At 61.9% G+C, this 57,671-nt stretch carries 52 protein-coding genes (1 of these 52 running past the window's edge); 35 read left to right on the top strand and 17 right to left on the bottom strand.

From position 1 onward, the window contains the following. From BX591_RS32200 to BX591_RS32140, 13 genes are all read left to right on the top strand, one after another. On the top strand, positions 1-263 hold the final stretch of the coding sequence (locus BX591_RS32200; protein ID WP_111935358.1) for a bifunctional salicylyl-CoA 5-hydroxylase/oxidoreductase. The gene continues 2,110 nt to the left of window position 1, outside the view; the window shows 263 of its 2,373 coding nt (coding positions 2,111-2,373); its start codon lies beyond the left edge, outside the window; its stop codon occupies positions 261-263. Next, on the top strand, positions 260-1,042 hold the full coding sequence (locus BX591_RS32195) for an SDR family NAD(P)-dependent oxidoreductase (RefSeq protein WP_111935357.1): 783 nt from the start codon (positions 260-262) through the stop codon (positions 1,040-1,042). Before BX591_RS32200 ends, BX591_RS32195 begins: the two co-directional genes overlap by 4 nt. Continuing rightward, positions 1,039-1,596 carry a MarR family winged helix-turn-helix transcriptional regulator gene (locus BX591_RS32190; RefSeq protein WP_111935356.1) on the top strand — a complete coding sequence of 186 codons (558 nt, stop codon included), beginning with the start codon at positions 1,039-1,041 and terminating at the stop codon, positions 1,594-1,596. The genes BX591_RS32195 and BX591_RS32190 overlap by 4 nt, the downstream gene beginning before the upstream one ends. 27 nt (positions 1,597-1,623) lie before the next feature. Beyond that, positions 1,624-2,475 (top strand): enoyl-CoA hydratase family protein, encoded by an 852-nt coding sequence (locus BX591_RS32185; RefSeq protein WP_111935355.1) that lies wholly within the window; start codon positions 1,624-1,626, stop codon positions 2,473-2,475. A gap of 1 nt (position 2,476) precedes the next feature. Continuing rightward, the gene (locus BX591_RS32180; protein ID WP_111935354.1) at positions 2,477-3,685 is read left to right on the top strand and encodes an acyl-CoA dehydrogenase family protein; all 1,209 of its coding nucleotides are present in this window, start codon (positions 2,477-2,479) and stop codon (positions 3,683-3,685) included. After that, positions 3,682-4,125 carry an acyl-CoA thioesterase gene (locus BX591_RS32175; RefSeq protein ID WP_111935353.1) on the top strand — a complete coding sequence of 148 codons (444 nt, stop codon included), beginning with the start codon at positions 3,682-3,684 and terminating at the stop codon, positions 4,123-4,125. The genes BX591_RS32180 and BX591_RS32175 overlap by 4 nt, the downstream gene beginning before the upstream one ends. Further along, complete coding sequence (locus tag BX591_RS32170; protein ID WP_111935352.1) at positions 4,122-4,517, top strand: RidA family protein; 396 nt, start codon at positions 4,122-4,124, stop codon at positions 4,515-4,517. Before BX591_RS32175 ends, BX591_RS32170 begins: the two co-directional genes overlap by 4 nt. 105 nt (positions 4,518-4,622) lie before the next feature. Then, positions 4,623-6,263 (top strand): AMP-binding protein, encoded by a 1,641-nt coding sequence (locus BX591_RS32165; RefSeq protein WP_111935351.1) that lies wholly within the window; start codon positions 4,623-4,625, stop codon positions 6,261-6,263. Positions 6,264-6,363: 100 nt separating this feature from the next. Next, positions 6,364-7,041 (top strand): glutathione S-transferase, encoded by a 678-nt coding sequence (locus BX591_RS32160; protein ID WP_111935350.1) that lies wholly within the window; start codon positions 6,364-6,366, stop codon positions 7,039-7,041. A 184-nt stretch (positions 7,042-7,225) separates the two neighbouring features. Next, positions 7,226-8,719: a DHA2 family efflux MFS transporter permease subunit gene (locus tag BX591_RS32155; protein WP_111935349.1), complete on the top strand. Its 1,494-nt coding sequence runs from the start codon at positions 7,226-7,228 to the stop codon at positions 8,717-8,719. A gap of 95 nt (positions 8,720-8,814) precedes the next feature. After that, positions 8,815-9,648: an AraC family transcriptional regulator gene (locus BX591_RS32150; protein ID WP_111935348.1), complete on the top strand. Its 834-nt coding sequence runs from the start codon at positions 8,815-8,817 to the stop codon at positions 9,646-9,648. Positions 9,649-9,759: 111 nt separating this feature from the next. After that, entirely contained in the window at positions 9,760-11,796 is a 2,037-nt protein-coding gene (locus BX591_RS32145; protein WP_111935347.1) for a M3 family metallopeptidase, read from the top strand. A 141-nt stretch (positions 11,797-11,937) separates the two neighbouring features. Further along, positions 11,938-13,062 (top strand): serine hydrolase domain-containing protein, encoded by a 1,125-nt coding sequence (locus BX591_RS32140; protein ID WP_167444656.1) that lies wholly within the window; start codon positions 11,938-11,940, stop codon positions 13,060-13,062. 20 nt (positions 13,063-13,082) lie between these two features. Here BX591_RS32140 and BX591_RS32135 read toward each other — a convergent pair whose 3' ends face one another. The 6 genes from BX591_RS32135 to BX591_RS32110 form a co-directional block, all read right to left on the bottom strand. Continuing rightward, positions 13,083-13,847, bottom strand: coding sequence for a ParA family protein (locus BX591_RS32135; protein ID WP_111935345.1), 765 nt, complete (start codon positions 13,845-13,847; stop codon positions 13,083-13,085). A 20-nt stretch (positions 13,848-13,867) separates the two neighbouring features. Continuing rightward, positions 13,868-14,659 carry a GGDEF domain-containing protein gene (locus tag BX591_RS32130; protein WP_111935344.1) on the bottom strand — a complete coding sequence of 264 codons (792 nt, stop codon included), beginning with the start codon at positions 14,657-14,659 and terminating at the stop codon, positions 13,868-13,870. Positions 14,660-14,670: 11 nt separating this feature from the next. Next, positions 14,671-15,057 (bottom strand): DUF1987 domain-containing protein, encoded by a 387-nt coding sequence (locus BX591_RS32125; protein WP_111935343.1) that lies wholly within the window; start codon positions 15,055-15,057, stop codon positions 14,671-14,673. Between the two features lie 20 nt (positions 15,058-15,077). Beyond that, positions 15,078-15,641: a SiaB family protein kinase gene (locus BX591_RS32120; protein ID WP_111935367.1), complete on the bottom strand. Its 564-nt coding sequence runs from the start codon at positions 15,639-15,641 to the stop codon at positions 15,078-15,080. 14 nt (positions 15,642-15,655) lie between these two features. Beyond that, positions 15,656-16,771 (bottom strand): SpoIIE family protein phosphatase, encoded by a 1,116-nt coding sequence (locus BX591_RS32115; protein ID WP_111935342.1) that lies wholly within the window; start codon positions 16,769-16,771, stop codon positions 15,656-15,658. Positions 16,772-17,153: 382 nt separating this feature from the next. Further along, positions 17,154-18,071 (bottom strand): AraC family transcriptional regulator, encoded by a 918-nt coding sequence (locus BX591_RS32110; RefSeq protein ID WP_176343144.1) that lies wholly within the window; start codon positions 18,069-18,071, stop codon positions 17,154-17,156. A gap of 101 nt (positions 18,072-18,172) precedes the next feature. Here BX591_RS32110 and BX591_RS32105 point away from each other — a divergent pair, with 101 nt between their 5' ends. The 6 genes from BX591_RS32105 to solA all read left to right on the top strand — a co-directional run bounded on the left by BX591_RS32105 (position 18,173) and on the right by solA (position 24,692). Further along, a complete protein-coding gene (locus BX591_RS32105; protein ID WP_111935340.1) occupies positions 18,173-18,922 on the top strand; it encodes an SDR family oxidoreductase in 750 nt (249 codons plus the stop codon). A 56-nt stretch (positions 18,923-18,978) separates the two neighbouring features. Beyond that, the gene (locus BX591_RS32100; protein ID WP_111935339.1) at positions 18,979-19,737 is read left to right on the top strand and encodes an SDR family oxidoreductase; all 759 of its coding nucleotides are present in this window, start codon (positions 18,979-18,981) and stop codon (positions 19,735-19,737) included. Between the two features lie 144 nt (positions 19,738-19,881). After that, the gene (locus BX591_RS32095) at positions 19,882-20,481 is read left to right on the top strand and encodes a septal ring lytic transglycosylase RlpA family protein (RefSeq protein ID WP_244147180.1); all 600 of its coding nucleotides are present in this window, start codon (positions 19,882-19,884) and stop codon (positions 20,479-20,481) included. A gap of 183 nt (positions 20,482-20,664) precedes the next feature. After that, the gene (locus tag BX591_RS32090; RefSeq protein WP_111935338.1) at positions 20,665-21,138 is read left to right on the top strand and encodes a GNAT family N-acetyltransferase; all 474 of its coding nucleotides are present in this window, start codon (positions 20,665-20,667) and stop codon (positions 21,136-21,138) included. Positions 21,139-21,358: 220 nt separating this feature from the next. Beyond that, entirely contained in the window at positions 21,359-23,299 is a 1,941-nt protein-coding gene (locus BX591_RS32080; RefSeq protein WP_111935336.1) for an SMP-30/gluconolactonase/LRE family protein, read from the top strand. A 211-nt stretch (positions 23,300-23,510) separates the two neighbouring features. Continuing rightward, positions 23,511-24,692 carry an N-methyl-L-tryptophan oxidase gene (solA, locus tag BX591_RS32075; protein ID WP_111935335.1) on the top strand — a complete coding sequence of 394 codons (1,182 nt, stop codon included), beginning with the start codon at positions 23,511-23,513 and terminating at the stop codon, positions 24,690-24,692. 344 nt (positions 24,693-25,036) lie between these two features. On the opposite strand, the gene BX591_RS32070 is transcribed toward solA, so the two are convergent. Together BX591_RS32070 and BX591_RS32065 are read right to left on the bottom strand one after the other, a co-directional pair. Then, the gene (locus BX591_RS32070) at positions 25,037-28,144 is read right to left on the bottom strand and encodes an efflux RND transporter permease subunit (RefSeq protein ID WP_111935334.1); all 3,108 of its coding nucleotides are present in this window, start codon (positions 28,142-28,144) and stop codon (positions 25,037-25,039) included. Beyond that, positions 28,141-29,262: an efflux RND transporter periplasmic adaptor subunit gene (locus tag BX591_RS32065; protein ID WP_111935333.1), complete on the bottom strand. Its 1,122-nt coding sequence runs from the start codon at positions 29,260-29,262 to the stop codon at positions 28,141-28,143. Before BX591_RS32065 ends, BX591_RS32070 begins: the two co-directional genes overlap by 4 nt. Positions 29,263-29,523: 261 nt before the next feature. Here BX591_RS32065 and BX591_RS32060 point away from each other — a divergent pair, with 261 nt between their 5' ends. Next, positions 29,524-30,969 carry an efflux transporter outer membrane subunit gene (locus tag BX591_RS32060; protein ID WP_111935332.1) on the top strand — a complete coding sequence of 482 codons (1,446 nt, stop codon included), beginning with the start codon at positions 29,524-29,526 and terminating at the stop codon, positions 30,967-30,969. Between the two features lie 410 nt (positions 30,970-31,379). Continuing rightward, positions 31,380-32,012: a TetR/AcrR family transcriptional regulator gene (locus tag BX591_RS32055; RefSeq protein ID WP_111935365.1), complete on the top strand. Its 633-nt coding sequence runs from the start codon at positions 31,380-31,382 to the stop codon at positions 32,010-32,012. A gap of 89 nt (positions 32,013-32,101) precedes the next feature. Here BX591_RS32055 and BX591_RS32050 read toward each other — a convergent pair whose 3' ends face one another. Then, positions 32,102-33,004, bottom strand: coding sequence for a LysR family transcriptional regulator (locus tag BX591_RS32050; protein ID WP_111935331.1), 903 nt, complete (start codon positions 33,002-33,004; stop codon positions 32,102-32,104). 239 nt (positions 33,005-33,243) lie between these two features. Between BX591_RS32050 and BX591_RS32045 the strand changes: the two genes are divergently transcribed. From BX591_RS32045 to BX591_RS32035, 3 genes are all read left to right on the top strand, one after another. After that, positions 33,244-35,013, top strand: a complete 1,770-nt coding sequence (locus BX591_RS32045; protein WP_111935330.1) for an amidohydrolase family protein — start codon at positions 33,244-33,246, stop codon at positions 35,011-35,013. Positions 35,014-35,194: 181 nt separating this feature from the next. Then, positions 35,195-35,905, top strand: a complete 711-nt coding sequence (locus tag BX591_RS32040) for a YczE/YyaS/YitT family protein (protein ID WP_111935329.1) — start codon at positions 35,195-35,197, stop codon at positions 35,903-35,905. Positions 35,906-36,112: 207 nt separating this feature from the next. Then, entirely contained in the window at positions 36,113-37,195 is a 1,083-nt protein-coding gene (locus BX591_RS32035; RefSeq protein ID WP_111935328.1) for a porin, read from the top strand. 76 nt (positions 37,196-37,271) lie between these two features. Here the strand turns inward: BX591_RS32035 and BX591_RS32030 are convergent, their stop codons facing one another. From BX591_RS32030 to BX591_RS32010, 5 genes are all read right to left on the bottom strand, one after another. After that, positions 37,272-38,294, bottom strand: a complete 1,023-nt coding sequence (locus tag BX591_RS32030; protein WP_111935327.1) for an alpha/beta hydrolase — start codon at positions 38,292-38,294, stop codon at positions 37,272-37,274. Positions 38,295-38,354: 60 nt separating this feature from the next. Further along, a complete protein-coding gene (locus BX591_RS32025; RefSeq protein ID WP_111935326.1) occupies positions 38,355-38,780 on the bottom strand; it encodes an organic hydroperoxide resistance protein in 426 nt (141 codons plus the stop codon). Positions 38,781-38,939: 159 nt separating this feature from the next. Then, on the bottom strand, positions 38,940-39,506 hold the full coding sequence (locus tag BX591_RS32020) for a TetR/AcrR family transcriptional regulator (RefSeq protein WP_111935364.1): 567 nt from the start codon (positions 39,504-39,506) through the stop codon (positions 38,940-38,942). Between the two features lie 96 nt (positions 39,507-39,602). Beyond that, complete coding sequence (locus BX591_RS32015; RefSeq protein ID WP_111935325.1) at positions 39,603-41,876, bottom strand: xanthine dehydrogenase family protein molybdopterin-binding subunit; 2,274 nt, start codon at positions 41,874-41,876, stop codon at positions 39,603-39,605. Beyond that, entirely contained in the window at positions 41,877-42,404 is a 528-nt protein-coding gene (locus BX591_RS32010) for a (2Fe-2S)-binding protein (RefSeq protein ID WP_111935324.1), read from the bottom strand. It abuts the gene before it with no gap. Between the two features lie 139 nt (positions 42,405-42,543). On the opposite strand from BX591_RS32010, the gene BX591_RS32005 reads away from it, so the two are divergent. Then, positions 42,544-43,440 carry a LysR substrate-binding domain-containing protein gene (locus BX591_RS32005; RefSeq protein WP_111935323.1) on the top strand — a complete coding sequence of 299 codons (897 nt, stop codon included), beginning with the start codon at positions 42,544-42,546 and terminating at the stop codon, positions 43,438-43,440. Here BX591_RS32005 and BX591_RS32000 read toward each other — a convergent pair. Further along, on the bottom strand, positions 43,427-44,314 hold the full coding sequence (locus tag BX591_RS32000) for a LysR substrate-binding domain-containing protein (RefSeq protein ID WP_111935322.1): 888 nt from the start codon (positions 44,312-44,314) through the stop codon (positions 43,427-43,429). The two genes, BX591_RS32005 and BX591_RS32000, sit on opposite strands and share 14 nt — an antisense overlap. A gap of 239 nt (positions 44,315-44,553) precedes the next feature. Between BX591_RS32000 and BX591_RS31995 the strand changes: the two genes are divergently transcribed. From BX591_RS31995 to BX591_RS31955, 9 genes are all read left to right on the top strand, one after another. After that, a complete protein-coding gene (locus BX591_RS31995; protein WP_111935321.1) occupies positions 44,554-45,513 on the top strand; it encodes an amidohydrolase family protein in 960 nt (319 codons plus the stop codon). Continuing rightward, positions 45,513-46,439 (top strand): amidohydrolase family protein, encoded by a 927-nt coding sequence (locus BX591_RS31990; protein WP_012428924.1) that lies wholly within the window; start codon positions 45,513-45,515, stop codon positions 46,437-46,439. The genes BX591_RS31995 and BX591_RS31990 overlap by 1 nt, the downstream gene beginning before the upstream one ends. 122 nt (positions 46,440-46,561) lie before the next feature. After that, positions 46,562-47,956: a UbiD family decarboxylase gene (locus BX591_RS31985; RefSeq protein WP_111935320.1), complete on the top strand. Its 1,395-nt coding sequence runs from the start codon at positions 46,562-46,564 to the stop codon at positions 47,954-47,956. Further along, on the top strand, positions 47,953-48,561 hold the full coding sequence (locus BX591_RS31980) for a UbiX family flavin prenyltransferase (RefSeq protein WP_111935319.1): 609 nt from the start codon (positions 47,953-47,955) through the stop codon (positions 48,559-48,561). Before BX591_RS31985 ends, BX591_RS31980 begins: the two co-directional genes overlap by 4 nt. 40 nt (positions 48,562-48,601) lie before the next feature. Then, positions 48,602-49,714: a CobW family GTP-binding protein gene (locus BX591_RS31975; protein ID WP_111935318.1), complete on the top strand. Its 1,113-nt coding sequence runs from the start codon at positions 48,602-48,604 to the stop codon at positions 49,712-49,714. A gap of 115 nt (positions 49,715-49,829) precedes the next feature. Continuing rightward, positions 49,830-51,170 carry a nucleobase:cation symporter-2 family protein gene (locus BX591_RS31970; protein WP_111935317.1) on the top strand — a complete coding sequence of 447 codons (1,341 nt, stop codon included), beginning with the start codon at positions 49,830-49,832 and terminating at the stop codon, positions 51,168-51,170. 96 nt (positions 51,171-51,266) lie between these two features. Beyond that, on the top strand, positions 51,267-52,646 hold the full coding sequence (locus tag BX591_RS31965; RefSeq protein ID WP_420849448.1) for an isoxanthopterin deaminase: 1,380 nt from the start codon (positions 51,267-51,269) through the stop codon (positions 52,644-52,646). A gap of 13 nt (positions 52,647-52,659) precedes the next feature. Beyond that, the gene (locus BX591_RS31960) at positions 52,660-53,391 is read left to right on the top strand and encodes a maleate cis-trans isomerase family protein (protein ID WP_111935315.1); all 732 of its coding nucleotides are present in this window, start codon (positions 52,660-52,662) and stop codon (positions 53,389-53,391) included. 300 nt (positions 53,392-53,691) lie between these two features. Continuing rightward, complete coding sequence (locus BX591_RS31955) at positions 53,692-54,474, top strand: DUF3050 domain-containing protein (RefSeq protein WP_111935314.1); 783 nt, start codon at positions 53,692-53,694, stop codon at positions 54,472-54,474. Positions 54,475-54,586: 112 nt separating this feature from the next. Here BX591_RS31955 and BX591_RS31950 read toward each other — a convergent pair whose 3' ends face one another. Further along, positions 54,587-55,489 carry a DMT family transporter gene (locus tag BX591_RS31950; RefSeq protein ID WP_111935313.1) on the bottom strand — a complete coding sequence of 301 codons (903 nt, stop codon included), beginning with the start codon at positions 55,487-55,489 and terminating at the stop codon, positions 54,587-54,589. 240 nt (positions 55,490-55,729) lie between these two features. On the opposite strand from BX591_RS31950, the gene BX591_RS31945 reads away from it, so the two are divergent. Then, on the top strand, positions 55,730-56,455 hold the full coding sequence (locus BX591_RS31945; RefSeq protein ID WP_111935363.1) for an AraC family transcriptional regulator: 726 nt from the start codon (positions 55,730-55,732) through the stop codon (positions 56,453-56,455). Between the two features lie 104 nt (positions 56,456-56,559). Here BX591_RS31945 and thrS read toward each other — a convergent pair whose 3' ends face one another. Then, positions 56,560-57,630, bottom strand: a complete 1,071-nt coding sequence (thrS, locus tag BX591_RS31940) for a threonine--tRNA ligase (RefSeq protein ID WP_276330790.1) — start codon at positions 57,628-57,630, stop codon at positions 56,560-56,562. Positions 57,631-57,671: the final 41 nt, after the last annotated feature.

Below are 57,671 nucleotides of genomic sequence, written 5' to 3'. Positions count from 1 at the left end.
TCTCCGAAGCGGATCACGTCAACAGCATCATCGCGGCGGGCCGTGCGGATCTGTGCGCGATAGCGCGCCCGCACCTGGCGAATCCGGCGTGGACGCTGAACGAGGCTGCAAAAATAGGCTATTTCGATGTGATGTGGCCGAAGCCCTACACGGCAGCGAAGTCCCAACTCGAACGCAACCTGGAACGCGAGCGCGCTCAGGCCGCGGCGAACGCCGGGCTCTCGCCGCAAGAACGCGCGCAACGCGCGGAGGGCACCACGTGAATACGGCCACGCTCACCTCGACAACGCTCGCCGGTCAACATGCGGTAGTGACCGGCGGCGGCAGCGGTATCGGCGCGGCTGTCGCGCAAACGCTGCTGCGCGCCGGCGCGCGCGTCACGCTGATGGGCCGCAACGCGGAACGGCTCGCGGCACAGCGGGAACAATGCCAGGCACTCGGCGACGTGACCTGCATCACCGTGGATGTCACGCAGGAAGAATCCGTCGCCAATGCGTTCGCACAAGCCGGCGCGGTGGATATCCTCGTCAACAACGCCGGTCAGGCGCAAGCCGCACCGTTCACGCACACCGACATGGCGCTGTGGCAGCGCATGCTCGACGTGAACCTCACCGGCGTCTTTCTCGGCACGCGCGCGGTGCTGCCCGGCATGCTCGAACGCGGCCATGGGCGCATCGTCAATGTGGCCAGTACGGCGGGACAAATCGGCTACGCGTACGTGGCCGCCTATTGCGCTGCAAAACACGGCGTGATCGGCCTGACCCGCTCGCTCGCGCTCGAAGTCGCGACCAAAGGCATTACCGTCAACGCCGTTTGCCCCGGTTACACGGAAACCGAACTGCTGCACGCATCGCTCGAACAGATCACCAGCAAGACCTCGCGCACCGAACAGCAGGCGCGCGAGACCTTGCTGCGCTCGAATCCACAACGTCGCTTCGTGAGTCCGCAACAAGTTGCCGACGCCGTGCTCTGGCTGTGCCAGCCCGGTTCGGACGCGATCACGGGGCAATCCCTTTCCATCTCCGGTGGAGAAGTCATGTGACCAAGTCAACCAATCTCAAGAAAACCGCGGCGAGCGAGTCGAAACCGCCGCGCAAAGGCGTCGCCAAACCCGCGGAGAACGTCGTGGACCTCGAAATGAGTACGGGCGCCGATAGCCACATGGGTCTGCGTTTGTGGCTGCGCATGCTGACCACCACCAACCTGGTGCAGGCCGAACTGCGCAAGCGCTTGCGCAACGAATTCGACACCACGTTGCCGCGTTTCGACCTGATGGCGCAACTCGAGCGTCATCCCGAAGGCCTGAAGATGACCGAGCTGTCGCGCCGTTTGATGGTGACGGGCGGCAACGTGACCGGCATTACGGACCAGCTCGAAAAAGAAGGGCTCGTTTCGCGCGACAACGATCCGAACGATCGCCGCTCGATCAGCGTGTGCCTGACGCCCGCCGGTCGCAAAGCATTCGACCGGATGGCGGTCGCGCACGAACGGTGGGTAGTCGAACTGTTCGGCGGCCTGAGCCTCGACGAAAAATCGCGGACCCATCAACGTCTCGGCAAGCTCAAGCAACACTTGCTCGACACGCTGAAAGACTGACCCGCACCGCCGACCCTGGAGACACCCATGACACGATCCAACGCCGACGCACTGCTGGCCGGCAACCGCCTGACGCTCGCCGGTTACGAGGCGCGGCACTTCGGCTGGCACGTCGCCGACAAGGTCGCGACGATCACGCTGAACCGTCCCGAACGCAAGAACCCGCTGACCTTCGAGTCGTATGCGGAGTTGCGCGATCTGTTCCGCCAACTGAGCTACGCGACCGACGTCAAGGCCGTGGTGATTCACGGCGCGGGCGACAACTTCTGCTCCGGCGGCGACGTCCACGACATCATCGCACCGCTGATCGATCTGCCGATGCCGGAATTGCTGCTCTTCACGCGCATGACCGGCGACCTCGTCAAAGCCATGCGCCATTGTCCGCAGCCGATCATCGCCGCCGTCGACGGCGTCTGCGCCGGCGCGGGCGCGATTCTCGCGATGTCGTCCGACCTGCGCCTGGGCACCGCGCGCAGCAAGCTCGCGTTTCTGTTCTCGCGCGTCGGCCTGGCCGGCTGCGACATGGGCGCCTGCGCGATCCTGCCGCGCATCATCGGTCAGGGGCGCGCCGCCGAATTGCTGTTCACGGGCCGCTCGGCAAGCGGTGAAGAAGGTCATGCGTGGGGTTTCTACAACCGCCTGTGCGAGCCCGCCGCGCTGCTCGAAGACGCGCACAAACTCGCCGCCGATCTGGTCGCCGGCCCGACCTTCGCGCACGGCATCACGAAGAAGATGCTGCACCAGGAATGGAGCATGAGCATCGACGAGGCGATCGAATCCGAGGCGCAAGCGCAGGCCATCTGCATGAGCACGCGAGACTTCGAGCGTGCGTACAGCGCGTTTGCCGCGAAATCGCGTCCGGTGTTCGAAGGAGATTGAATTGAGCGCCGACAACCACACGGATCTGCACAGCGCGTTGGCGTGGCCGTTCTTCGAGCCGCGTCACCGCGAGCTGGCCACGGGTATCGAAGCGTGGTGCGAGGCGAATCTCGGTCATGAATCGCACGACGACGTCGATGCCACCTGCCGCCGCCTGGTGCGTGAACTGGGCGCAGCCGGCTGGCTGAAATACGGCGTGGGCGGCGTGGCCTATGGCGGCCAGGGCGATACGATCGACACGCGCGCCGTCTGCCTGCTGCGCGAAACGCTCGCCAGACATTCGGGTCTCGCGGACTTCGCGTTGGCCATGCAAGGCCTCGGTTCGGGCGCCATTTCGCTCGGCGGCACGCATGAACAGAAAGCCCGCTACTTGCCGCGCGTCGCCAACGGCACGGCGCTCGCCGCGTTCGCGTTATCGGAGCCCGAGGCGGGATCGGACGTCGCCGCGATGGCGCTCTCCGCGCGCCAGGACGGCGACGCTTACGTGCTAGACGGCGACAAGACGTGGATCTCGAACGGCGGCATCGCGGATTTCTACGTGGTGTTTGCGAGAACCGGCGAAGCGGCGGGCGCGCGCGGCATCACCGCGTTTATCGTCGATGCGGATACGCCTGGGCTTGAAATCGCTGAACGGATCGACGTGATCGCGCCGCATCCGCTCGCGCGTCTGCATTTCGCGGGCGCACGCGTGCCGCGCAGCCAGATGCTCGGCGCGCCCGGCGAGGGTTTCAAACTCGCCATGCGCACGCTGGATATTTTCCGCACGTCGGTGGCGGCCGCGTCACTAGGATTCGCGCGTCATGCCATGGCGGAAGGTATTGCACGCGCCGCATCGCGCAAGATGTTCGGGCAGACGCTCGGCGATTTCCAACTGACGCAGGCCAGGCTCGCGCAGATGGCGTTGACGATCGACAGTAGCGCGCTGCTCGTCTACCGCGCCGCCTGGTTGCGCGACCAGGGCGAAAACGTCACGCGCGAAGCCGCCATGGCGAAGTGGCACGCAAGCGAAGGTGCGCAGCAGGTGATCGACGCGGCCGTGCAGCTCTTTGGCGGCATGGGCGTGCAGAGCGGCACCGCCGTCGAGATGCTGTATCGCGAGATTCGCGCGCTGCGCATTTACGAAGGCGCCACCGAGGTGCAGCAGTTGATCATCGGTCGCGATCTGTTGAAAGCGCATGCCGCTGAAGCCGCGAAGGGAAGCGCGAAATGAATGCGTGCTTCGAACGCCCCGTGCGTATCCGCTTCTCGCACTGCGATCCGGCGGGCATCGTGTTTTTTCCGCAGTATCTGGTGATGACCAATGCGCTGGTCGAAGACTGGTTCAACGAAGGCTTGCATGTCGACTACGCACAGATGATCGGTCAGCGGCGCGTCGGCCTGCCGATCGTCAAGCTCGACTGCGAGTTTTCGCGGCCGAGCCAGATGGGCGAAACGATCACGCTGACGCTGAACGTCGCGGCAATCGGCCGGCGTTCGATCTCGATCGAGATCGTCGGCCATTGCAACGGCGAAACCCGTTTCCGCGCGAAACAGGTGCTGGTGACGACCTCGCTCGATCGCAACGTTTCTATCGATATTCCCCCGGACATCGCGAGCGCACTCGCGGCGTTCGCCCCTCAGCCCGACTCCATCGAGGCGCATCGCTCATGAAAAAAGCTCTTCTTCCCGCCGGCTGGATCAAACCACGCGGCTATGCGAACGGCGTCGCGGCCACCGGCACGCAGGTGTTCATTGCCGGCCAGATCGGCTGGGACGAACAGGCGCGTTTCCAGACCAGCGACTTCGCCGCGCAAGCCATCCAGGCGCTCAGGAACGTCGTGGCGGTGCTGCACGAAGCGGGCGGCACGCCAGCGCACCTGGTGCGAATGACGTGGTACGTCACGGACAAACGCGAGTATCTCGCCGCGCTGAAAGACATTGGCCGCGCGTTTCGCGAGCTGATCGGCGACTACGACATCGCGATGAGCGCGGTACAGGTCGTCGCGCTGATCGAAGACGAAGCCAAGGTCGAGATCGAAGCGACCGCGGTGATTCCGCAGTAACGCCGTACCAAAGCCATACCCGAACGCAACACGCAAACGCAGCACGAGAAAGCCCACCCAGCCCACCGAAGCGCATTCAGCCGGCACACCGCCCCGGAGACCATGATGGAACCGTCAGCACACGTCGATACCTTCGCGCGCGACAATCTTCCGCCGCAGGATCAATGGCCTGTCTTTCTGCTGGACAACCCGGACGTGGCCTACCCCGCGCGGCTGAACTGCGCGACGGAACTGCTCGATACGAGCATCGAAGCGGGCCATGCCGACCATCCGGCGATCTGGTCGGAAGTGGACGGCAAGCCGCACGCCACCACGTATGGCGAATTGCTGGCGCGGGTGAATCGCAGCGCGCACGTGCTGGTCGATGAAATGGGTTTGCAGCCCGGCAACCGGGTGCTGCTGCGCGGCCCCAACTCGTTGCATATGGCAATCACCGCGCTCGCGGCGCTGAAGGCCGGGCTGGTCCTGGTGCCGACCATGCCGTTGCTGCGCGCCAAGGAACTGAAACAGATCATTGAAAAGGCGCAGGTCGGCGCGGCATTGTGCGATGCGCGCCTGACTCAGGAACTGGCGCGCTGCACCGATCCTCAGGACGAGTTCTACTGCGCGGGCCTGAAACAGACGCGCCTGTTTCACGACGACGCCGCCGATTCGCTCGACACACTCGCCATCGGCAAGCCCGACGATTTCACCGCCTGCGATACCGCCGCCGACGACGTCTGCCTGATCGCCTTCACCAGCGGCACGACCGGCGCGCCGAAGGGCTGCATGCATTTCCATCGCGACGTCGTGGCCATGTGCGATCTGTTTCCGCGACACGTGCTCAAGCCCACATCGAGCGATATCTTCTGCGGCACGCCGCCGCTCGCGTTCACGTTCGGCCTGGGTGGGCTGTTGTGCTTTCCGCTGCGCGTGGGCGCATCCACGGTGCTGATCGAAAAGCTGACGCCGGAAACGTTGCTGCAAACCGTCGAACGTTTTCATGCGACCGTGATGTTTACCGCGCCGACGTTCTACCGGCAGATGGCGCCGCTCGTCGCGCATCACGACATGTCGACGCTCAGGAAAACCGTCTCGGCGGGCGAGGCTTTGCCCGATTCGACGCGGCGTTTGTGGCACGACGCCACCGGCATCGAGATGATCGACGGCATTGGCGGCACCGAGCTGATCCACATTTTCATTTCCGCGCAGGGCGACACGATCCGCCCGCATGCGATCGGCCGCGCGATACCGGGCTACGTCGTGCAAGCCGTCGACGACGACATGCAACCGGTCGCGCCCGGCACGATCGGCAAACTCGCGGTGCGTGGCCCGACCGGCTGCCGCTATCTCGCCGACGAGCGGCAGCAGAAGTTCGTACGCGACGGCTGGAATCTGCCGGGCGATTCGGTCTATCTCGACGAAGACGGCTACGTGTTCTACCAGGCGCGCGCCGACGACATGATCGTCTCCGCCGGTTACAACATCTCGGGTCCGGAAGTGGAGAGCGTGCTGTTGCAACATGAAGCCGTAGCCGAATGCGGCGTGATCGGCGTGCCCGACGAAACGCGTGGGCAGATCGTCAAGGCGTTCGTGGTGCTCAATCCCGGTTACGAACCCGACGCCGACATGATTGCCCGGCTGCAGGATTTCGTGAAAAACAGCGTGGCGCCGTATAAATACCCGCGCGTGATCAGCTTCGTCGGCGCGTTGCCGCGCACCGAAACTGGCAAGCTCAAACGCTTCGAGTTGCGCTCGATGGCCTGAGTCACGCACGGAGGCGGCGGACCCGGCGGCGTAACTAGAGCCCCGCCTCTGCGCAACACCCCTATGATGTGACACTCCACTGGCTACCGTCCCTCGACCCATGCTGACTGTCCATCATCTGAACAACTCCCGCTCGCAACGCGTGTTGTGGCTGCTCGAAGAACTCGGCGTTCCGTACGAGATCAAGCGTTACCAGCGCGACCCGAAAACCATGCTGGCGCCGCCGGAGTTGCGCGCGGTGCATCCGCTCGGCAAGTCGCCCGTTATTACCGACGACGGCCAGACCGTCGCCGAGTCGGGCGCGATCATCGAATATCTGATCGGTAAATATGGCCAGGGCCGCTTTGCGCCGGCGCCGGGCACGCCCCAGCATCTGCGCTACACGTACTGGCTGCACTACGCGGAAGGCTCGGTCATGCCGCCGCTGCTGTTGAAGCTGGTGGCGCTGCGCATTGCCGGCGCGCCGATGCCGTTCTTCGCCAGGCCGATTGCCCGCAAGATTGCCGCGACGCTGCAATCGACCTTTATCGACCCGCAGTTGAAGTTGCATCTCGGCTATATCGACGAGGCGTTGAGCACGACCGGCTGGTTCGTCGGCAACGACTTCACGGCCGCCGACGTGCAGATGAGCTTCCCCCTCGAAGCCGCTACCGCGCGCGGCGGCATGGAAGGCCAGATTCCCGCGATCACCGGCTTCCTGAAACGCATTCACGCGCGGCCGGCTTACCAGCGCGCGCTGGAGCGTGGCGGCAAGTACGAAATCGTCGGCGGCGACTGATCCGCGTAGCACCCAGAAACTCGTAGTTGTGGCGCGAAAGAGGCGGGTGCTAGACTAAATTTTCTATTGTCATCAACGGTTTGCCGGCGTTTCGTGGTGCACGGCGGCCAATCCGTTATCCGCGCGAACCGGCCGGGTTGCATCCCCCGGGAAATCGGTCGGCAGCGGTACAGGAGTTCCCCGCATGACCCATTCCCTTCACGGCAGGCAACGCTGGCTGGCGCTCATCGTGCTCTGCCTCGGCACGCTGATGATCGTGCTCGACACCACGATCGTGAACGTCGCGTTGCCGTCCATCGCGGCGGATCTCGGTTTTAGCGAAACGTCGCTCGTCTGGGTGGTCAACGCATACATGCTGACCTTCGGCGGGTGCCTGCTGCTCGGCGGGCGACTCGGCGATCTGTACGGCCACCGCAAACTGTTCCTCGGCGGCATTACGCTGTTCACGCTGGCGTCGCTTGCCTGTGGCACGGCGAATTCGCAAGTGCTGCTGGTTTTTGCGCGCGCCGTGCAGGGAGTGGGCGGCGCGGTCGTCTCGGCGGTGTCGCTCTCGCTCATCATGAATCTGTTCACGGAACCCGGCGAGCGCGCCAAAGCCATGGGCGTGTACGGCTTCGTGTGCGCGGGCGGCGGCAGTATCGGCGTGTTGCTCGGCGGGCTGCTGACCAATCTGCTCAGTTGGCATTGGATCTTTCTCGTCAATCTGCCGATCGGCATTGCGGTCTACGCGCTGTGCGTCGCGTTGCTGCCGTCCGCGCCCGGTCATGCCCACGGCGAACGGCTCGACGTGGCGGGCGCGGTGTCGGTGACGGCGTCGCTGATGCTCGCTGTCTATGCCGTGGTGAACGGCAACGAAGCCGGCTGGACCTCGTTGCAAACGCTTGGCCTGCTGTTCGCGGCGCTGGCGTTGCTCGCCGCGTTCCTCGCGATCGAAGCGCGCGTCCAGCATCCGTTGATGCCGCTCGGGCTGTTCCGCTTGCGCAATGTCGCGACCGCGAATGTCGTCGGCGTGTTGTGGGCGGCCGCCATGTTCGCGTGGTTCTTCATCTCGGCGCTGTATCTGCAACGCGTGCTCGGCTATCGGCCATTACAGGTCGGCCTCGCTTTTCTGCCCGCCAATCTGATCATGGCCTTCTTTTCGCTGGGCCTGTCGGCGCGGGTGGTGATGCGCTTCGGTCTGCGTCTGCCGCTTGCCGTGGGTCTGCTGGTCGCCGCCTGCGGCCTCGCGTTGTTCGCGCGTGCGCCGGTAGACGGCAGTTTCGTGCTCGACGTGATGCCGGGCATGCTCCTGCTCGGCTTCGGCGCCGGCATCGCGTTCAATCCCATGCTGCTGGCTGCCATGAGCGACGTCGATCCGAGCGATTCGGGTCTGGCGTCCGGTATCGTCAATACGTCGTTCATGATGGGCGGCGCGCTCGGTCTCGCGGTGCTGGCAAGTCTCGCCGCGGCACGCAGCGACGCGATGCAGGCGTCGCAAGATGCCGTGGCGGCGCTCAACAGCGGCTATCACCTGGCGTTTCTGTGCGGCGCGATTTTTGCGGCGCTGGCGGGTGTGCTGGGTGGTTTGCTGCTGCGTCCGGGTCAGCAAGCTGCCGCGAACGCAACCCAAGGACACGATGCCGCGCCGTCAGCGCATTCATCCGTGCCGGAGCGCAATGCGGCGGCGCAGAACCCGTGAATTCGACCGGCTGAACGGTTGCAACAGCGCAATCCCGATCAAACGGGTCCGTCCGCGCCTGGCTAAGCTGGCTTCATGCTGATGTGAGCGCCGATATGGACCCGGTTGGAAAAGCACTCTGGTTTATCGAAAGTCACTTTGCCGGCGAGTTGACGCTCGACGACATTGCCGATTGCGCCTGCGTATCGCGTTTTCATATGGCGCGTGCTTTTGAAGCAGCCACCGGGCTGTCGGTCATGCGCTACGTTCGCGCCCGTCGTCTAAGCGAAGCCGCGCGGCGTCTTGCCGGCGGTGCGCGCGAGATTCTGGCGGTCGCGATCGAGGCCGGCTACGGCTCCCACGAAGCATTCACGCGTGCGTTTCGCGAGCAATTCGGCGTCACCCCCGAAGCGTTGCGCGCGCAAGGTCATCTCGACAACCTTGCACTCGTGGAGCCGATCAAAATGAACGAAACTCTTCTCACTCACCTGGAAGCGCCGCGCTTCGTGGACGGCGAGCCGCTACTCGTCGCCGGTTTGGGCGAGCGCTATACATGCGAAACCAGCACCGCGATTCCGTCGCAGTGGCAGCGCTTCAACGCTTATTTCGGCAAGGTGCCGGGACAGGTGGGCGGCGTCGCCTACGGCGTCGCCTACAACGCCGACGAAGCCGGCAATTTCGATTATCTGTGCGGCGTCGAGGTCAGCGACTTTTCGACCTTGCCCGCGGAGTTCAGCCGCGTGCGGATTCCCGCGCAACGATATGCGGTGTTCAGCCATCGCGAGCATGTATCGACGATTCGCCGCACCATGAATACGATCTGGAATCAATGGCTGCCGGCGTCGGGCCACACACCGGCGGATGCGCCGCATTTCGAGCGCTACGACGAGAAATTCGATCCCGTTAGCGGCATGGGTGGGTTGGAAATCTGGTTGCCGTTGAAGCGCTGATGGATAGGCTGTAGTGGAACGCTTCGGCATCGGTTTCCTCGCGCTCGCAGCTCGATGGCAATGTCTTATCATGTCAGCTCCTGGACCCTGACGCCCACAAGGCAGATCGCGATGACCGACCACGGCAACCCGCTGTTGCAAGACTGGCAAACTCCCTACCAACTGCCGCCCTTCACGCAGATCAAACCGGAACACTTCGCGCCGGCCTTCGCCGTCGTATTCGCGGCGCATCTCGCGGAAATCGACGCGCTGGCCACCGACCCGTCCGCCCCCACGTTCCACAACACCGCCGTCGCGTTCGACGCTGCCGGCGCGGGGCTGAATCGCGTGCGTCTGGCCTTTGAAAATCTGTGCTCGTCGGAATCGTCGCCCGCGTTGCAGGCGGTGGAGCGCGACATGGCGCCGCTGCTGGCCGCGCACGACAGCCAGGTGTCCCTGCATGCCGGCTTCTTTGCCAGACTGAACGCGGTGTACCAGCAAGCCGCAACGCTGGAATTGAACGAAGAACAGCAACGCCTGCTGCAACGACTGCATACCGATTTTGTTCGCTCGGGCGCCACGCTGGAAGGCGCCGCCCGTGAGCGCTTCGCCGCGATCGCGGAACGGCTCGCCGAGCTGTACACCCGCTTCGCACAAAACGTCCTCGCCGACGAATCCCGTTACCAGTTGCCGCTGACCACCGAAGCCGAGCTCGCCGGTCTGCCTGATTTCCTGCGCCAGTCCGCACGGAGTGCGGCGCAGGAACGCGGCGTCGAAGGCTACGTCATCACGCTTTCGCGTTCGCTGGTGCAGCCGTTTCTCACCTGGTCCACGCGTCGCGATTTGCGCGAAGCCGCATGGCGCGCATGGACCGGCCGTGGTGAAACGCCCGAGCGGGACAACCGCCCGGTGGCACGCGAAATCCTGGTATTGCGTGCGGAACAGGCACGTCTGCTCGGCTACGACAACTATGCGGCGTATGCGCTGACCGACCGCATGGCGGGCGAGCCCGCCGCCGTGTATGAGCTGTTCAGCCAGGTTTGGGAACCGGCCAAGGCGAGCGCCGAGCGGGAACGTCAGGCGCTGATCGCGCAGGCCGCCGCGCTCGGCGAACCCACCGACATCGAACCGTGGGACTGGTACTACCTCGCAGAGAAAGTGCGTGTGGCCCGCTACGCGCTGGACGACGCGGAAGTGAAGCCGTACTTCAGCCTCGACGCCATGCTGAACGCCATGTTCGATTGCGCCAGCCGCCTGTTCGGGGTTCGCTTCGTCGAGCAGACCGGCGTGCCGCTCTATCACGCGGACGTGCGCCTGTGGGAGGTGCGGCGCGGCGACGAGTTGGTCGGCGTCTTCCTCGGCGATAACTTTGCGCGGCCGAACAAGCAGGGCGGCGCATGGATGAGCGTCTATCGGACCCAGACGCGCAACGGCGGCAAAGCGATTCCGCTCGTGGTGAACAACAACAATTTCGCGCACGGCGGCGCGGGCCCCACGCTGCTCAGTTTCGACGACGTCCGCACGCTGTTCCACGAATTCGGTCATGGTCTGCATGGCTTGCTGTCCGATGTGAAGTATGGACGCCTGGCCTGCACCAGCGTGCCGCGAGACTACGTCGAACTGCCGTCGCAGCTCATGGAAAACTGGGCCACGGTGCCGGAAGTGCTGGCAAAACACGCGCGTCACGTGACGACCGGCGCGCCGATTCCCGCTGCGTTGATAGAACGTATTCGTGCTTCGCAGATTTTCAACCAGGGGTTTCAGACGGTGGCCTACACATCGTCGGCTCTGGTCGATATGGCGCTGCATCTGCACGAAGACCCCGCGAGTATCGACCTTGCCGATTTCGAAGCGCGGGAGTGCGAGCGCCTCGGCGTGCCGCGCGAGGTGGGCATGCGTCACCGGCTGCCTCACTTCGGCCACGTTTTCGGCGGTGCGTACTATGCCGCCGGGTACTACGTCTACATGTGGGCGGAAGTGCTGGAAGCCGAGGCGTTCAACGCATTCGAAGAAACCGGCGACGCCTTTGAACCGGTGTTGGCCGACAAGCTGCAACGCTACGTTTATAGCGCCGGGGATAGCCGCGAACAGCGTACCGCGTTCCGCGCGTTCCTTGGGCGTGATCCAAAGGCGGCGCCGATGTTGCGTAAGCGGGGATTGCTGGCGTAGTGAGTGCGAGGCATCGCTGAAATAAGGGCGACGGATTTTTAATCCGGTGACGTTAAAGAAAGATATCGACCCGCAGCGAGACGAGCCATGCCAGAGAGAAGGACCATGCCGGGCCTGCCAAAAACAACCCGGCAAAAGGGAATGTCTCGCGTGCTCGTCGCAGCGGGATTCGTATCGATACTCGGCGCATGCGGCTCGGCGCCCCCCTCGGCGTCGACATCGGCGCCGGTACCCGCGCCCGAGCCGGCGAACCCGCAATCCCCATTCCCCGGCGCCGACTGGACTCAGGCAGCACCCGCCACGCAGGGTTTCTCGCAAGACGGCATCGACCGCGCTGTCGCCTACGCGAAACAGCAAGGTTCGACGTCCGGCATGATCGTCCACAACGGCGTAGTCGTTGCCGAATGGGGCGACGTGTCGAGACGATCCAACCTCTATTCGGCGCGCAAGAGCTTCATGAGCGCGCTGATCGGCATCGCAGTCGGCCGTGGCCAGATACACCTGGACGACACGCTCGCGCAACTCGGCGTCGACGACGACGAACCGGCGCTTTCGTCAACCGAGAAGCAGGCAACCGTGCGCATGCTGCTGCAGGCGCGCTCCGGCGTCTATCACCCGTCGGTGTACGAAACGACGGGGATGCAAGCCGCCAAACCGCCGCGCTACAGCCATCCGCCGGGTACGTTCTGGTACTACAACAACTGGGACTTCAATACGGTCGGTGCGATCTACGCGAAAGCCAGCGGCCAGGACATTTTCCAGGCGCTTAACACGGACATCGCAACCCCTATCGGTATGCAGGACTACCGGCCGTCAGACGGCCACTATGTGTCCGGTGGTATTGCCACGCGCTACCCCGCCTATCTGATCGACATGAGCGCCCGCGATCTTGCCCGTTTCGCGCTGCTGTATCTGCACGAGGGCCGTTGGCGCGACCGGCAGATCGTGCCGGCGCAATGGGTCGCCGAATCAACGCAGTCGTATTCGGACACGACGACCGGCGGTTACGGCTACATGTGGTGGACGAGCGTACCGGCAAGCCGGCCTCGCGGCCCGAAAGCGGCGCTGCTAAGGCCGACTTTCTGGGCGGATGGTCACCTGGGTCAGTATGCCGTCGTCGTGCCGTCGCTCGATCTGGTGGTAGTGAACCGGATCGATTCGCGACTCACGTCGAAACGCATGGGGCAACTGAAAATGGAGAAGCTGGTGTGGTTGACCGAGTCCGCGCAAAACGCGAGCGGGATCGGCCCAGAACCCGCCAACTAGAGCAAAACAAAAGCTTCCCGCTATGCGCTCAGTTCACGATGCAACGCGCGATATTCCTGCGAAAGCTTATGCCCCGGATCGAGATGAATGACGGGCTTCGCCTGCTGATGCGACTCGCGAATCTTCACCGACGAGGACAACCGCGAAGCCAGCACCGGCAGACCTTCGGCAACCAGCTCGTCGACCAGTTGCTGCGGCAGGCTCGCCCGCGGTTGAAACTGGTTGATGACGATGCCTTCCACTGCCAGCGCGTCGTTGTGATCCTGCTGAATCTCCTTCACGTTTTCCAGCAACGTGTACAGCGCGCGACGGGAGAAGTCGTCACAGTCGAACGGAATCAGACAACGTTCGACGGCGATCAGCGCGGAGCGCGTATAGAAGTTCAGCGCCGGCGGCGTGTCGATATAAATCGCGTCGTACATATCGAGCTCGTTGAGCGCATCGCGCAACTTGTAGATCTTGTAGCGCGATTCCAGCTTGCCGTGCAACGCGTCCAGGTCGGCATGAGCCGGCATGACGTCGAGATTCTCGAACGGCGTTGGATGAATGAACGACGTGATTTCCACGGGTTTGAAACTGAAGGTCAACGCCGTTTCGAAGAAGCCGGCAACAGTGGGATGCGCCTCGCCGGTCCTGGCGCCGAGCAGATATTGACTGGAGTTCGCCTGCGCATCGAGATCGATCACCAGCGTGCGCAAACCTTCGCTGGCGCTGATGGCCGCCAGGTTGCACACGATCGTCGATTTACCTACGCCACCTTTCTGATTGAATACGACGCGCCGCATATTCTCCCCTTGCACGGAAGCTAACCCGAAGACCCCAGCATACCTGAGTCATGGGTCTCGGGAGGCGGTACCGCCTGCGATGCCAGTTGCTGATCGGCAAACTCCACGCGATTGCGGCCACCGCGTTTCGCCTTGTACAACGCGGAATCGGCTAACCCGTATGCCGTATCGAAGTCGGTTCGAATCGCATTCGCGCTAACGCCGAAGCTGGCGGTAATGCGACGATTCACGGGCGCCGCGAACACATGACTCCCGATCGCAGCGCGCATTTTCTCCGCTAGGTGCAGCGCGTCGGCAAGATCGTGCCCCGGCAACAGCACCGTAAACTCTTCGCCGCCAACCCGGCCGATGACACCCCGATCGCCGACAATGCGCCGCAGGCAATCGACGATACCGAGAATCACAGCGTCGCCGATCGGGTGGCCGAAATCGTCGTTCACCTTCTTGAACTCGTCGATATCGAGCAGGATCATCACGGCGCGATCCACGCGCAACGCCTTGATGGTCCGCTCGATCACCGCACTGCGGTTCAGCACGTCGGTCAACGCGTCATGAGTGGCGCGATATTGCAACTGCTGGGTCAGCGCATGCATTTCACGCTCGGCGCGGTCGCTGCGTCCGATCAGGCGGCGCGTTTCGCGCATCAGGCGCTCGAAATGCCCGATCAGTTCAGCCAGCGCCAGGCGCGACTGTTCGGCGTCCGCGTCGGCATTCGCGTGGATCGCGCGGGCCTTCTCCAGCGCCTCGCTCTCGCTCCGGAACAGGTCCGGCGCGTCGTTCGAAGGTGTGTCCGAAGAGGAAGTTGACACCACCGTAACCGTCCTTATGTCGCAACCGGGCAATCGGCAAACTGGATCGCCGTGAAATCGGCCTGCAATTCTTCACCGAATTCGAGAATGGTTTCGTCTTCGGCGTCGCGGAACCAGCGCACGAGCACCTGATTGCCCGCCGAAGCCGCCTGATCCAGCGCATCGAACACGCTGAACAGCATTTTCGTGCTCGAACTGTTGAAGTACGTGAGCGTGACCTCGACCGTGATCGTGGCGTCGTGACACGCCGCCAGGTAGGCGCGAAGCTGCTCGATGATCGGGGCATAGAACGCGGCCGCATTCTCGGGATACGACTCGCCCCGGAACGTCAGCATGTTCTGATCGAATTGAAAATCGACTTCCGGCGACGTCGTCGTGGCCGCAATATAAAGATTATCCATGGCGCGTACTCGTCACTGGGTCAGATGATGGTCTTAAGGCAAAACAGCGTGGTTTCCGGGGCATCCCCACGCGGATAAAAGGCAAACTCCAGCGGCGCGCTCGCGTCGCGTGCCATGGTCAGGAAGCCGAGCCCCGCGCCCTTGCTTTCCTCCGGCGTATCCGCGCGCAGCGTCAGCTTATACGCCTGCTTGATTTCTTCGAGCGACATGTTGCGCAACGGTTCGAGCCGTTCGCGCAGTTGACTCACCGCCGAGGTCGCAATCGGATTCATGCACAGCATGAGATGACGCTCGCCCTCGGTGCTGATGCACACCGCGCCTTCGCGAATGGCGCCGCCCTCGCCGCCGCCCTCGACGAGCGAGTCCGACGAATAGTGGACGATATTCTGCGCGAGTTCGATAAAGGACGAAAACAATTTGCGCCGGGTCGGTCCGCTGACCCCCGCCACTTCCAGTTGCAGTTTCACGACCTCGCTCATTGCCGCGACGATGCTGTGCGAGAAGTAGCCTTTATGATAAAAAATCAGGTTGCGCCGCTGAGCGAGTTCGAAGAATGCGGCATCCTGTTCCAGGAGTTCAAACATGTTCATGGACTACCCTAAACGCGTGCAAAAAATAGCGTGACGTCATCGCGGCGCGCCTGGGCGCCCTGCCAGTCGGCCAAAGCGCGCTGCAGCCCTTCGCAGATGGCGGATAACGGTTGAACGCGGTTCTCGACAATGAGGCCGAGCGCCCGACGCTTCCCAAAAGCGATTTTTCGCGGACCGCCGATCTGGTCGATCAGTCCGTCTGTCGAAACGAACAGCAGGCTGCCCGGCGCGAGCTCAATGGTGTTCAGCGCCCACGCGTAGTCCGCCTGGCTGTCCACGTAACCCACGCCCATGCGCTCGCCGGCGATGCTGTCGAACGCCTCGGCATCCGGCCGCAAAACGTGCAGCGCAATGCGTGCGCCGGAAAAATGCAGTTGCCGCGATTGCGCGTCGAACCAGAAGAACGCGGCGTCGAGGCCGTCGTTCGATTGCGGCGACTCGCCCGCCCCATGCTCCTGACCGAGCAAGCTCTTGACGTTGCGGTTGACCGCCGCCAGCAGCGCAGCCGGGTCGCGCGGCCCGATCCGTTCGAGCGCCTGCGACAACGATGCCGATGCAAGCAGCGTCATGAAAGCGCCGGGCACGCCGTGGCCGGTACAGTCGGCGACGGCGCAAAACCATCCATCGGGAAACGACGCGAAATGATAGAAGTCGCCGCCCACTACGTCGCGCGGCTCCCAGACCAGTGCGGCATCGGCCAGCATGGACGACAGCGCGTCGCGCGAGGCACGCAGCATGGCTTGCTGGATCACGCTCGCATATTCGATGCTCTGCATGATCTGGCGGTTCTTTTCCGCCTGCACTTCGGCCACGGCACCCAATAGCTGGAAGCCGCTCGCCAGTCCGACGAAGCGGCCCTGCCGCGTCACGATGAAGCCGTCGGACAGCGCCTTGTTGCCCGCCTCGACCGTTTTGAACGTCAGCGCCTCGATGCTCATGTCGGCGTCGACGATGAGCGGCTCCTTGTCCATGAAGGCAATACAGCTTTTCTTGTCGTAGAGCTCGCGGTGAAACGGCTTGCTCATTTGCGACAGGAAAATATCGCGGTTAATCAGTCCGATCGGGCGATCGCCTTCCACCACGGCCAAACTCCCCATATCACGCCGCGCATAGAAAATCTCCATGGCGAGGGAATTTGAATCGGCGGCATCGACTGCGGGAAATTCCTGACACAAATCGCCGGCGCAACGCGGGCTTGCGGTGACTCCGGGGCGACGAAACTGCGCAAGCGCGGGGTGCATTTCGAGACTACCCGATGAACAAGAAATGAGCACGCTAATGCGTCTATATGTCAGTTTCGTTACGGCCAATCATTAAAGAAAGCATCCTCCAAAGTGAAAAGGAAGGTCGATCCGCTGAAAGGCCTGTTGCAAACGTTTTCCTTATTGTTATTAACTTTTTTCGATTATTTGAGCGTGCGTGGCGTCTCGACGACGACTGGCCTGCGGGGCTTCGCAAACAGACAACCGCACGAAAATAGCGCTCGAGCCGGGCCTACCGACCGCCCTATACGCCGTTCGCGACCGCTTGTTCCTCGCGCGCGTACTGCGCCGGCGGGCGGCCCACGTGCCGCGTGAACGCGACGCTGAAGGTGCTGGCCGAGCTGTAGCCGACGCGCTGCGCCACTTCGGCGACGCGGCCTTCGTTGCGACGCAGCAGGTCTTTGGCGAGCGCCATGCGCCACGCGAGCAGATATTCCATCGGCGCAACGCCGACCGCGCGGCTGAAGCGCTCGAAAAAAGTCGAACGCGACAGCGCGGCCTGTTTCGCGAGTTCGGCCACCGTCCACGCGTGCGTGGGGCGTTCGTGCATGCCGCGGATCGCCTCCGCGAGTCGGCTGTCGGCGAGTCCGCGTACCAGACCCGGCGATGCATTCGTTCCCGCCGTCGAGCGCAGTGCCTCGATCAACAGCACTTCCAGCAGGCGCGACAGCACGACCTCGCGCGCGGGCCGCTGTGCGAGCGATTCCTCGCGCACCAGTTGCACGAGCGTAGCCAGCCGATGTTCGCCGCGCACATGCACGATTTGCGGCAGCAGCGAAACCAGCAACGACGCATCCGGCGAGCCGAAGCGGCAATGGCCCGCCATCATGCGCGTGTCGATCGGGCGGTCCGGCGAGCCGATCAGGTATTCGCCGTTGCCGAGCGCGACCGGAACCGACGCCTCGACGTCCGGCAGCGGCGGCTCAAGGCTGGAAATCGCGACGCCATACGCCGCCGGAATCAGGACGAAATCGCCGGACAGCAGGTCGAGCGGCGCGTGTCCGTCGATCGTGATGCGGCAACCGCCTTCGAGAATCGCGCAGTAGAACGGCTCGCCCGCATCCGAACGACTGACGTGCCAGGGGCTCGCGCTGTGGACGAGTTTGGAGAACCGCGCACTGGGTTGCAGCAAGGTCACGACTTCGGCCAAGGGATCGATCATTGCCGGACTCCTGCAAATGAAATTCGCATTGTCGATTGTAGCGAGTACGGCCTCGGCGATCTATCGTATGAGCACTCCCCAACCCAATCTTCGGAGTTTCCATGAAAACCGTGCTCATTACCGGCTGCTCGTCCGGCTTCGGACTGGAGATCGCCCGCTACTTTCTGGCGCGCGACTGGCAGGTCATCGCGACGATGCGCACGCCGCGTACCGATCTGCTGCCGCCTTCGGACCACCTGCGCGTACTGACGCTCGACGTCACGAATCCGGACAGCATTCGCGAGGCCGTCGAGGCCGCAGGTCCGATCGACGTGCTGGTCAACAACGCAGGGTTCGGCGCGGCTTCCCCGGCCGAACTCGTGCCGCTCACAACGGTGCGCGAGGTCTTCGAGACCAATACCTTCGGCACGATCGCGTTGACGCAGGCCGTGTTGCCGCAGTTTCGGGAGCGCCGGGCCGGCGTTGTCGTGAATGTCACGTCGAGCGTGACGCTGAAAGCGTTGCCGCTGCTCGGCGCGTATCGCGCGAGCAAGGTCGCGGTGAACGCCTTCACCGAGTCGATGGCGCTGGAGCTCGAACAGTTCGGCGTGCGGGTGCGCCTGGTGCTGCCGGGACGCGCGCCCGACACGCGTTTCGGCGATAACGCGCGCGCTCACATGCATGGTTTCGACCATGAGGCTTATGCCGGACTCGTCAACAGTGTCCTCGCGCGCCTGCAAGATGCGTCGGCCCCGATCACTCACGCCGAGGACGTCGCGCAGGCGGTGTGGCGCGCGGCAACCGATCCGTCTTCGCCGTTCCGAATTCCGGCTGGCGCGGATGCCGAACAGTGGGCGGCCGAAGCAGGCTGACCGAATGACGCGCGGCTCGTCTGCTTCGAGACGCGCACCACGACAAGGAGATTCTCATGCAGGACAAACCTATCGCCCTGGTGACCGGGGCTAATCAAGGCATCGGCCTTCAGATCGCCAAGGATCTCGCGGCGCACGGTTTCACGGTGCTGGTCGGCTCGCGCGATTTCGAGCGCGGCCAGGTAGCGGCCACGGAAGTGGGCGCGGACGCCCGCGCACTGCAACTCGACGTGACGAACCCCGCTTCGATCGCGGCCGCGACGGAACGGATTCGCGCGGAACTGGGCCGGCTCGACGTGCTCATCAACAACGCCGCCATTTCGAATACGAACAAGCGGCCCGGCCAGTCCGTCGAGGAGTATGCGAAGACGACCCGCCCGAGCAATGTATCGCTCGATGAAATGCGCGCGGTGTGGGACACCAACGTGTTCGGTGTGCTCGCCGTCTATCAGGCGATGCTGCCGCTGCTGCGGCAGGCGCCGGCTGCTCGGATCGTCAACGTGTCGAGCGGCGTCGGGTCGCTGACGACGAACTCGGACCCCGCCTTCCCGTACCGTGCAATTTTTGGCCCTGTCTATCCGGCGTCCAAAACTGCGCTCAACGCGTTGACCCTGGCCATGGCTCTCGAACTGGAGCCCGAAGGGATCAAGGTCAATGCCGTTTCTCCGGGCTTCACCAAAACGAATCTCAATGGCTATGCCGGCACGGAGACCGTCGAGGAAGGCGCTCGCGAGGCGGTACGCGTTGCGCTGCTGGGCGCGGACGGCCCAACCGGTAAATTCACGCGATGGGAGAACCAGACGATTCCGTGGTGACGTGTTTTCCGCGCTGAAGCCGAAGGGCGTCTTGCGTGTGTGTCCCCTATGATGTGAGGATTTCGATTTCGCCTGAGGGCGTTTTCAGGTGTCACTTTTGCTACTTAGGTCATTGCTGCTTTCGTCGGTCGAGGAGGAGTAGCAATGGAAACGAATCTTCATACTACCGCGAGCGGGTTGTCGATGCCTTCCGTCGACGCCCGCTTGGCTCTTTCACAGCATTCACAGCTCAACCGGCGAGACAAGCTGCGGGCGCTTCTGCTGCTGTTTCTGGTTCTCGTACTCTTCCACTGGTTCAGCGCGGCACTTGCGCAGCAACAGACGGAGCCCGTCGATATCACGCATGCGAACCATAAGGCCGCGAACAACGCGCCGCTCGATCGCTCCGGTAAAGCCCGCAAAGGCAAGGCTTCTTACTACGGAAAGAAGTTCTACTCGAAAGAAATGGCCGACGGCACGCGAATGAATCCGCAGTCCAATGTCGCCGCAAGCAAGACGCTGCCGATCGGCACCAAAGCCAAGGTCACGAATCTGGACACCGGCGCCAGTGCGGTGGTGGTGATCAAGGATCGCGGCCCCTATGTCAAAGACAGAATAGTCGATGTGTCGCCCAAGACCGCCGACAAGCTCGGCTTGAAAGAGAATGGCACCGCGCCCGTGGAAGTGAAGCCGGTTGAAGTGCCGCAGTCTGACGGTAGCGTGAAGCCGGGCGCAGGCGCGGTTCAAACACCGGGTGGGAAGTAGGAAGTAAGCGCCCGGCTGTTTGGACCGCACTGCGCCGGCAGATTGCCGATACACTGGCGCAGCACCTCGCAACCCGCGAGCGACCCGCATGCTATCCATGTGCGGCATGTCGATGGCCAGGATCGCGACGCGTGGCTCGACAACTTTCACGACTTTACGATTCCAACCGCTAGACATCCTCGCATGCAGCCCACCATCGACGAACTCCTCGCGCTTGATTTACTTACGCTACGCGATCACACGGAACTGGCCGGCGATGTCTTCGATATAGATCAGCAACGCTTGCGCTTGCAACAGTCCCTGGCGGATAGCGAGCTCTGCTCGGTGCGACGCGACGGCGAGCTGGTCGCCTACGCCATGCTTCGACCGGAGTCGGAGCGCTGCTGGTTCGTGGGCGCGTTCAGTACGCATCCTTTGCACCGTACCTTCGCGGTTGTGTCCGAGCTGCTTGCAAGGGTCGCGAGGCTCGCACGCGAACGGGGCATTGCCGAGCTTAGAAGTCACGTCTATAAGACCAACCGCCTGTCTATCGCTTTTCATCGCAAACTCGGTTTTCAGGTCACACGCGAAAACGAGAAGGCGATCGAGTTCTTCACGTCAGTGTCGAAGCTCGGCGAGCGCCCGGCAATTCGACGTGCGACTGGCGCCGACGCTTAAACGGCTGCTATGCCCCTTGCATGACTTAAACCGGCGCCCAACCGGAAGCGATCGCGCTTCGCGCATGACTGCAACGCCCCTCCGTATGCAAAGTCGCGATGCAGCTTGTAAAGGAACAACGCGTTGCCTATGTTCCTACGTGGGTCGCCGAACACGCATTTGAAATCTGCCTCGCCGACCCTCCGCGTGAACGATCGCTGCATTCCGGAGAGCTTCCATCATGGTCGAGAAGAAAGGGATTCGTGCCGCGCTCCTTATCGCGGTGGCCGCAGCGATCGCCGCGATTGCACCGGCGTGTCCGGCGGAAAACACCACCGACTGGCTGGCGAACACCTATGGCACCCTCGCTGCCCACGTGGGTAACACCGCGCGCTCCATGTGGGTCGCGCCCGAAGGCGTCATCTATACGGCTTCCATGTGGGACGAGTACGATGGGGGCGTCGCTTTCTACCAGGCCGGTAAGAGCCTCGGCTCGATCGGCGCGCACGGCGAGTTCCAGGGCAGCGCGATCACCGGCAACGCGACGTCGATCTTCGTGGCGCTGCAGCCGGGCGGAACATACGGAACCGGTGCCGTGGGGCGGTACAACCGCACCACGAAGGCTCGCGATCTTCTGATTCAGGTGAGCGCGTTCAACAACCTGCCGCGTGTCGACGTCGTGACTGGACTGGCCACGGCGGGCTCGCTCCTCTACGCGAGCGACTTCTACGGCAATCGCGTCCGGATCTTCACGACTGCCGGTGTCTGGCAGCGAGACATCACTATCACGGGACCGGGCGCACTTGCGGTGGATGGCGCAGGCAACGTCTGGGTCGCACAGAAGAGTGACGGCTCGATCGTTGAGTTCAGTCCAGGCGGCGCACTGTTGAATACGATCCGGATGCCAGAAGGGTCGCAACCCTCGGCCCTCTATTTCGATGCGTCGTCGGGGCAGTTCATGGTCGGGGACCAGGGCCCCGACATGAACATCAAGCGCTACACCCTCTCGGGCACACCAGCGCTGGCCGGAACATTCGGCATTCAGGGCGGATATCTCGACACCACGACGGGCATCAAAGGTCAAGTCGGCGACAAGCGTTTCACGCGCGTCACCGGCATCGGCAAAGACACTGCCGGCAACCTGTATGTGCTCAATAACCCGTGGGGCGGAAGTTGGGACCTCGGCCGCGACGGCGGCACGGATATTCACGCTTACAGCAGTGCCGGTCGCCTGCAATGGAAACTGCAGTCTCTCAACTTCGAGGGGATCGCGGCTCCGGATCCGGGTACTGATGGCCTCTACTTTTATGGCGGCACCAACATCTACAGCGGCACGGCTGGAGGAACCTTCGTAGCCAACACGGTCGATCCGATCGCCTATCCGTCCGATCCGCGTATCAACCTCAACGATCGCTCGCGGGACGAACACTTCGGCATGCTCGCCAGCGTCGGCGCAAACCGGATTCTCGTGGCGACGGGCCAGAATCCCGATACCTACTACTTCTTCCATTTCAATGCGGCGAACGGCTACATCGCCATACCGGACGCCACGCTACCCGGTCCGGCGTTCAAGGCAACGGCGTCCGTCAGGGACGGGTTCTGCATCGACAGCAAGGGAGGCGTGTGGGCCGGCCTGGATAAAACGGGGTACATCTACCACTATCCGCTGATCGGCTTCGACGCCAGCGGCAAGCCAACGTGGGGACCCGGTGTCGCCATTCCTGTGCCCGAAAGCGTCAAGCCGTTGACGCGCATTGTCTACATCGCGGACAGCGACACGATGATTCTCGGACAGGGCGTTGTTGGAGGAACGGACTGGACAGCGATAGGCACGCGGATCGAGGTGTATCACGGCTGGAGCGCGGGCAACACGACGAAGCCCAATCCGGTGATTACCCTGCCGCACGTTGGCGCCAAATCGATTGACGCGGCTGGGGGCTATCTATTCGTCGGCTACTGGTTCGGTAGCGGCGAAGCGTTACCGAATATCGACGCTTTTAGTCTCGCGACAGGCAACCTCGCCACCACGCTGGTCAATACGAGCACCGGCACCGTCGACGCCAGCAGCGCCATCGATTCGATGTACGGCGTCAGGGCGTATCTTCGATCGACGGGCGAATATGTCGTCACGAAGAACAACGTCAAGGGGTCGAGTATCACGGTGTACAGGTGGACGCCTTGAGCGCGGCGTCATGCATGGGCTTCATCCAATTCCAATGACCCAAGGTCGACCTTGGATTCAACCGATCCATGCTTGCCGATAGACTTCGATCAACCATGAACAGTCTGTCGACAGACGAGCATGAATTGACGACAATCCAGCTCAACCGTCGGCGCTATCCGCTGATTGCCACAACGCAAGTTTTCGCATCATTAGCACGGGACCGCTTTATATGCATGATTTGAACCTCTGCGATCAATCCTTCGACACCCTGATTGTCGGCGCAGGCTCGGTAGGGATGGCCGCGGGATATCACCTGAGCAAGGCAGGAAACAAGGTGTTGTTGCTCGATGCCGACGACCCACCTCATTTGACCGGTTCGCACCATGGCGGTACGCGCCTCATCCGTCACGCCTATGGCGAGGGCGCGGCGTATGTCCCGCTCGCATTGCGGGCGCAGCAGCTCTGGTTGGAACTGGAACAGGAAGCCAGCGCGAGCATCTTCGAACGCACCGGTATCGTCAACATCGGACCGCAGGGCGCCCCTTTCATGCAAGAGGTGCAACGCAGCGCATCACAGTATGGGTTGCCCATGGAATTTCTCGACGGTGCCGAAGCCAGCCGACGGTGGCCTGCATGGCGATTGTCGAAAGAGCAGATCGTGAGTTTCGAACCCGACGCTGGCGTGCTGTACTGCGAGCAGGCAGTAAAGAGCTATCGACACCTCGCGAGTTCCCTGGGTGCAACGCTACGAACGAACACGTTGGTCACGGGCATCGAGCTGCACGGCCAGGGCGGCGTCAGCGTCGTCACGGACAAAGGCGAGCGCTTTGGCGGCCGGGATCTGATCGTGTGCGCCGGCAAATGGAGCCGCACTTTGCTGGAGCCCCTCGGGATACGGATTCCGGTGACTCGCGTCCGCAAGACATTCGCATGGTTCGACGTTGCCCCGAGCCTGTTTGAACCCAACGTCTTTCCTGGCTTCACCATCGCCTCCGAAATGGGCCAATACTATGGATTCCCCAGTCTCGACGGCGCAGGCCTGAAAGTCGGACGCCACGATGGCGGCCAGCCTGTTGCCGCCGACGCGTCGCTTGTCCCTTTCGGGCAGGAGCCGACCGACCTATCGGAACTCGAAAACTTCCTGCGTAAGCATCTGCCGGAATCTGGAAAGCTGCGTATGGGCAAAACCTGCGAGTACGACGTGACGCCGGACGAACATTTCATCATCGACCAATTGCCGGCCTGCTCGCACGTCTACATGGCAACCGGTTTCTCGGGACATGGCTTCAAATTCGCGAGTGCGGTCGGCGAGGCGCTGGCCGAGCGGATCACGCAAGGTACCAGCCGTTTTGATCTTTCGCCTTTCGCACTTGGACGCTTTGCCGGACAACATGAAGACCGTCAACGCTGATCGCATCACGGGATAAACGTCGTGGAATGTCATGCCGGCTTTCGGCGATTTGCAGGCAGGCCGATGGGGGTGGCGACGACCGGAGGCCGTCGTCGTCCGTATCATGTCTTACAGCGCTCTGCCCGTAACCGATTGCACGATGTCGCGATTGCGCTGCTCAAGCGCCTCACCATGAAGGTCTGACGGATTACCGTTCGGAACGTGGTTGCCAACGCTCGCTGAATTACCGCTCGGTGACGCTTGCGAGTGAACGCTGGCGCATGCCGCACAAGCGCCGCTTAATACCAGAGTGGCGAGCGCCTTCAAAAAGGCTGCCGTATGACTGCGTTTCATTTCAAATATCCTCAACCGGAGAAAGTGGTGAGATGACGTGCTTGTGCGGGCGAGGGTGACACCTGGTGCGGGGTTGGCTTTATGCGATACCAGATGGCGTAGAGAGCGGGCAGGAACAGCAGCGTAATCACCGTGCCAACAGCAGTACCTCCGATCAGTGTGAAAGCCATCGATCCCCAGAACACCGAAAAGGTCAAAGGAATAAACGCGAGCACCGCCGCCATCGCGGTCAGTACGACGGGCCGCGCTCGCTGAACGGTTGCTTCGACTACCGCATGAAAAGGATCAAGACCAGTTTGTTCGTTGGTATGGATCTGCCCGATCAGGATTAGCGTGTTGCGCATCAAGATGCCCGACAGCCCGATGAGCCCCAAAATCGCGTTGAAACCAAACGGCTGGTGAAAGATCAGCAAAGTCGGCACAGTGCCGATGATTCCCAACGGAGCGGTGAGAAACACCATTGCCATCGCGGAGAACGAACGCACCTGGATGATAATGACCGTGAGTGTCAGCAAAATCATGACCGGAAAGATTGGCGCGAGTGCGGCATTCGCCTTGCCGGCTTCTTCAATGGAACCTGCGGTCTCGATACGATAGCCGGACGGCAAGGACGCAATGACCGGCGCAATCGCTCGCTCTATTTCATGGGAAACATCCGGCGGTTGAAGCGATTCGTCGATATCTCCTCTGACGGTAATGGTGGGCGTTCGATCTCTGCGCTTCAGAATGGGGGCCTCGTAGCGCGTCTCCATATGACCTATCTGAGAGAGCGGGATAAGGTGTCCGTCACTGCCGGTCAGGTTCAGATCGCCCACGCGAGATGGATCAAGCCGTTCAGGCCCGGCGCTGCGCGCAACGACGTCGACGGTGCGAATGTCCTCGCGGAACTGGGTCACGGGAACGCCCGTCAGCAGAAATTGCAATTGCTGTGCCGCATCGGCGGATGTGAGACCAATAGCGCGGAGACGGTCTTGATCGAGTATGAAATGAATGGTCGGAGTGCGTTCGCTCCAGTCCTCGTTAACCTGACGCATGTGCGGATTGGCGCGCATGATTTGCGCCACTCGTCTGGCAATGACGCCAACCTGATCGACGTCGGGTCCCATTACCCGGAAAGCAACGGGGAAAGGCGAATAAGGACCGAACACCAGTTGCGTCGCCCGGATTCGTGCCTCGGGAACAAGCCCGTTCGCAACGCTTGCGCGCAAGCGAACCTTGAGGTTGTCACGCGCTCCCTCGTCGGACGTCAGGACGACGATCTTCGCAAAAGAAGGGTCCGGCAACTCCGGGTTGTATGAGAAGAAAAAGCGCGGAGCACCCTGGCCAATATAGCTGGTCACGACCTTCGCTTCGGGTTGTTGCTTGAGCCACTCTTCAACCTTGGCGGTTGCGGCGCTCGTCGCCTCGATGCTGGAGCCCTCGGGCATTTGCACTTCGATCAGCACTTCAGGCCGGTCCGACGTGGGGAAGAACTGCTGTTTCACCACCGCCATGCCGGACCCGACCATCAGGAAGGCCAAAAACACGGCGCCCGCTACCCAGAACTTGCGACGTACCGCCCACGTCACCAACGAGCGAAATTTTTCGTATCGCGGGGTGGCGTAGATCGCCGCGTGACCTCCTTGAATGGGCTTGATATTCGGCAGCAACTTCACCCCGAGGTAAGGCGTGAAGGTCACGGCGACCACCCATGACGCAATCAACGCATAACCGACGATCCAGAAGATATTGCCCGCGTATTCGCCGGCGGTGGACCGTGCGAACCCCACCGGCGTAAATCCGATAATGGTCACCAGCGTACCAGCGAGCATGGGAGCCGCCGTGTGGCTCCACGCATAGGACGCCGCCTTGACTCTCTCGACACCCTCCTCGAGCTTGACCACCATCATCTCGATGGAGATGATCGCGTCGTCGACAAGAAGTCCAAGCGAGATGATGAGTGCGCCCAGTGTGATGCGGTCGAAAACCCGGCCTGTCATGAGCATGATGACGAAGACTGCGCCAAGCGTGAGCGGCACCGCAGCCGCCACGACGATTCCCACGCGCCATCCGAGGCTAACGAGGCTGACAAACATCACGACGCCGAGCGCGACGAAAAACTTCAGCATGAATTCGTCGACCGCTTCATGGATATTGACCGCTTGGTCCGTGATCTTTTTGAAGCCGAAGCCAATCGGCAATTCAGCCGATATCTGCTTTTCCTCCGCTTCGAGAGCCCGCCCGAGATCGAGTCCGTTCCAACCGTCCTGCATGACGACGCTCAACACCTGAGCGTTCTGGCCGTTGTGCTTGATCAGGAATGTGGCGGGGTCCTCGTATCCTCGCGTAACGTCGGCGACATCCGACAGCCTGAACATATGTCCGTTGGAGACGATGGGCATCTCCTTGATCTGCTGGAGATCGTCGAACGCGCCGTCAAGCCGGATAAAAACTTGCGGACCGTTGGCGTCGATCGATCCCGCTGCAGTCAGGGCATTCTGGCGCTGCAGCGAATCGAAAATGTCATGTGCATTGATGCCCAGGTTGGCGAGTTTTGCATAAGAGAACGCAACGAAAATGCGCTCCGGCCGCTCACCCAGAATATCAACCTTCTTGACACCGGCGACGTGCAGCAGGCGCTGCCTCAGAGACTCTGCCTCTCTCGTCAGAAGTCGCGGCGGCAGTCCGGCCGCTTCCACCGAATACAGCGCGAAACTGACATCCGAGTACTCGTCGTTGACGAAAGGGCCCAAGGCTCCGCTCGGAAGTTTATGGCCTTCGTCCCCCAGTTTTTTGCGTGCCTGATAGAACTGTTCCTGTACTTCCGCGGGAGGCGTACTGTCTTTCAACGTGAGCGTGAGGAGCGCCAGGCCGGGTCGTGTGATCGTTTCGGTCCGGTCGTACCAGGTCAGTTCTTGAAGACGCTTTTCAAGGGGCTCTGCGACCAGATCCTGCATCTGTTTAGCGGTTGCACCCGGCCAGACAGCGGATACGGTCAGTACTTTAATGGTGAATGCGGGATCCTCCGCGCGGCCGAGTTTCAGGAACGCGAAGATACCCGACAAACTGATTGCGATGATCAGGAACAGAACCACAGCCCGCTCCCGGACCGCGAGCGCAGAAAGATTGAATCTGTTCATTTCGCGTCCCCATCAGAAGACGCAAGCATGCGCGGCTGATTGATCGGTGCGACTCGCACTTTCTCGCGATCGTGAAGCAGGTGCGCGCCGAGCGCCACGACTTGATCGCCAGGTTGGAGGCCGCTCACGATGTGCGCTTCCTCTTCACCCACCGCACCGACCTTGACGGGGCGAAATCCGATCGTCGAGGTTTTTGTATCCAGCAGCCAGACGCCCGGCCCAGTTCCGGCGTCGTAAAGTGCGGATACCGGCAGAGTGAGTTGCCCCGCGGTGCTGTTGTCAGCGAGGCGCACCGTCACCGTAGCGCCCAGCGGTGCCTTGTTATCCGGGACTTCCAGAACAAAACGGGCGGCATACGTGCGCGTCTGCACGTTGGCGGAGCTGGAAAGCTCCCTTAACCTCGCAGTGACGGGCCCCTGATCGACGCCATACACGGAAGCGGCTGCCGCGGTGCCTAATGCTGGCCGCACGTTTTCCGGAAGGTCGACGGCCGCTTCGCGCAGTCCATCACGTGCGATCGCAACGACGGTTTGCCCCGCGGTAACGACTCGTCCCGGGTCCGCGAATGTATTGGTCACGATGCCGTCCACGTCGGATACAAGTACGGTGTACCGATCCGCATTCCTGGCGACACCCTCCTGTGCTAACGCCGCGCTGAGCTGCGCACTGGCACTTTTCTGCACGGCGACGGCCTGGTCGTATTGCTGTGCCGACACGGCGCCTTGCTCGACGAGTCCAGCGAGCCTCTTCAGATCCGCGTTCGCCTGGACGGACTTCGCCCTGACTGCCTCGACTTCATTCTGCTGCGCTGCGGACCCTAGCGCGAGATCCGCCGGGTCCAGCCGCATCAGCACCTGACCGCGCACGACGTGCTCGCCGGTGTCGACTAGCCGCTGTATGACTTTCCCACCGACACGAAAACCGATATCGCTTTCGAAGCGGGCGGCGACAACGCCCGTGAAACTGCGCTGCATGTCGGCGGCCGCGGCGACCGTCGCAATCGCGACGAGCGGCGCTTCTGTGCGCGGGTCTTGCGGTGCGGGCTTGCTGCACGCCGTGAGCGACAGCGCAGCCACTAAGCCGATCAACGGCGGGGACCAGATTTGACGAACTCGCATCGGAACTCCTGTGTGTGGCCGGATTATGATTTTTAGTTACGTTTTCGTCAATACGTTACTTATTGATTTTCGCTAACGACCCGATTGGCTCTTGCGCGAGCGTCAAGATCTCAATTTTTCCTTCTAAACCACTGTTTATAGGGCACTTATCTATGAACTCACCACGGAGCCAGCAACTTGTCTCTGCTCGTCAATCGATGGACGTTGACTTCAAGTAACGATAATATACACTCGTAACCTCCCCTAAAGTCGAGTCTACGCATGTCAGCCCTCCCAGTGAAACGTCAATCTCTTCGCGCTCTACTGCTGTGTGTCTTCGCGCTGGCCGGCTGCGCCGTCGGTCCCGATTACGCGCCTCCCAGCGTCCAGATGTCGTCGGCGTTTAAAGGCGCACCGGCGATCAACGATCGTGCAGGCGCGCCAACGCCAGAGTTGGCGCGATGGTGGACAGGATTCAACGATCCAGTGCTGAATCGCGTGGTCGCAACGGCGCTCGCGCAGAACCTCACGCTTGCGCAGGCAACTGCACGAGTTGCGCAGGCACGAGCGACAACGCGTGCCGCTCGCGCCGCCTTGCTGCCTACGGGACAACTGAACGTTCAGGCAGCAGAAGCCCATCAGTCGTTGGAGGACCCGTTGGGAAGGGTTGAAAATTCGCAGCCTGGCTTTGATCGCAACTCGCGGCTCTACCAGGCAAGCGCGGGCTCCAGTTGGGAAATCGACGTGTTCGGAGGGCTTCGGCGAAACGCCGAGGCCGCACAGGCCGACTACGAGGCGGCCCAGGCAGCAAGCGACGCGGCGCGGCTATCTGTTATTGCGGAAACGGCCGACACCTACGTGCTGGTCCGTACGGTGCAAGCACGTCTTGCTCTCGCCCGCGAGCAAACGGCGACGCAAAACAGACGCGTCGATCTGGCGCAGCTTCGATATTCGCGAGGCGTCGCACCAGAGTTGGAATTGCGTCAGGCGCAAGGAGAACTTGCCACGACCGCCGCCAACGTTCCCGCTCTCGAAGCGGCGCTCGTATCCGCACGTAATGGGCTCGACATTCTGATGGGCATCGAGCCCGGCACTGCAGACGAAGCCCTGGATTCGCCCCGATCGATTCCACAGGCGCCGGGAATCCAGACCGCAGAAGGTCCGCCGTCGCTGTTGCGCCGACGACCGGACGTCATCGTCGCCGAGCGGCACCTGGCTGCGTCGAACGCGCGAATCGGGCAAGCCCTGTCCGAGTACTATCCGAAGCTTTCCTTGTCCGCGCTCGTTGGCTCCGCGACGACGGTTGCCGGCAATTTCTTTACCGGCGACGCCGCGCTGGCGCAAGGAGTCGCCGGACTGCGGTGGAGATTGTTCGACTTCGGCACCGTGGATGCCGAGGTTCAGGCGGCCAAGGGGAAAAACGCGGAAGCACTCGCCGCTTATCGTTTGAGCATCCTTCAGGCCACCGCCGACGTCGAAGATGCCTTCTCCCTGGTGGTCAAACGCGAGGCTCAGGAGCAGCAACTGGCTCTCGGCGAAACGGCGCTACGGCGTGCTCGCGCGTCGGCCCTTGCGGCCTATCAGGCCGGGTCCGAGAATTATTTGCAGGTGCTGGATGCGGACGACCGATTGCAGCGGGTTCAGGACGCGAGAATTGTGGCTCAATCGGACGCCGCACGCGCCGTCGTCGCCTCGTTCCTGGCCTTGGGAGGCGGTTGGGATGAGTGAAGATATCAGCGGGTGCCCTGCCGAGACCGGACCGAAGCTAGAATCGGCTTTGGATTGGATTCGAGGCGGGGCTGCCTCTTTGCAGGAGGTAAAATCTGCTTCGGTGCCTCGAAGCGGCTCCTTTTTCAGCTTCTCGCACGAACAGAATCGGACTGATCGGGAAGGCAACTTGCGACAGAGCTTCTCGACCCAAGTGATGAAACCGTTGAAGGTGAGTGACGTGTCCAGATGCGGACGTCGCATACCGCGAGCCTGAAGGGTACTTGAGAGGAGCGAACGGCGCGGTTGGACGCTCGTGTTCACAGTCGCATCCGGTCGCATTCGTCGATCAATTGCACGGAACGCACGGCGCGCCTTTCAAATTGGGCGACCACCTCTCTTAATGCATTGCCACCCGGCAAATGAAGGATATGGCAGAGTTTATCGAAACCACTGATGGCGTCCCAACCGGTCAACGAGGCCCAGCAGAGCATGAGCGGCGCGCTCAGATTCTCAAGGCGGCTGACGAACACTTTCGTCACTATGGCTACTCGAAGACAAGCGTCGCCGCTCTTGGACGTGCAATCGGTGTATCTGCCGCCTATATCTATCGCTTTTTCGACTCCAAGCAGGCCATCGGCGAAGCCGTAGTTGCGCAGGTGTTGAGCGAAATGGATGCCGGTCTGCACGAGATTGCCGCTGGCCCCGAACTGGCCACCGCTCGCTTGCGTCGATTGCTCCTCTCAATGATGCAATGTAGTTGCGACCGGTTTCTGAAGGATCAGAAGGTCCACGAAATCGTTGTGGTCGCGATGGAAAACAATTGGTGCGCCACGGTCGACCATCAACATGCCGTCGAGAAAGCGATCCGTCAGGTCATTATCGATGGCCGGGAGTCTGGAGAGTTCGAGAGGAAATCACCGCTGGACGAAATATGCAGCGCAATCGTAGCGGCGTCGTTGTGTTTCTCGCATCCGAAATTACTTGAATCGGAGTCGAACGAAGAACTCGATCGCCGCCTGACGATTGTGACGAGCCTGGTGTTGCGCAGCCTCGCTCCCTGAGGCAGCGTCATCTGAGCGGCCTCCCGCAGCAGCGGCCAATAGCTCTACTGCAACGCTTTGCCGTGACGGAGCCCGATCGTTGAGAGAACTCAACCGCTCATGGCGCCCAATACGCCCATGATTTCTTCAGCGAGTAGCAGGCTCGCAAGGCCGTGCCCGTGTTTCTCGCGGCGAACGAGGGAAAGGGTGTTTTTACTGAACGCCCGGTCGCGAATCTGCCGATAGGTGAGAAGCTCCTGGCGATGCTCCTCCGCGATATCGAACTTGCTGAGAAAGGCAATGCTCTCGCTGCCGGCGGCAAGGCGCTTCATCGTCTCGATCGAATTCGTCCGAAAGGCCGGCTCGACGTTCAGTCCCGCTTCCTGAAAAGTATCGGCAACGATGCCGTGCATCAGCATGGATCGGTCAGCGAAGATCAGCGGGTAAGACGTGCAGAAGGCAAGCGGTATCGACTCCATACGCGCCAATGCATGCGTTGGCGCGATCACAGCCCCGAGGCTCGTGTCCATCTCCCACAGGCTTTCCAATTGCGGTGAAGGCGGCAGGTTGAAGCCGAGACCCAGATCGGCTTCGCCATTACTAAGCGCATCCGCGATTTCGCGCGTGAACATAACCCTGATCGAAATCTGGATGTGAGGGTGGCTCGCGCAGAAACTCGTCGCGGCCGTGGAGGCGATTCCGCTAGCCAGGCCTGTCACGGTCGCGATGATGACCTCGCCTTTCTGCAGCGTCTTGAGATCGCGTATCTCCGCTTCGACCTGGCGGTATTCGAGGATGGTTTTGCGCACATGGGCAAGGAGGATCTCTCCGGCCGGCGTGGGCCGCAGTCCGCGCGGCAAGCGCTCGAACAGCGGTTCGCCGATCTCCTCTTCGAGAAGCAGAAGATGTTTGTTGATGGCCGACGGAGCAATGTGCAGCTTTTCGCCGGCAGCACGGATAGAGCCGGAACGCGCGACCTCGTCGATGTACCGCAGCAACCGTGAATGAAGCATGTCCGTCTGTCCCCCAAGGTGGCTTCAGCGTACTCGAAAAGTGCACGCTCCGTACAAAAAACGCTTCTTTTTATAAACGCTCCGATCGGTCCTAATGACACCAGCCGCGACCGTAGGCGCCTGGAAGTGGCAAGGTATCGCCTGTTCCAGGCGGCCTTTTCGACACCTGGATCGACTCAAGGGTGTTCGTTGCAGCGCGGCAAAGATACGTCCGAACTAATTTAGGAAGAGAGACAATCATGTATCAAGAAGTCAGCGAGAGAAGCGTCACGGCAGCGGGACCGCATGGCGAGGTCAATGCACACTACGATCAGGTCAAAGCGATCTTTGAGGTGCTCAACGGCAGGAAGGAGGCCGACCTTCTCCTGAAGAATCTGAACATCCTCGATGTCCACAGCGAATCGGTTTATCAAGGGTCCATTCTCGTTTACAACAAGCGCATCGTCGCCTTGAATCCCGACGAAACGGCTATCAAGGTCCGCGAGGTTTTCGACGGCGAAGGCCTTTACGCCATTCCGGGTCTGATCGACGCTCACGTTCACTTCGAAGCCCAGTTGGCCCATCCGGCCGCGTTTGCCGAAGCGATTGTTCCTTGCGGCACGACCACCATTTTCTCTGAATGCCTCGACTTCGTGAGCGCGGCAGGCGCAGACGCGGTGCAGGCCACCGAGCAGCTTTTTAAAGACCACGAGCGCCTGCCGTACCGCGTATTTGCGTTTGCACCGGGCAAGAAAACCTCGGTCGAAGTCACCGATGCCTTGCTGAAAATGGACCCCGTCATCGGTCTCGGCGAACTCGCGCACCTGACCTATAGCGTGGGCAATGACGACGACTTCCGGAAATCGGCGCTGGGGCGCGCCAAGGGCGGCTTCATGAACACGCACTGGGGCGTGACCACACTGTCGGACATGATGTTGAACTACATGCCCGCGATCGGCGCTTTCGCTAACCATGATGTGTGGAAAGAGGACGACATCGAGAAAAGCGTGCGCTATGGCCTGCAGACGCAAATCAAGTTCGGCGTTGGCAGCCCCGAAGTGATCAAGATCATGCTGCGCGCCATCGTCAAACGGAAATGGCCGGCCGAAAATTTCCAGCTGTGCGCCGACAACATTTCGGTAGACCGGCTGTTGACGAAGGGCCACATGGACTGGATCGTCTCGCTGTGTGCCGAAATGGGCGTCGAGCCGATCAAGGCGATCAAGATGGCCACGCTTTACACGGCGCGCGCGTTCCGGATGGACAACAAGTTCGGTTCGCTGACGCCGGGCCGCTTCGCCGATATCGTGCTGACTGACAGCCTCTCGAAGATCAACCCGCGCTTTGTCTTCAAAGACGGCGAGTTGGTGGCCAAAGATCGCAAGCTGCTGAAGCAGGCCGACATCGATTATTCCGGCATGGTCAGAACAGCAGTGCCGGGTCTCCAGGACCTGACGCCGGAACAGTTGGACCTGGTACCGCTGGAAATCTCCGCGGATGGTCAGCAGGCCAAGGTGTATCTGTTCGACGTCTATGGCCGAGGCCACGAAAAGTTCTACCAGGAAGTGTGGGTGCCATTCCGGGACGGCAAGGTCGTCGCTGAGTTTGGGGGTACCAGACTCAACCGGATCTCGGTTGTGCAGCGTTATGCCAACGGCAAGCGCCACGTGGTCAATGGTCTGTTCAAAGGCGTGTATATCGATCGCGGCGCCGTGGCGACGTTCTGGCCGGCGCCCAAAGCCTACTTCGTGGCGGTGGGTCAGGATAGCGCGGAAATGTGCCATTGCCTTCGGGAAGTCGACGGCTATGCAGGGGGTTGCGTCGTCACCGAGAATAGACAGGTGAAAGCCGTACTGCCCCTGGAGATCTACGGTGTCCAGGCCAACATGAACCTGACGCAGTTGGTCGCGGCAACCCGCGAGATCGACGCGGCCCTGGCGGCAATGGGCAACCGCAACGAGGGCGAGCCCGTGGTGAACAAGCTACTAACGTTGTTCATCTCCCTCGACCGTTTCGGCTTCATGGCCTGACGTAGACCGACAGTAGCAGCAGGCCGCAGGAGGCTTGAGTCTTCGGCGGCCTGAGGAGCGAAGGTGGAACCGGCGCGGTCGAGCGGGCACGCCGCAGGATACCCCCACAATAGCCTGGCGTACCGTCGTTGATAGGGGCGTACGGCAACGCACGAAGCAGGCAGACAACGAAGGGACAGTCATGGCGCACCATGCAAGGGAAGCTGAAGTCATCGATACCGGCAGGCTGACACGGCGTTGGTTCACCTACGTCGTCGGCATTTACATATTGACCATGGGGATCAGTCTGGCAATCAGGGCAGGCATAGGTATTTCGCCGCAAAGCAGTCTGACCCGCACCATGACACTGGTGTACCCGCGTCTGAGCCAGGGAACGTACAACTTCATGCTCGAGTTGTTCATGTTGTTTCTCACATATCTGGTTGCGCGCAAGGACTTCACACTGAAGAACTTTGCCTCGTTGATTCCGGCATTCGTGCTGGCGACGTGCTTGGATCTGAACCTGATGCTGACCCGGTCGATCGGCTTCCAGGACTATTTCATGAAGTTCCTCTTGCTGGCGTTCGCTGATGCGTTGCTCGCGTTTGGCCTGTTCCTGATGATCCGCGCGAATCTCGTACTCATGCCGATCGACATGTTCGTCAATACGCTTTTCAAGCGAACCGGCTTCAGATGGGGGGACATCAAGACGAGTTTCGATTGCACACTTCTAATTATCAGCGCTGCAATCGGCTTCGCGCTTCTCGGCGGTCCCAGATTTATTCGCGAAGGCACGTTCATGAACGCGATTCTGGTGGGACAGTACATCAAACTCTATTTCTTTCTGTTCCGGAAAATTCAAACGACGATTTTGTCCTATCAGCGAAGATCGCTGGAACATCGAACTTACTGATTCCACGTAACGGATTATTGAAGTGCGTCGTCGTGTGATCGCCTGCGGTTCGCTTCCGGCGCCCAGCCGGATCTAATCAGTAACCGCAGGGCGAACACCGAATCCAGTCGCACCCGCCCGTTGCTGCTTCCGCTATGACTCCGATTTCGAGACGCCGATCATGACGTCGGCATTCACTCGACCTTTGAATAGAGAAGAGAACACACTATGCTCACGGAACGCGCTCGCATTATCACGCCGAAAAGCATTTTTCGAATTGCCGTGACCGTCGTTTCCATAACAATAGGTACGCCGGCACATGCACAATCGAGCGTACAGCTATATGGAATCGTCGATACCTGGGTCGGGATTCAGAAGTACCCGAGCAAATCCGTCAGTTGGCAGGAAGGCGGTGGCGGCTTGTCGACTTCCTTCTGGGGGTTCGGCGGCAAGGAGGATCTGAGTGGCGGTTACAAGGTCATTTTCGCTATCGAGGGCTTCTTCCGCCCGCAGAACGGCGCGTATGGTTCTTTCAACGGCGATCCGCTCTTCTCGCGCAACGCTTACGTCGGACTCTCGACACCTGCGGGTACGATCACGCTGGGACGTCAGAGCAGTCTGCTGTATTTGCAGGCCTGTCAGTTCAATCCCTTCTACGCGTCTTTCACGTTCTCGCCGACCATTGTCCAGATGTACGCCGGGCTGGGTACCTATCCCGCGTACAAGACGGATCAGGGAATCGTCGGCGGCACCGCCTGGAGCAATGCGATCCAGTACGCCACGCCCGAGTTGCACGGTTTGAGCGGACACGCCATGTACGCATTCGGCGACAGCAGCACGGGCAATGGGAGCAAGCAATATTCAGTACAGGCGTCCTATCGCAATGGTAATTTTGCGGCTGGAGCCGTCTATCAATACGCGAACTTCAACTCGACGGCCGGCGATCTGAACGCCCTACTCAAGGGATTTCATAGCCAGTCGGCAGCACAGTTGGCTGCCTCCTATGAATTCTCCATCGCCAAGCTCTATGGCGAATACACCTATACGAACAACAACGTGATCAACAGGAATTTTCACGTCAATATGCTCGAAGCCGGGCTGACGGTTGCTGTCGGCATCGGCAGAATTCTCGCTTCCTACGCCTATTCGCGCGATTCCGGTGGACTCAACCAGACTCGCCAGACTGCGTCGCTGGGATACGATTACCCGCTTTCCAAGCGAACCGACCTCTACACGGTGTATATGTCCGATCGCTTTGCCGGAATGTCGTCAGGTGAGACTGCCGGAGTCGGGATTCGCTCCCGGTTCTAGACCTATCCGCGCACATCGGTGAAATTCCAGCGGTGCGGCCCGATCGCATCTCGCCCTCAGGCCGCAGCGCCGACGCTTATTGCAACCGCGCCTTCAACTCATTTGCGAGCTGCCGGGTAGCCGCCTTAGTCGGTGCATCGTTCGCCAACGCATTCAGCAAACCGAAATCATGAATCGTGCCGTCGTAACGCACGGTTGTCGCCTCATCACCGGCCGCGTCGAGTTTGCGACCATAAGCCTCGCCTTCGTCACGCAAGACATCGTTCTGCGCCACCTGAATCAGTGCAGGCGGCAGCCCTTTCAACTGATCCACCGAGGCGCGCAACGGTGACGCATAGATCTCATTACGCTGGTTTTGATCCTTCGTGTATGCGTCCCAGAACCACTTCATCATCGGGCGCGTCAGGAAGTGGCCTTCCGGAAAGGCGTTATACGATCCATTGTTGAAGTTGTTATCCGTGACGGGCCACATCAAACCCTGGAACCGGATGCTCGGGCCGTGCTTGTCTTTCGCCATCAAGCTGACCACCGCCGCCATGTTGCCGCCCACGCTATTGCCGACCACAGCGAGCCGATTGCCGTCCACACCGATCTCGCTGCCATGTGCGGCCACCCACTTTGTAGCGGCGTACGCCTGGTTGATTGCAACCGGATAGCGCGCCTCGGGCGACGGGGTGTAGTTCACGAAGACAGCGACCGCGCCGGACTGCACCACGAGGTCACGCACCAGTCGCTCGTGTGTCGGGAAGTCGCCGAGAATCCAGCCACCGCCGTGGAAAAACATGAACACCGGCAACGTACCCGTCGCGCCCTGCGGCTTGACGATCGTAATCGGCACGCTGATGCCGTCCTGCTCGATCGTCTTGCTGGACACATCGATACCGGAGAGGTCCACTTTCACGCTGCTCTGCGCACCGACCAGTACCTCACGCGCCTTTGCCGGCGACAGCGTGTTGATTGCCGGCCCGGTGCCACTGTTAAGCGCGGCGAGGAACTGGCTGGTGACGGCGTCGGGCGTTGCCGGATTCGCCGCTGCGGCGAAACTTGTGTTGGCGGCGAGAACGGCGGCGGCAAGAATGAGGGGCTTGAGGGTCTTCATGGTCGGCTACTTCCAGTTGATTAGTTGAGTTTGTTTAAAAGCAGGAGGGAATGCAGCCGCTCAAACGAGCGTGAGCGTCACGTCGATATTTCCGCGAGTAGCGTTCGAGTAAGGGCAGACGACATGCGCCTTGTCGACAAGTGCCTGAGCTGCGTCGCGCTCCATGCCCGGCAGCGAAATCTTCAGCTCCACTTCGATACCGAAGCCGTTCGGGATCGCCCCGATGCCGACGCTCCCGTCGATCGCGACATCCTTCGGAATGGCGATCTTGTCGCGCGCCGCGACGAACTTCATTGCGCCGAGAAAACACGCGCTGTAACCCGCGGCGAACAATTGCTCGGGATTGGCACCTTCGCCACCCGCACCGCCCAGTTCACGGGGCGTAACGAGCTTGAAGTCGAGCTTGCCTTCGGGCACCACGGCGCGGCCGTCGCGGCCCCCAGTGGCGTGAGCGTGAGCGCGGTAGAGAACGTTTTCAATCGACATGATGAGACTCCTGAAAGTTAGAAATATCAATCTACTACTAGGTAGATTTTCAGTTACAAAAAAGACCACGATCTAACGTTTAGGCCGCGTTGCTTATCTATATGTAGATAGACAAACAGACCCAATAAAGAGGTGGCTGCCCACCTCCTTGCATTGCAATTACCTGACAACCTTCACCGTGGTCTCGACGTCTTCAAGACGAGCCTTGGTCTTAAACAAACGGCTTGCCAGCACACTACCCTGATAAGCGGCGAAAAGCGCACGCGCGGCGTTTTCGGGCTTGCCATTGACCGCCAGTGTGCCTTCCTCGACGCCTTGCGTTAGCACCTTGGTGAGCCACCGCTCATTGGCCTTGAAAAAAGCCTGCACCGCCTGCCTGATGTCGTCCGGCAGCGATTCGATATCCGCTGCCAGCATGCCGCACAGGCAGATCTGATCGCCGTCGCCCAAGGTCTTGCCGAACAGCTTGGTGTACTTGCTGAGCTTGGCGTCCGCGGGCAATGTGTCGCCAATCGCGTTCATCGAACTCAGCACTTCGTCACTGTACGAACTGACTGCTTCCAATACCAGATCGTCTTTCGACGGAAAGTAGTAGTGGATGCTCGCCGTCTTGATTCCAACCAGGTTGGACAGGTCCCGGTAGCTGAAACCGTTGTAGCCGCGCAGCATGATGAGCGTGACTGCGTGGTCCAGGATCTGCGAGCGTACGGGCGATGGCGTGTTCATGGACTGAACTTTATCTACCTGCAGATAGATAGTCAACAGTTTTTTTCGCCCGTGCGTGACACGGGCGCTCGTGGGTTCAAAACGGTCTGGGTCGACCTATGCGCTGGCCTTCACTTTGACCCCGGCGTGGGCACCCACCTTGCTCAACTCAAACGGCGTGTCCCGCAACCGCTGCCCCGTCAACCCGAACACCGCATTCGCCACCGCCGGCGCGACCGAAGGGCTCGACAACTCCCCGACCCCGCCCGGTTTCGCCGGATCGCCCTGCACGATCTGAATATCGATCTCGGGCATATCGGTCATGCGCATCACGCGATAGGTATCGAAGTTCTTCTGCTCGACCTGCCCGTGACGAATATCGATGCGATCGCCAGTAGCATGTCCCAAGCCCCACATCAGCCCGCCATACAACTGTTCCTCGACACCACCTGGCGACACGGCCAGGCCGCAATCCGCGACGCAGGTGAGTTTTTCGATCACGACGCCGTCTCCGTTACGCTTCACTCGCGCAACCACGGCCACATAGCTGCTATAGGCCTGATTCGTCGCAACACCTAGCGCCGTGCCGGGCGGCAACGGCTTACCCCAGCCCGCGCGTGCCGCAGCTTCACGCAAAACAGCCCGATGACGCGGGTCCTTCATATGCGCGAGCCGAAAGTCGACCGGATCGCGCTTGCCCGCGTGAGCGGCCTCATCCATGAACGACTCGACGGCGAACACGTTCGGGATATAACTCACCGCGCGATACCATCCGGTCGGCACGCCCGTTTCATGACGCACCCAGCCAATATCGACATGCGGCGCGTCATAAGCGAACTCATACTTGCTGATCGCTTCCGTGGTGCTGTAATCCATCCGGTCAGCACGATCGAAGTAACCCGGCTCCCACTGTTCCGGCGAAGCAGGCATCACCGCGCGCAATTGCAGCGTGCTGAGATTGCCGTGTGTATCGAGCACGGCCTTCCCTCGGTGATAGCTCGCCGAGTGATAGTAAAGCGCGCGCATTTCATCCTCGCGGCTGTTCATCAGCTTGACCGGCTTGCCGACCTTCAGCGCGAGCCACGTCACTTCGAAGAGCCAGTACTTCGATTCGCGCGAGCCGAAGCTTCCGCCCGACACGAGCTCATGCAACACAACGCGATCCGCGGGAATAGCGCCGATCACTTCGGCCGCCTCCTGTACCGTCGAGGGCACTTGCAATCCACCCCAGTACTCGATGCCGCCGTCTTTCGTCCACGCAGTGACGTTGATCGGCTCCAAAGGATTCTGCGCTTTATAGGGCATCGAATACGCCGCCTCGATCACGCGTGCGCCGTGCGGCCATGCGGTGCCCGCATCGCCGTGCTGAATCGTCGGTACGACGCGCGCAGCGGGATCGTCCAGCCATTTAGCCTGCTGCGCGGCAAGCGTGCTGCTGTCGAACGTCTCGAGCGGACTGTCGTCCCACTCCACCCGCAGCGCTGCTTGCCCCTTATGCGCCGACCAGTAGTCATCGGCCAACACAGCGACACCTGCCTGATTGCCACCGAGAATATCCGGCCGCCCAGGGATCTGCACGATCTGCCGCACACCCGGCACGGCCAACGCGTCTTTGGCATCGACGCTGCGCACACGCGCGTTGATCACCGGCGCGCGCGTGACCACCGCCACGAGCAATCCCGGCAACGACACGTCGATGCTGTACGGAAACGCGCCCATCGCCTTCTGCGCGGCGCCGCGTTTCTTCTGCAATTTGCCGATGTATCTGAACTGGGACGGATCTTTCAACGCGACGTCTTTCGGCGCCGGCAATTGCGCGGCGGCACTCGCCAGCGAACCATAGTTCGCGCGCTTGCCGCTCGCTGCATCGACCACGAAGCCGTTGTCCGTCGTCAACGCCGACGGCGCCACATTCCATTGCTTCGCGGCGGAAGCAATCAACATCGCCCGCGCGGTCGCGCCCGCACGTCGCAAGCGATCGTATTCGAGCGACACGCTGGTGCTGCCGCCCGTCGAAAACACTTTCCACAGCGGATGAATGTACTCGCCAAAGAACGGATTCTCCGGCGTGATCACGTCCACACGAAACGGATCGACGTCCAGCTCTTCCGCCACCACCGCAGCCAACGCGGTGCGCGTACCGGTGCCGGAGTCATGCTTGTGGACCACCAGTTTGATCGTATCGTCGGGCAGCACCCGGACCCACGCGTTCGGTTCGAATTCGCCGGCTAACGGCTGCGGATCGCCGCTGACGTTTTCCCCCTTCGCCAGCGCTTGCGGCAATTGAAAACCAATCGCAAGCCCCGAGGCCAACAGCGCCGAGCTCTGCTTGATAAACCGACGGCGCGCCGCGCCGCGCGGGTTTGAAAGCGCTTCGTTATCGTGGCCCATTCAAGCCTCCTCAGCCGTAGCGCGAGACGCGCATGCCGCCGTGCATGCGGGCATCACCACCTCGGCCAGCGCCGGATCGCCCGACGCGGCCCGCTTGATCGCCTTGCGAATCCGCGAGTAGGTTCCGCAGCGACAGATGTTCCCCGACATCGCCGTCGAGATGGTTTCGTCGTTGACGGTCGGCTTGTCCTTGAGAAACGCGGCCGCCTGCATCAACTGCCCGGACTGACAGTAACCGCACTGCGGCACATCCTCCGCAACCCACGCCAGTTGCAGTGGATGCCGGCCGTCTTTCGACAGACCCTCTATCGTCGTAATGTTCTTACCGGCCACCGCCACCGCCGGCAGCAAGCACGAGCGCACCGCCTCACCTTCCAGATGGACGGTACACGCGCCGCAAAACCCACCGCCACAGCCGAACTTCGTGCCGGTCAGCCTGAGCCGGTCGCGCAACACCCACAGCAGGGGCATGTCTTCCGGTACATTGTCGAGCGAGTGCCGCGTGTCGTTGACCACGATCTCGATCATGTGCTGTCTCCTGAATGTCGTTGTGCGACGCGGCGAGTGCGAGGGCCGCACGGGCCGCGTGCTTGCGGCCATTATTGAAAGCCGTTAAACCCGGCGCCAGCGACGATTTCTTCCATCACCCGTAAGTCCGGCTAACACCATGTTGAAGCGCTACCCGTCCATTCAGTCGATGCAGGCGTTCCTGCAGGCCGCACGCGTCGGCAGTTTTTCGAGCGCGGCGCGCCAGTTGTCGCTCACGCATAGCGCGATCAGCCAGCAGATCCGCACACTCGAAGAGTTCGTCGGCCAGCCGCTGTTCGTGCGCGAAAGCGGCCGCGTGGTGTTGACGGACGCGGGTGTGCTGTTCGCGAATCAACTGGCGGATGGCTTCGAGCAGATCGATCGGGCGTTGTCGTCGGTCAAGGAGCGCACGGTCAAGCAGTCGATCACGCTCGAGGTCGACCCCGAACTCGCTCAAAGCTGGCTGGTCGCCCGTTTGCCCGCTTTGCTCGGCAACTTGAGCGGCACGTCGTTGACGCTGCTGTCCACGCCGCGTCACGAGCGTAGTGCGTTCGAACGCGTGGATATCGCGCTGCGATACGGGTATGGAGAATGGAACGGTTTCGAGAACGCGCTGATCGGCACTGACCGGTTGACGGCGGTCGGCTCGCGTTCGTTGCTGCAGGCACGCGGCCTCGACACGCCGCTCACACCCGAGCAATTGCTGGAATTACCGTTGCTCGGCTACACGAAACGGTCATGGATTCCCTGGCTTGCGGCGGCCGGTATGCCCGCTGTCGAACCGGACGCGGTCGCCGTCTTCGATAACGCCGCGGGATTGATCGCGGCAGCCAGTGCAGGCGTCGGCGCGGGCCTCGCGCGCGGCCTGCTGGCCGCTGACGCAATCCGCAACGGCACGCTGATCGAACTCACGCAAGTGGAAATTCCGACGCACTACAACCTGTACGCCGTGTGGCCGCGCGACAAAGCAGAGCGTGTCGCGCCGTTGATCGACGCGATACGCGAACTGGTCGCGCAAACGGTCAGCTCACGCTAGCCGCGACCTCTCGCACGGTCTCCAGAAACAACGCCAGCACCGGCGAGGGCGCCTCGGCGCGATAACGCGCGTGCAGCGACACCTCTGGACGCGGCGCGGCCACCGGCACGAACGCCACGCCGCCCGTGGACAATTGCCGCGTGGACGAAGGCAGCAACGCCACGCCGAGCCCTTCGCGCACGAGGCACAGCAGCGTATGCACCTCGACCACCTCCTGTTCGATCCGCGGCGTAAACCCTGCTTCGACGCAGCAGTCCTGTAAGAAGCGCGCAAGCTGCGACTGCCGCAAGCCGAACGACACGAAACGCTCCGCCTCCAACTCGCGCAACGCCAGTTCCTCGCGCGCGGCGAGCCGGTGACCCAATGGCAGTGCCACCACGGCGGTTTCCCGCATCACCACTTCGCTGCGAATCTCCGGATCTTCATGCGAGACACGGAAGAAGCACACGTCGAGACGCCGCTCCTTCAGCGCGAGAATCTGCGCGGCCGGCGTCATCTCATGCAGCGTCCAGTGCACTTGCGGATGCTTCTCCGCGAAAACCCGCAGCGCACGCGGAATCGGCTCGACCATCGCGGAACTGATGATGCCGATCTCGAGACTCCCCACTTCGCCGCGCCCCGCGCAACGCGTCAGATCGATCGCACGTTCGAACTGCGCGAAGATCAACGGCACCTGCTCCTTAAGTGTTTTCCCTGCATCGGTGAGTTCGACACGGTGTTGCGAGCGCGTAAACAACGCGGTGCCCATCTCCTCTTCGAGGAGCCGAATCTGCTGACTGAGAGGCGGCTGCGAAATGTGCAGGCGTGCGGCTGCCCGGCCGAAATGCAGTTCGTCGGCAAGCACCGCGAAGTAACGCAACAGCCGGATGTCCATATCGCAAACGTATCAAGATGGTGGTTAAAAAATATTGTACAGAGCGTTTTTCTCTTGTGAGACTGCATCGCAAGCAGCAGTGCACGTCAGTGTGACACTCGATGCCGGCGAGGGGAAGGCGCACAAAAATGCGCCTTGCAAAGGGCCGCATGGGTCAGCCCAATGGGCTGAGTCCATCGATGCGCCTGCCCGCGATCCGGCAACTGGATACACCAGTTCCTCTCAAGGAGATCGAGTACATGATCATCGACACCAGCTGTTATCCGACCAACCTGGTCGACCTCGCGTGGCGCCATGACGGCGAGCCATTTTCCGGCGAGCGTCTGATCGAGGTGATGGACGGGCCGTACTTCATCAACGGCAAACCTCGTCGCATCGACAAGGCGTTCATTCAACCGCCGCAAGGCAACACCATTTATACGTGGACCGACGGCGACCGCTCGGGCCGCGAGTCGATCGACGACTACATGGCTTATACCGTGGAAATGGTTCAGAAGTACCCGGACCGTCTGCTCGGCTGTTTCGTCTACAACCCGCGCTGCGGTCCCGAGAACGGCGCGGAAGCGATCGAGTTCTACGCGAAAGAACACGGCTTCAAGATGGTGCAGTTGCAGGCCAACATGCATGCGTACCGCCCCGACCGCGCGCTCGACTGGTTGCGCCCCGCGTTGCGCAAATGCGCGGATCTCGGCCTGCTGGTGAAGCTGCATACCGGCGACGGCCCGTACAGCATTCCGAGCGAGTGGTATCCGCTGATCCGCGAATTCCCGTCGGTGAATTTCATCATGGCGCACTTCGGGGTGCAGACCGGCGGCGTGTATTGCTTCGAGCCGTATCAGATGGCGCTCGACACGCCGAACGTGTATTGCGAGTCGAGCTGGTGCCTGCAATCGCGAATCGTCGAATTCGCAAAAGTACTGCCTACGCACAAGATTCTCTACGGCTCCGACACGCCGCCGAACGAACCGGGCATGTGGCTGCGCCTGCTCGAAGTGTTGTGTCACGAGCCGCCGCAAGGCCTCAACCTCGACGAAGACACGCTCGAGGATTACCTCGGCAACAACCTCGCCCGCATGATCGGACTTGAACCGAGCGCACCGCCGCGAAGCGTCGAGGAAGCGCAAGCCTATCTGAAACAACATGCCGGCGCCGCCAAAAAGCAACACGCCGGCCAGGCCGCCTACGCAGGAGCCCGCTGATGATCATCGATACCCATCTGCACCCCACCAATCTCGTGGACGAAGCGTGGCGCCATACCGGCGAGCCATTCACCGGCGAACGTCTGCTGAAGATGATGGACGGTCCGTACATCATCAACGGCAAGCCGCGTCGTATCGACATGGGTTTCATTCAGCCGCCGCCCGGCAACACCGGCTATCGCGACGGCAATCGGCGCGGCCGTGAAGGTATTCGCGACTACATGTCGTATATCGCCGAACTCACGCAGAAGTACCCCGATCGCTTTATCGGCAACTTCACGTACAACCCGCGTTGGGGTCCGGAAAATGGCGCGGCCGAACTCGAATTCCACGTGAAGGAGTACGGCTTCAAGATGCTCAAGCTGCACGCGAACATGCACGGCTACCGGCCGGATCGCGCGCTCGACTGGTTGCGCCCGGCCATGAAGAAATGCGCGGAGCTCGGCGTGGTGGTGCTGATTCATACCGGCGACGGACCGTACACGATCCCGACGCAGTTTTATCCGATCATCCGCGAATTCCCGATGGTGAATTTCATCATCGGTCACTTCGGGATTCAGACGGGCGGCAACTATTCGTTCGAGGCCTTCTGGATGGCGATGGATACGCCGAACGTGTATTGCGAATCGGGCTGGTGCTATCAGTCGCGCATCGTCGAGTTTGCTCGCGAATTGCCGCGCAACAAGATCGTGTTCGGTACGGACTCGCCGCCGAATGAGCCGGGCATGTGGCTGCGCGAACTGGAAATGCTCTGCGGTCCCGCGCCGCAAGGCATGAATCTGGACGAAGACGGTCTCGAAGACTATATGGGCAACAACATTGCCCGTCTGGTCGGCATCGAACCGACCAAACCGCCGAAGGACCTCGCCGAAGCGGAAAAACGTTTGAAAGCGACGTATGTGAACGACGTCACGCAGCCGGCCTAAGGCTCGTCGACGCAGCGAGGCGGGCGCGATTTTCGCCACGCCCGTCTCGCGCACCGCGTCCGTGTCTGCTTTCGCTTTCGTTATTGCTTGAGTCTTAGCTTTTGCTTTGGACGGAGTTCACTATGGCGGACAACCTCTTCCGCGACACGCAGGACTTTCATCGCTTTGCGCTTGCGTATCGCGAGCAGTATCCCGACGACGTATTGACGCTCTCGCAGCCGCTTTCCGCCGATCAGGACGTCACCGCCGTGGTCGCGGAACTCGCGGCACGCGGACAGCACCCCATGCTGATCTGCGACCAGGTCGACGGCATCGCAACGCCGCTGGTCACGAATTTCTTCGCTTCACGCACACGCATTGGACGGCTGTTCGATGTCGACGCATCCGGTTTATTCGACGCGTATCAGCAACGTGCGAATGCGCCGATTGCACCAGTTTATGTTTCTAGTGGTCCCGTTCTCGATCAGGTCATGGAAGGCGACGCCGTGGATCTCACGCAGTTGCCGATGATCCGCCACTTCGATACCGACCGTGGCCCGTACGTCACCAACGCGGTGATCGTCGCCGAAGACCCGGTAACGGGCGTGGCCAATCTCAGCTATCACCGTTCGATGCGGCACGCGCGCAATGCCCTCGCCACCAGCCTGCATTCGCGTGGCCACCTCTGGCGCATGTTGCAAATCGCCAAGGCACGCGGCGACACGTTGAAGGTCGCGATGGTGATCGGCGCCCATCCGTTGTTCATGCTGGCGGCCGCCGCGCGCCTGCCGTTCGGCACGGATGAGCGTGCCATTGCGGGTGGTCTGTTCGGCGCACCGCTGGAGTTGGTGCGCACGCCGCGCTACGGCATTGGTGTACCTGCATCGGCCGAGTTCGTGCTGGAAGGCACGATCGATCCCGACGCGCATGCCGAAGAAGGCCCATTTGGTGAATTCACCGGCTATTCGTCGGACCGCTCGACCAACAATGTGCTGCGCGTCGATACGATGATGAGACGCGACGACGCGTGGCTCGTCGACGTAGTCGGTGGCCCCTACGCCGAGCATCTCACGCTGGCCCGCCTGCCGCGCGAAGCGGAGATGAGCGAAAAGCTCAAAGCACGCTTTCCCTCCGTCACCGCGCTGCATTACCCGAATTCAGGCACGCACTTTCACTGCTACGTCGCACTGAATCAGACACGCGACGGCGAAGCGCGTCAGATCATGCTCGCGCTGCTCGGCTGGGACCCGTACCTGAAAAACGTCGTCGCGGTGGACAGCGATATCGACATCACCAACGACTCACAGGTGCTGTGGGCCATCGCGACGCACTTCCAGCCGCACCAGGACGTGTTTATCGTCGACGGCTTGCCGGGCAGTCCACTCGATCCTTCTTCGTCGGCGGCGGGCACGACGTCGCGCATGGGGATCGACGCCACGCGCGGCTCGCAGTTCGACGGCATCCGCGCACAGATCAGCGAACATGCGTCGCAACGCGCCGTGGACATCCTGGCCCGCGCCGCGGGAGCACAACGATGAACACGCGGCGGCTGGTAGTCGGCATTAGCGGCGCGTCCGGGTTTATCTACGGCGTGCGCCTGCTGCAATTGCTGCGCGAACTCGATATCGAAACGCATCTGACGGTCTCGCGCAGCGCGTTACTCACGATGACGCACGAAACCGACTACAAGCTCGCCGACGTAACCGCACTTGCCGGCGTCACCTATCGGTGCGACGACATGGCCGCCGCCATCTCCAGCGGCTCGTTCCGCTCGATGGGCATGATCGTCGCGCCGTGTTCGATGAAGACGCTGGCCGAAATCGCCAGCGGCATGTCGTCGACACTGATCTCCCGCGCCGCCGACGTCACGTTGAAAGAGCGCCGCCCGCTCGTGCTGCTGGCGCGCGAAACGCCGTACACGCTGGCCCATCTGCGCAACATGACGGCCGTCACCGAAATGGGCGCGATCGTCGCGCCACCCGTACCGGCGTTTTACGCGCGCCCGGCTTCACTCGACCAGATGATCGACCACACGCTGGGCCGTGTGCTGGATCTGTTCGGTCTCGAAGCGGGCACCGTCAAACGCTGGCGAGAAACTGAAATACCCGCGAACGCACCCGCACCCGCACCGCAACCCGCCTGATAGCCGAACCGCAGCACGAACGATGAAACGGAGAAGAGCCATGAATCACATTCACACGACCCACAACGACATCGAGAAAATCCCCGTCACGGTGCTGACGGGCTTTCTCGGCGCCGGCAAGACCACCCTGCTCAACTACATCCTGCGCGAAAAACACGGCCGCAAGATCGCGGTGATCGAAAACGAGTTTGGCGAGATCGGGATAGACGGTGGCCTCGTGCTCGAATCCACCGAAGAGATCTACGAGATGACCAACGGTTGTGTGTGCTGCGTCGGCGCGGTACGCGAGGATCTGGTGCGAATCGTGCGGATGCTGGTGGAAAGGCCGGACCGGCTCGATCACATCATCGTCGAAACGAGCGGGCTTGCCGATCCGTACCCGGTCGCGCAAACCTTCTTTCTCGACGATCCCATCGCGAAGCAGGTGACGCTGGACGCCGTCGTCACGATGGTCGACGCAAAGCATATCGCCGCGCATCTGGACGATCTGGTGCTGGACGGCAGCGACAACCAGGCGGTCGATCAGATCGTGTGCGCGGATCGGATCGTGATCAACAAGGTGGATCTGGTCGGCCCCGACGATATTGCCTCGCTGACACAGCGCATTCGCGGACTCAACGCGACGGCGCAGATCGTCGAATCGAGCTACGCGCAGATCGATCTGGACAGGATTCTCGGTGTGGGCGCGAACGAGTTCTCGCAGATTCTGGTCGAGTCCGACGGTCTGCACGAAGAAGAGCACACGCACGACACACACCAGGCGCACGCAGACCACCACGAACACGAAGACGAAGACGAACACGACCACCATCAGCACGCAGACCACGCCGACCACCAGCACGACGAAAGCGTCTCCTCGGTGGGCATTGAAGTCGATGCCGACATCGACCTCGACGCGCTGCAAACCTGGCTCGCCGAACTGCGCGACACCGACGCCGCCAACCTGTTCCGGATGAAAGGCATTCTCGCCGTACAAGGCCAGTCGCACCGCTATGTACTGCAAGGCGTGCACAACGTCATCGAACTGCGTGCGGCGCAAGTGTGGGGCAGTGAACCGCGCTCGTGCCGCATCGTATTCATCGGCCGCGATCTCGATCGCGCCGCACTGACCGACCGCTTCCACGCCTGTCTTGCCGTGCCGGTTGCGGCCTGACGGGAGATCCGACCGACGCGTGAACTACGACTGCACGGCCCGCGCCGTGCGGCCTGACCTCGCGCGCCGATCGATAACCACAATCGCAGCAACCCTCTTGCATGGGAGACACGCCATGAACACCGCCCTACACCCTGTCGATCGCATCCTGCCGAAGCGTCAGATGATCACGCTGGGTCTGCAGCACATGCTGGTGGCTTATATCGGCGCCATCGCCGTGCCGCTGATCGTTGCATCGGCCTTGAAGATGTCGCCGGCCGACACGACCGTGCTGATCAGCACGGCCCTGTTTTGCTCGGGCATTTCGACGATTCTGCAAACTGTCGGCTTCTGGAAGTTCGGCGTGCGTCTGCCGATCCTGCAGGGCGTCGCATTCAGCAGCGTCGGTCCGGTGATCGCGATCGGCACGAGTCCCGGTGTCGGCTTTGCCGGCGTATGCGGCGCGGTGATCGGCGCGGGTCTATTCACGATGTTCGCCGCGCCATTGGTGGGACGCTTACGAAGATTTTTCCCGCCAGTGGTCACCGGCTGCATCGTGACCGTGATCGGTTTGCAGTTGTTCCCCGTCGCGTATCAATGGGCGGGCGGCGGCGAGGCCGCGCAGCAGCAGTTCGGCGCATTGCCCTTTCTCAGCGTCACGCTGTTCGTCGCGCTCGTGATTCTCGGCATCAATCGCTTCGCCGGTCCATTCCTGCGCAATCTCTCGGTGCTGATCGGATTGATCGCGGGCGGCATTCTGGCGTGTTCGCTCGGCATGGGCAACTTCGCGAGCGTCGGCGCCGCTCCGTGGTTCACGATGCCGCTGCCGTTTCATTTCGGCACGCCCGTGTTCTCGCTGGTCCCGGTGCTGACGATGATCGTCGTCATGGTCGTGCAGATGGTCGAATCGATGGGCCTGTTCGTCGCGATCGGCGATATCGTCGACAAGGAAGTCAGCGAAGACGATGTCGTGCGAGGCATGCGCGCCAACGGTCTGGCGAGTGCAATTGCGGGCATGTTCGCGGCCTTTCCGTTTATCGCGTTCATGGAGAACGTCGGCCTCGTCATTCTGACCGGCGTGCGCAGTCGCTGGGTGGTGGCGATCAGCGGCCTGCTGATGTGCGTCGTGGCGCTGGTGCCGAAGATCGGCGCGGTGGTGGCCTCGACGCCGTCGGCGGCGCTCGGCGGCGCCGGTATCGCGATGTTCGGCGTGGTGGTCGCGGCCGGCGTGCAAACGCTCGCGAAGGTGGACTTCGAACGCAATCGCTACAACGTGCTGATCGTCGGTTTCACGATCGCGACCGCGCTGATTCCGGTCATGGCGCCGCAAGTCTTCAAACATATGCCCGACTGGACGCAACCGTTTCTGCACAGCGGCGTGGTGCTGGCGTGCCTCGTCTCCGTCGTGCTGAACGCGGTGCTCAACGGCGCGCATGAAGAAGAAGTCGTGCCCGCCCACCACATGGTCCGCGAATAGGCGATCGACCTCCGCGCGGCGCTCGCGCGGCTTTTCATGCGCGGCAAAACATGCGCGGCCGCTTCGCGCTAACTGAAAGGACATTGAATCGTGAGCATGCAAACTGAAGCGTTGCTGATCAAGAACCCTGTCGCGGTGATGAGCGGCATGACCGGAGACCGCGCGCGCCTGGGCCAGGTCGATCTGCGCATTCGCAACGGGAAGATCGAGAGCATCGGGCCGAATCTCACGCCCAGAGCCGACGAGCGCGTGATCGACGCGCGTTCCTGCGTCGTCTATCCGGGCTGGGTGAATACCCACCACCACCTGTTCCAGAACCTGCTGAAGGCGGTGCCGTCCGGCATCAATGCGGACTTGCAGGAATGGCTCGCCGCCGTGCCGTATCCCCGCCTCGCGCGCTTCACGCCGGACCTGGCGCGCGTCGCCGCGCGGCTGGGCATGGCCGAACTGCTGCTCTCCGGCGTGACGACTTGCGCCGATCATCACTACCTGTATCACGCGGAGGGCAGCACGGAAACCGGCGACCTTCTGTTCGACGAAGCGGCGTCGTTCGGCATGCGCTTCGTGTTGTGCCGCGGCGGCGCACTACAGGCAGCAGGCGATCACCCCGGTTTTTCCAAGCTCGCGCTCAAGCCGGAAACGCTCGATCAGATGCTGGCCGACATTGAACGGTTGAAGGCGCGATATCACGATGCGGGCGATGCATCGATGCGCCGCGTCGTCGTCGCGCCCACCACGCCGACCTTCTCCCTGCCGCCTGAATTGCTGCCGGAAGTCGCGCGGGCGGCGCGTCGGATGGGCCTGAGGTTGCACACGCATCTATCGGAAACGACCCGCTATGTCGACTTCTGCAAGGAGCGCTTCGACAAGCTGCCCGTCGAGTTCGTCGCGGATCACGAATGGCTCGGCCCGGACGTATGGTTCGCGCATCTCGTGCATCTGCAGCCGAGCGAAATCGCCCTGCTCGCCGAAACCGGCAGCGGTTGCTCGCACTGTCCGGTGAGCAACGCGCGACTCGGCAGCGGCATTGCCCCCGCTCCGCAAATGGCCGCGGCCGGTGTGCCGATGTCGCTGGCCGTGGACGGCGTGGCGTCGAACGAATCCGGCAGCATGACCAACGAAGCGCATTTCGCCTGGCTGGTGCATCGCGCGGCGCAGGGCGCAGCGGCAACCACCGTCGAAGAAACCATTCATTGGGGCAGCGCGGGCGGCGCGGGCGTGCTCGGTCTCGACGCGGTCGGCACGCTCGACGTGGGCATGGCGGCGGACCTCGTACTCTATGACGTCGGCGATTTGCGCTTCAACGGCTTTCACGATCTGGCGGTGGCGCCGGTGACTGCGGGCGAACCGGCGCGTGTGCGCTACAACGCGGTGAACGGCCGCGTGGTGGTGGACAACGGTGTGATTCCGGGCCTCGATCTCGACGCGCTTCGCCATGAAGCCGCCGAAGGCGTGAAGCAACTGCTTGCCGACTAAACGACCCACCGCCATGCAAAGCAGACGAATCCGACTCGGCATATTGACGCCGTCGTCGAACACGGCGCTCGAGCCGATCACCGCCGCGATGTTGAGCGATTTGCCGCAGGTCAGCGCGCATTTCGCGCGCTTCACCGTCACGGAGATCGCGCTGTCGGAGCCGGCGCTCGGTCAGTTCGACGCGGGCCGGATTCTGGCGGCCGCGCATCAACTGGCCGACGCGCGCGTCGACGTGATTGGCTGGAGCGGCACGTCGGCGGGCTGGTTGGGGTTCGAGCGCGACCGGGCGCTGTGCCGTCAGATTACCGAGGCGACGGGCATTCCCGCCACGACCTCGGTTCTCGCGCTCAACGAAATCTTCGACACCACGGGCGCGCGGCGCTTCGGCCTGGTCTCGCCGTATCTCGACGAAGTACAGCAGCGGATCGTGCGCAACTATGAGAAGCTCGGCATGGAATGCGTAGCGGAACGGCACCTCGGCTTACAGGACAATTTCCGTTTTGCCGAGGTGCCGGATACGCAACTCGCGATCATGATGCGCGAGGCCGCCTTCGCGCGGCCCGATGCGGTCACGACCTTCTGCACGAATCTGCACGCGGCGCATCTGGTACGCGCCTTTGAAATGGCCACCGATATTCCCGCCTACGACACGGTCGCCACCGTCATATGGAAAGCACTGCGGATGCTGGACATCGATACCGCGCCGCTTGCCCGCTGGGGACGCCTGTTCACCGACGTGACGTAAGGTCGAGCGACATCGCACCCTGCGTTATTCAAAGAGCATAGACCGATCGAATTTCTGCAATTACGCGTTCTTAAATAATAAATCTGGCCTATCTTATTCCGTGACGTGTCTTTCAAAACCCACGTCATGGGATATCACCCGCCCATCGGCACATCCCTCGTCGGACCCAAGGCTTTTTACTTAATACATGCGCCGAATCGGCATGGGCACGGTCGTCCCGCTTCCGCGATGGCGGCGGGTCCGCGCTGTCGCCGTTCCCTTGTCCGCGATCGGAGCGACATTCCGAGGATAACCATCACCATGAACGACATCGAACAACTCGAAGCGCAACTCGCCCGACACCACACGGCGCTCGCCCATCACCCGGTCTTCCACGCGATCGAAACCGTCCACGGCTTGCGCACCTTCATGGAATGGCACGTGTTCGCCGTGTGGGATTTCATGTCGCTCGTCAAACGGTTGCAGGCCGATCTCACGACCGTCACGCTGCCGTGGATCGCGCCGCGCAACGCGAGCGCCGCGCGGCTGATCAATCAGATCGTCCTCGGCGAGGAATGCGACGAAACGCCGAAGGGTCCCATGAGTCACTTCGATCTGTACCTGCATGCCATGCGCGACGTCGGTGCAAGCACCGAGCGGATCGAGCGGATGATCGGCTTACTGGCCGACGGCGCGAGCGTGCAAAGCGCAATGAGCGCGGTCGACGCGCCCGCGCCGGTGATCCGCTTCGTCAACTCGACCTTCGCGACCTGCTACGAGGGCGCGACGCATCAAGTGCTCGGCAACTTCTTCTACGGCCGCGAGAACGTGATTCCGGACATGTTCCGCACGCTGCTCGCGAGTTGGAGCATCGACCGCGCCGGCGTGCCGCTGCTCAGCTACTACCTCGATCGTCATATCGAAGTGGATTCGGGCGAACACGGTCCCGCCGCACGAGCGATGATCGCGGAGGCCGCGGAGGGCGACCCGTGCAAATTGCGCGAGGCACTGGAAGCGGGCCTGATGGCGATCGATGAACGCATGTGCCTGTGGGACGGACTGCACGCGCATCTGATCCGTCAGCGAGACGCGATCGCCGTCTGAAGCCGCGCGTGGCGCGTGGCGAGTTCGATGCATCTCGCCACGCGCCACGCTGGTCCGCTCGCGAGACACTCACGGTTTTGCATCGACGTCCCGGCGCGACCCATGCTTTCTGTTACTGCCGCGCCGCCACTTCCGCCGCAGGGCGCTTGAACATTTGCGCGACGATCACACCGACGAGCGCCGTCCCGCCACCGAGCAGGTGATACGGATGCAAGGTTTCACCGAGCATCGCAATGGCGATCAGCGCGGTCGCGATAGGCAGCACGTTCATGAACAACGCGCAGCGGTTCGGGCCGAGGTGTTTGACGCCTTGCATCCACAGGAACGGCAACACTACCGAAGCCAGCACGCCCGCGTACAGGATCAGCGGCACGCTCGCGCGAGTCGGCACGGCTTCGGCGGCCGGCAGGCGCAACAGCATCGGCAGCATGAACAGCAACGCGAACAACGCCTGCAGGTAGGTGGATTGCCACGACGGCAAGCCGACATGCCAGCGCTTGAGCAGCACGCCGTACAACGCGTAGGCGAGTGCGGCGAAGATCATCAGCAGATCGCCGAGATGCGCGCCATTGTCGAGCAGCATCGCGGGATTGCCCTGCGTGATCAGATACACCACGCCGACCAGCGACAGCACACCGCCGCCCACCATGCCGCTGGTGGGCGCCTCGCCGAGCAATGCCGTGCTCGCGACCATCGTCATCAGCGGCACCAGCGCGGTGATGATCGACATGTTGGTCGCCGTGGTGGTTTTGGCCGCTTCGTACGAGAGACTCTGGAACAGCGCCATCGCGAGAAAGCCGAGCACGGCCAGCTTCGGCAGTTGCGGGACGATCGCCGCGCGGTTGCGCCAGGCCGGCTTCAGCGTGAACAGGCTCATTAGCGCGACCGCCAGCAGTAGGCGGTAGAACGTGATCGCCGACGGGTCGATGGTATGGGCGGACAGCTTCGAGACGATCACGTTGCCGGCCCACAGCAGGATTGCCACAAAAGGAAACAGGAAATACGATCTCTTCATAGCGCGCTCGGTGACTGTCGTTGGGATGAAAAGGGGCTTCGAAGTGAACCGGAATAATGAGCCCGCGCGCCAGGTCCGTCTCGCGCGAAAAAGTCTTTACTTGTCGCAGAACGGTCAACCTTTCGGCCAATGGCAAAAACACGCATGAATGCACGCACCGCCCACGTCACCCTCGCTGCGCAAAAGCGCACCGAGACGCCGACCGCGCCCGGCGCGCACGTGCCGTTCGAAAGCACACCCATGCCGGTGTCGGCCATGGCTGCGTGGTATCCGCACGGCACGCTGATCGCGGCGCACCGGCATCGGCGCGCGCAGCTGCTGTATGCGATCGAAGGCGTCATGATGATCGAGTCCGCCACGGGTTCGTGGGTCGTGCCGCCCACGCGCGGCGTGTGGCTCGAACCGGGCGTCGACCATTCGGTGCAGATGAGCGGCGACGTGAAGATGCGCACCGTGTTCGTCGAGCCCGGCGCGGCCGCGCAGTTGCCCACGCGCAGTTGCGTGGTCGAAGTGCATGCATTGCTGCGCGAGTTGATCCTCGCGGCGATCGAGGTGCCGCAGGACTACACCGCCGGCTCGCGCGACGATCATCTGATGCAGTTGCTGCTGGCGGAGTTGAATGCGGTGCCGCTGCTGCCGCTGTATCTGCCGTGGCCGACCGACGCCCGTTTGCGCGCGGTGTGCGACAGCGTGGTTGCCACGCCTGACGACAACCGCACCATCGCCGCATGGGCGGCGACGCTGGAGGTATCGGAGAAGACGTTTCATCGCTGGTTCCAGCGCGAAACCGGGTTGACGTTCGGGCGTTGGCGGCAGCAGGCTCGCTTACTCCTCGCGTTGAAGCGGCTCGCGCACGGCGAGAAGATCATTGCCGTCGCCATGGACCACGGCTATACGAGCCAAAGCGCGTTCGCGGCGATGTTCAAGCGGCACTTCGGCGTGGTGCCATCGGCGTTTTACGCGTAGGTTCTTCGCGGGTTGCGTTAAAGGCACGCGTACCGCGAGAGGAACGCACGAGAACGCACGAGAACGCGCGCTCGTCGCGCCCTTGTGCGAACACGGCATGGGTATCAGCGTCTCGATGGCATCGCGGGTGGCTGCGCGGCGAGCCTCAAATGCGCGACGCCGTCCGACAGCGGCGAGGTCGCTTGCTGCCCGTCGCGCTGACGGATGCTGATCGTCCGGTCACGCTCGTCGCGCGAACCGACCACCACCAGAAGCGGCACCTGCTTTTCGCGGGCGTCGACGATCTTCTTCTCCAGCCGCTCGGGCCGGCTGTCGACCAGTGCCCGGATGCCCGCGTCGTCGAGCGCTTGCAGAACCTCCTGCGCATAGGGCGCATTCGCCTCGCTGATCGTGGCGACGACAACCTGCTCCGGCGCGAGCCACACGGGCAACCATCCCTCGTGATGTTCGAGCAGCATCGCGATAAAGCGCTCCATGCTGCCCAGCACCGCGTGATGGATCATCACCGGCCGCTCGCGTTCGTTGCGCTCGTTGACGAACTCCGCGTCGAGCCGCTCGGGCAACACGAAGTCAAGCTGGATAGTGCCGCATTGCCAGCTTCGTCCGCGACTGTCCGTGAGATGAAACTCCAGTTTGGGCCCGTAAAAAGCGCCCTCGCCTTCGAGCAGATCGAACGCCAGGCCCGCCGCGCGCGCGGCATTCGCCAGCGCGCTTTCCGCGTGATCCCACGTGGCTTCGCTGCCCGAGCGCGCCGCCGGCCGCGTCGCCAACGCGACCTTGAAGGCGGGAAAGCCGAGATCGGCATACACCGCGCGCAGCAGCGAGCAGAAGCGCCCCACTTCCGCCTCGATATGCGACTCCGCGCAGAACACATGCGCGTCGTCCTGCACGAAAGCGCGCGTGCGCTTCAGGCCTTCGAGCGAGCCCGACGGTTCGTCGCGATGACACGCGCCGAACTCGCTATACCGAACCGGCAACTCGCGATAAGAACGCACGCGCTGATTGAAGACCTGCACGTGGCACGGACAACTCATGGGTTTCAGACACAGCGCGCGCCCTTCTTCCGCGTCGGCGAGCGAGTACATCGCCGCGCCGAACTTCTCCCAATGGCCGCTCTTTTCCGAGCTTGTGTGAAAACGCGCTGATCGCCTAAACTGGATTAACTCATTCAGCATGGGTGACCGGATGAAGCGATTCATAGAAGGTGAAGATCGCA

Source organism: Paraburkholderia bryophila (assembly GCF_003269035.1).
In the GTDB taxonomy this organism is placed as follows: Bacteria; Pseudomonadota; Gammaproteobacteria; order Burkholderiales; family Burkholderiaceae; genus Paraburkholderia; species Paraburkholderia bryophila.
The sequence above is the reverse complement of the archived record's forward strand: the minus strand, read 5'-3'. Positions and strand labels throughout refer to the sequence as shown.

What these genes read in the sequence shown, in the direction of transcription:
- BX591_RS32185 (WP_111935355.1), top strand. Translation starts at nt 1,624, where the DNA reads ATGACACGATCCAACGCCGACGCACTGCTGGCCGGCAACCGCCTGACG.
- BX591_RS32175 (WP_111935353.1), top strand. Translation starts at nt 3,682, where the DNA reads ATGAATGCGTGCTTCGAACGCCCCGTGCGTATCCGCTTCTCGCACTGC.
- BX591_RS32170 (WP_111935352.1), top strand. Translation starts at nt 4,122, where the DNA reads ATGAAAAAAGCTCTTCTTCCCGCCGGCTGGATCAAACCACGCGGCTAT.
- BX591_RS32165 (WP_111935351.1), top strand. Translation starts at nt 4,623, where the DNA reads ATGGAACCGTCAGCACACGTCGATACCTTCGCGCGCGACAATCTTCCG.
- BX591_RS32160 (WP_111935350.1), top strand. Translation starts at nt 6,364, where the DNA reads ATGCTGACTGTCCATCATCTGAACAACTCCCGCTCGCAACGCGTGTTG.
- BX591_RS32155 (WP_111935349.1), top strand. Translation starts at nt 7,226, where the DNA reads ATGACCCATTCCCTTCACGGCAGGCAACGCTGGCTGGCGCTCATCGTG.
- BX591_RS32150 (WP_111935348.1), top strand. Translation starts at nt 8,815, where the DNA reads ATGGACCCGGTTGGAAAAGCACTCTGGTTTATCGAAAGTCACTTTGCC.
- BX591_RS32145 (WP_111935347.1), top strand. Translation starts at nt 9,760, where the DNA reads ATGACCGACCACGGCAACCCGCTGTTGCAAGACTGGCAAACTCCCTAC.
- BX591_RS32140 (WP_167444656.1), top strand. Translation starts at nt 11,938, where the DNA reads ATGTCTCGCGTGCTCGTCGCAGCGGGATTCGTATCGATACTCGGCGCA.
- BX591_RS32135 (WP_111935345.1), bottom strand. Translation starts at nt 13,847, where the DNA reads ATGCGGCGCGTCGTATTCAATCAGAAAGGTGGCGTAGGTAAATCGACG.
- BX591_RS32125 (WP_111935343.1), bottom strand. Translation starts at nt 15,057, where the DNA reads ATGGATAATCTTTATATTGCGGCCACGACGACGTCGCCGGAAGTCGAT.
- BX591_RS32120 (WP_111935367.1), bottom strand. Translation starts at nt 15,641, where the DNA reads ATGTTTGAACTCCTGGAACAGGATGCCGCATTCTTCGAACTCGCTCAG.
- BX591_RS32115 (WP_111935342.1), bottom strand. Translation starts at nt 16,771, where the DNA reads ATGGAGATTTTCTATGCGCGGCGTGATATGGGGAGTTTGGCCGTGGTG.
- BX591_RS32110 (WP_176343144.1), bottom strand. Translation starts at nt 18,071, where the DNA reads ATGATCGATCCCTTGGCCGAAGTCGTGACCTTGCTGCAACCCAGTGCG.
- BX591_RS32105 (WP_111935340.1), top strand. Translation starts at nt 18,173, where the DNA reads ATGAAAACCGTGCTCATTACCGGCTGCTCGTCCGGCTTCGGACTGGAG.
- BX591_RS32100 (WP_111935339.1), top strand. Translation starts at nt 18,979, where the DNA reads ATGCAGGACAAACCTATCGCCCTGGTGACCGGGGCTAATCAAGGCATC.
- BX591_RS32095 (WP_244147180.1), top strand. Translation starts at nt 19,882, where the DNA reads ATGGAAACGAATCTTCATACTACCGCGAGCGGGTTGTCGATGCCTTCC.
- BX591_RS32090 (WP_111935338.1), top strand. Translation starts at nt 20,665, where the DNA reads ATGCAGCCCACCATCGACGAACTCCTCGCGCTTGATTTACTTACGCTA.
- BX591_RS32080 (WP_111935336.1), top strand. Translation starts at nt 21,359, where the DNA reads ATGGTCGAGAAGAAAGGGATTCGTGCCGCGCTCCTTATCGCGGTGGCC.
- solA (WP_111935335.1), top strand. Translation starts at nt 23,511, where the DNA reads ATGCATGATTTGAACCTCTGCGATCAATCCTTCGACACCCTGATTGTC.
- BX591_RS32070 (WP_111935334.1), bottom strand. Translation starts at nt 28,144, where the DNA reads ATGAACAGATTCAATCTTTCTGCGCTCGCGGTCCGGGAGCGGGCTGTG.
- BX591_RS32065 (WP_111935333.1), bottom strand. Translation starts at nt 29,262, where the DNA reads ATGCGAGTTCGTCAAATCTGGTCCCCGCCGTTGATCGGCTTAGTGGCT.
- BX591_RS32060 (WP_111935332.1), top strand. Translation starts at nt 29,524, where the DNA reads ATGTCAGCCCTCCCAGTGAAACGTCAATCTCTTCGCGCTCTACTGCTG.
- BX591_RS32055 (WP_111935365.1), top strand. Translation starts at nt 31,380, where the DNA reads ATGGCAGAGTTTATCGAAACCACTGATGGCGTCCCAACCGGTCAACGA.
- BX591_RS32050 (WP_111935331.1), bottom strand. Translation starts at nt 33,004, where the DNA reads ATGCTTCATTCACGGTTGCTGCGGTACATCGACGAGGTCGCGCGTTCC.
- BX591_RS32045 (WP_111935330.1), top strand. Translation starts at nt 33,244, where the DNA reads ATGTATCAAGAAGTCAGCGAGAGAAGCGTCACGGCAGCGGGACCGCAT.
- BX591_RS32040 (WP_111935329.1), top strand. Translation starts at nt 35,195, where the DNA reads ATGGCGCACCATGCAAGGGAAGCTGAAGTCATCGATACCGGCAGGCTG.
- BX591_RS32035 (WP_111935328.1), top strand. Translation starts at nt 36,113, where the DNA reads ATGCTCACGGAACGCGCTCGCATTATCACGCCGAAAAGCATTTTTCGA.
- BX591_RS32030 (WP_111935327.1), bottom strand. Translation starts at nt 38,294, where the DNA reads ATGAAGACCCTCAAGCCCCTCATTCTTGCCGCCGCCGTTCTCGCCGCC.
- BX591_RS32025 (WP_111935326.1), bottom strand. Translation starts at nt 38,780, where the DNA reads ATGTCGATTGAAAACGTTCTCTACCGCGCTCACGCTCACGCCACTGGG.
- BX591_RS32020 (WP_111935364.1), bottom strand. Translation starts at nt 39,506, where the DNA reads ATGAACACGCCATCGCCCGTACGCTCGCAGATCCTGGACCACGCAGTC.
- BX591_RS32015 (WP_111935325.1), bottom strand. Translation starts at nt 41,876, where the DNA reads ATGGGCCACGATAACGAAGCGCTTTCAAACCCGCGCGGCGCGGCGCGC.
- BX591_RS32010 (WP_111935324.1), bottom strand. Translation starts at nt 42,404, where the DNA reads ATGATCGAGATCGTGGTCAACGACACGCGGCACTCGCTCGACAATGTA.
- BX591_RS32005 (WP_111935323.1), top strand. Translation starts at nt 42,544, where the DNA reads ATGTTGAAGCGCTACCCGTCCATTCAGTCGATGCAGGCGTTCCTGCAG.
- BX591_RS32000 (WP_111935322.1), bottom strand. Translation starts at nt 44,314, where the DNA reads ATGGACATCCGGCTGTTGCGTTACTTCGCGGTGCTTGCCGACGAACTG.
- BX591_RS31995 (WP_111935321.1), top strand. Translation starts at nt 44,554, where the DNA reads ATGATCATCGACACCAGCTGTTATCCGACCAACCTGGTCGACCTCGCG.
- BX591_RS31990 (WP_012428924.1), top strand. Translation starts at nt 45,513, where the DNA reads ATGATCATCGATACCCATCTGCACCCCACCAATCTCGTGGACGAAGCG.
- BX591_RS31985 (WP_111935320.1), top strand. Translation starts at nt 46,562, where the DNA reads ATGGCGGACAACCTCTTCCGCGACACGCAGGACTTTCATCGCTTTGCG.
- BX591_RS31980 (WP_111935319.1), top strand. Translation starts at nt 47,953, where the DNA reads ATGAACACGCGGCGGCTGGTAGTCGGCATTAGCGGCGCGTCCGGGTTT.
- BX591_RS31975 (WP_111935318.1), top strand. Translation starts at nt 48,602, where the DNA reads ATGAATCACATTCACACGACCCACAACGACATCGAGAAAATCCCCGTC.
- BX591_RS31970 (WP_111935317.1), top strand. Translation starts at nt 49,830, where the DNA reads ATGAACACCGCCCTACACCCTGTCGATCGCATCCTGCCGAAGCGTCAG.
- BX591_RS31965 (WP_420849448.1), top strand. Translation starts at nt 51,267, where the DNA reads ATGCAAACTGAAGCGTTGCTGATCAAGAACCCTGTCGCGGTGATGAGC.
- BX591_RS31960 (WP_111935315.1), top strand. Translation starts at nt 52,660, where the DNA reads ATGCAAAGCAGACGAATCCGACTCGGCATATTGACGCCGTCGTCGAAC.
- BX591_RS31955 (WP_111935314.1), top strand. Translation starts at nt 53,692, where the DNA reads ATGAACGACATCGAACAACTCGAAGCGCAACTCGCCCGACACCACACG.
- BX591_RS31950 (WP_111935313.1), bottom strand. Translation starts at nt 55,489, where the DNA reads ATGAAGAGATCGTATTTCCTGTTTCCTTTTGTGGCAATCCTGCTGTGG.
- BX591_RS31945 (WP_111935363.1), top strand. Translation starts at nt 55,730, where the DNA reads ATGCCGGTGTCGGCCATGGCTGCGTGGTATCCGCACGGCACGCTGATC.
- thrS (WP_276330790.1), bottom strand. Translation starts at nt 57,630, where the DNA reads ATGCTGAATGAGTTAATCCAGTTTAGGCGATCAGCGCGTTTTCACACA.